Annotated in this window: 52 protein-coding genes, 2 tRNA genes and 1 other RNA gene (1 of these 55 only partly in view); 39 read left to right on the top strand and 16 right to left on the bottom strand. The window is 68.5% G+C overall.

Features of this window, described 5'->3' with window-relative positions; all coding sequences use genetic code 11:
• Positions 1–699: 699 nt before the first annotated feature.
• Both DFQ14_RS13410 and DFQ14_RS13415 read right to left on the bottom strand, forming a co-directional pair.
• The gene (locus DFQ14_RS13410; RefSeq protein WP_114453617.1) at positions 700–1,797 is read right to left on the bottom strand and encodes a magnesium and cobalt transport protein CorA; all 1,098 of its coding nucleotides are present in this window, start codon (positions 1,795–1,797) and stop codon (positions 700–702) included.
• A 406-nt stretch (positions 1,798–2,203) separates the two neighbouring features.
• Complete coding sequence (locus DFQ14_RS13415) at positions 2,204–2,632, bottom strand: NUDIX hydrolase (RefSeq protein ID WP_246195523.1); 429 nt, start codon at positions 2,630–2,632, stop codon at positions 2,204–2,206.
• A gap of 145 nt (positions 2,633–2,777) precedes the next feature.
• Here DFQ14_RS13415 and DFQ14_RS22050 point away from each other — a divergent pair, with 145 nt between their 5' ends.
• The 5 genes from DFQ14_RS22050 (at position 2,778) to DFQ14_RS13435 (ending at position 6,119) form a co-directional block, all read left to right on the top strand.
• Entirely contained in the window at positions 2,778–2,939 is a 162-nt protein-coding gene (locus DFQ14_RS22050; protein ID WP_170206326.1) for a hypothetical protein, read from the top strand.
• Positions 2,940–2,961: 22 nt separating this feature from the next.
• The gene (locus DFQ14_RS13420) at positions 2,962–3,531 is read left to right on the top strand and encodes a PH domain-containing protein (protein ID WP_114453725.1); all 570 of its coding nucleotides are present in this window, start codon (positions 2,962–2,964) and stop codon (positions 3,529–3,531) included.
• Between the two features lie 305 nt (positions 3,532–3,836).
• The gene (locus DFQ14_RS13425; protein ID WP_179951577.1) at positions 3,837–4,709 is read left to right on the top strand and encodes a PHP domain-containing protein; all 873 of its coding nucleotides are present in this window, start codon (positions 3,837–3,839) and stop codon (positions 4,707–4,709) included.
• A 123-nt stretch (positions 4,710–4,832) separates the two neighbouring features.
• Positions 4,833–5,663: a RecB family exonuclease gene (locus DFQ14_RS13430; RefSeq protein WP_114453727.1), complete on the top strand. Its 831-nt coding sequence runs from the start codon at positions 4,833–4,835 to the stop codon at positions 5,661–5,663.
• Between the two features lie 186 nt (positions 5,664–5,849).
• Positions 5,850–6,119 carry a hypothetical protein gene (locus tag DFQ14_RS13435; RefSeq protein WP_114453619.1) on the top strand — a complete coding sequence of 90 codons (270 nt, stop codon included), beginning with the start codon at positions 5,850–5,852 and terminating at the stop codon, positions 6,117–6,119.
• Positions 6,120–6,171: 52 nt separating this feature from the next.
• Here DFQ14_RS13435 and DFQ14_RS13440 read toward each other — a convergent pair whose 3' ends face one another.
• Positions 6,172–7,380 (bottom strand): Rv3212 family protein, encoded by a 1,209-nt coding sequence (locus tag DFQ14_RS13440; RefSeq protein ID WP_114453620.1) that lies wholly within the window; start codon positions 7,378–7,380, stop codon positions 6,172–6,174.
• A gap of 171 nt (positions 7,381–7,551) precedes the next feature.
• Entirely contained in the window at positions 7,552–9,300 is a 1,749-nt protein-coding gene (locus DFQ14_RS13445) for a DEAD/DEAH box helicase (protein ID WP_114453621.1), read from the bottom strand.
• Between the two features lie 639 nt (positions 9,301–9,939).
• On the opposite strand from DFQ14_RS13445, the gene DFQ14_RS13450 reads away from it, so the two are divergent.
• Together DFQ14_RS13450 and DFQ14_RS13455 are read left to right on the top strand one after the other, a co-directional pair.
• A complete protein-coding gene (locus DFQ14_RS13450) occupies positions 9,940–10,629 on the top strand; it encodes a ferritin-like fold-containing protein (RefSeq protein ID WP_114453728.1) in 690 nt (229 codons plus the stop codon).
• Between the two features lie 102 nt (positions 10,630–10,731).
• Positions 10,732–10,959 (top strand): DUF3107 domain-containing protein, encoded by a 228-nt coding sequence (locus tag DFQ14_RS13455; protein WP_114453622.1) that lies wholly within the window; start codon positions 10,732–10,734, stop codon positions 10,957–10,959.
• 265 nt (positions 10,960–11,224) lie between these two features.
• On the opposite strand, the gene DFQ14_RS13460 is transcribed toward DFQ14_RS13455, so the two are convergent.
• On the bottom strand, positions 11,225–11,563 hold the full coding sequence (locus DFQ14_RS13460; RefSeq protein ID WP_246195522.1) for a DUF4873 domain-containing protein: 339 nt from the start codon (positions 11,561–11,563) through the stop codon (positions 11,225–11,227).
• 17 nt (positions 11,564–11,580) lie between these two features.
• Positions 11,581–12,357, bottom strand: coding sequence for a TetR/AcrR family transcriptional regulator (locus DFQ14_RS13465; RefSeq protein WP_114453623.1), 777 nt, complete (start codon positions 12,355–12,357; stop codon positions 11,581–11,583).
• Positions 12,358–12,434: 77 nt separating this feature from the next.
• On the opposite strand from DFQ14_RS13465, the gene DFQ14_RS13470 reads away from it, so the two are divergent.
• The 3 genes from DFQ14_RS13470 to DFQ14_RS13480 all read left to right on the top strand — a co-directional run bounded on the left by DFQ14_RS13470 (position 12,435) and on the right by DFQ14_RS13480 (position 14,730).
• A complete protein-coding gene (locus tag DFQ14_RS13470) occupies positions 12,435–13,334 on the top strand; it encodes an AurF N-oxygenase family protein (RefSeq protein ID WP_114453624.1) in 900 nt (299 codons plus the stop codon).
• Complete coding sequence (locus tag DFQ14_RS13475) at positions 13,331–14,242, top strand: alpha/beta fold hydrolase (protein WP_114453625.1); 912 nt, start codon at positions 13,331–13,333, stop codon at positions 14,240–14,242. The genes DFQ14_RS13470 and DFQ14_RS13475 overlap by 4 nt, the downstream gene beginning before the upstream one ends.
• Before the next feature lie 125 nt (positions 14,243–14,367).
• On the top strand, positions 14,368–14,730 hold the full coding sequence (locus DFQ14_RS13480; protein WP_114453626.1) for a hypothetical protein: 363 nt from the start codon (positions 14,368–14,370) through the stop codon (positions 14,728–14,730).
• 9 nt (positions 14,731–14,739) lie between these two features.
• On the opposite strand, the gene DFQ14_RS13485 is transcribed toward DFQ14_RS13480, so the two are convergent.
• Entirely contained in the window at positions 14,740–15,375 is a 636-nt protein-coding gene (locus DFQ14_RS13485) for a TetR/AcrR family transcriptional regulator (protein WP_114453627.1), read from the bottom strand.
• Between the two features lie 370 nt (positions 15,376–15,745).
• Between DFQ14_RS13485 and DFQ14_RS13490 the strand changes: the two genes are divergently transcribed.
• From DFQ14_RS13490 to DFQ14_RS13505, 4 genes are all read left to right on the top strand, one after another.
• Positions 15,746–16,696 (top strand): DUF3152 domain-containing protein, encoded by a 951-nt coding sequence (locus tag DFQ14_RS13490; RefSeq protein WP_246195521.1) that lies wholly within the window; start codon positions 15,746–15,748, stop codon positions 16,694–16,696.
• Positions 16,697–16,972: 276 nt separating this feature from the next.
• Positions 16,973–18,175, top strand: a complete 1,203-nt coding sequence (moeZ, locus tag DFQ14_RS13495) for an adenylyltransferase/sulfurtransferase MoeZ (RefSeq protein WP_114453628.1) — start codon at positions 16,973–16,975, stop codon at positions 18,173–18,175.
• 121 nt (positions 18,176–18,296) lie between these two features.
• The gene (locus DFQ14_RS13500) at positions 18,297–19,103 is read left to right on the top strand and encodes a TIGR02569 family protein (protein ID WP_257233696.1); all 807 of its coding nucleotides are present in this window, start codon (positions 18,297–18,299) and stop codon (positions 19,101–19,103) included.
• 122 nt (positions 19,104–19,225) lie between these two features.
• Entirely contained in the window at positions 19,226–20,059 is an 834-nt protein-coding gene (locus DFQ14_RS13505) for a uroporphyrinogen-III synthase (RefSeq protein ID WP_114453630.1), read from the top strand.
• A gap of 43 nt (positions 20,060–20,102) precedes the next feature.
• Here DFQ14_RS13505 and DFQ14_RS13510 read toward each other — a convergent pair whose 3' ends face one another.
• The gene (locus tag DFQ14_RS13510) at positions 20,103–20,393 is read right to left on the bottom strand and encodes an MGMT family protein (RefSeq protein WP_114453631.1); all 291 of its coding nucleotides are present in this window, start codon (positions 20,391–20,393) and stop codon (positions 20,103–20,105) included.
• 109 nt (positions 20,394–20,502) lie between these two features.
• Here DFQ14_RS13510 and DFQ14_RS13515 point away from each other — a divergent pair, with 109 nt between their 5' ends.
• The 3 genes from DFQ14_RS13515 (at position 20,503) to DFQ14_RS13525 (ending at position 27,813) form a co-directional block, all read left to right on the top strand.
• Complete coding sequence (locus DFQ14_RS13515) at positions 20,503–23,724, top strand: ATP-dependent helicase (RefSeq protein WP_246195520.1); 3,222 nt, start codon at positions 20,503–20,505, stop codon at positions 23,722–23,724.
• Entirely contained in the window at positions 23,721–27,104 is a 3,384-nt protein-coding gene (locus tag DFQ14_RS13520) for an ATP-dependent helicase (RefSeq protein ID WP_114453632.1), read from the top strand. The genes DFQ14_RS13515 and DFQ14_RS13520 overlap by 4 nt, the downstream gene beginning before the upstream one ends.
• A 94-nt stretch (positions 27,105–27,198) precedes the next feature.
• On the top strand, positions 27,199–27,813 hold the full coding sequence (locus DFQ14_RS13525; protein ID WP_114453633.1) for a hypothetical protein: 615 nt from the start codon (positions 27,199–27,201) through the stop codon (positions 27,811–27,813).
• 19 nt (positions 27,814–27,832) lie between these two features.
• On the opposite strand, the gene DFQ14_RS13530 is transcribed toward DFQ14_RS13525, so the two are convergent.
• On the bottom strand, positions 27,833–28,405 hold the full coding sequence (locus DFQ14_RS13530; protein ID WP_114453634.1) for a hypothetical protein: 573 nt from the start codon (positions 28,403–28,405) through the stop codon (positions 27,833–27,835).
• Between the two features lie 151 nt (positions 28,406–28,556).
• Here DFQ14_RS13530 and DFQ14_RS13535 point away from each other — a divergent pair, with 151 nt between their 5' ends.
• From DFQ14_RS13535 to nudC, 5 genes are read left to right on the top strand one after another with little or no spacing between them, the layout of a single operon-like run.
• The gene (locus DFQ14_RS13535; RefSeq protein WP_114453635.1) at positions 28,557–29,663 is read left to right on the top strand and encodes a potassium channel family protein; all 1,107 of its coding nucleotides are present in this window, start codon (positions 28,557–28,559) and stop codon (positions 29,661–29,663) included.
• A gap of 60 nt (positions 29,664–29,723) precedes the next feature.
• The gene (locus DFQ14_RS13540) at positions 29,724–30,212 is read left to right on the top strand and encodes a hypothetical protein (protein WP_114453636.1); all 489 of its coding nucleotides are present in this window, start codon (positions 29,724–29,726) and stop codon (positions 30,210–30,212) included.
• Positions 30,213–30,216: 4 nt separating this feature from the next.
• Positions 30,217–31,545, top strand: coding sequence for a M16 family metallopeptidase (locus DFQ14_RS13545; protein WP_114453637.1), 1,329 nt, complete (start codon positions 30,217–30,219; stop codon positions 31,543–31,545).
• The gene (locus DFQ14_RS13550) at positions 31,542–32,909 is read left to right on the top strand and encodes a M16 family metallopeptidase (protein WP_114453638.1); all 1,368 of its coding nucleotides are present in this window, start codon (positions 31,542–31,544) and stop codon (positions 32,907–32,909) included. Before DFQ14_RS13545 ends, DFQ14_RS13550 begins: the two co-directional genes overlap by 4 nt.
• 55 nt (positions 32,910–32,964) lie before the next feature.
• Entirely contained in the window at positions 32,965–33,930 is a 966-nt protein-coding gene (nudC, locus tag DFQ14_RS13555; protein WP_114453639.1) for an NAD(+) diphosphatase, read from the top strand.
• 135 nt (positions 33,931–34,065) lie between these two features.
• Here the strand turns inward: nudC and DFQ14_RS13560 are convergent, their stop codons facing one another.
• Positions 34,066–34,821, bottom strand: coding sequence for an alpha/beta fold hydrolase (locus DFQ14_RS13560; RefSeq protein ID WP_114453732.1), 756 nt, complete (start codon positions 34,819–34,821; stop codon positions 34,066–34,068).
• A gap of 200 nt (positions 34,822–35,021) precedes the next feature.
• Between DFQ14_RS13560 and DFQ14_RS13565 the strand changes: the two genes are divergently transcribed.
• The 3 genes from DFQ14_RS13565 (at position 35,022) to DFQ14_RS13570 (ending at position 37,974) form a co-directional block, all read left to right on the top strand.
• Positions 35,022–37,112 carry an ATP-dependent DNA helicase UvrD2 gene (locus tag DFQ14_RS13565; protein ID WP_114453640.1) on the top strand — a complete coding sequence of 697 codons (2,091 nt, stop codon included), beginning with the start codon at positions 35,022–35,024 and terminating at the stop codon, positions 37,110–37,112.
• 157 nt (positions 37,113–37,269) lie between these two features.
• Positions 37,270–37,449 (top strand): hypothetical protein, encoded by a 180-nt coding sequence (locus tag DFQ14_RS21665; protein WP_141921319.1) that lies wholly within the window; start codon positions 37,270–37,272, stop codon positions 37,447–37,449.
• Positions 37,450–37,596: 147 nt separating this feature from the next.
• Entirely contained in the window at positions 37,597–37,974 is a 378-nt protein-coding gene (locus DFQ14_RS13570) for a WhiB family transcriptional regulator (protein WP_420810166.1), read from the top strand.
• A 246-nt stretch (positions 37,975–38,220) separates the two neighbouring features.
• Here DFQ14_RS13570 and DFQ14_RS13575 read toward each other — a convergent pair whose 3' ends face one another.
• Positions 38,221–39,531 carry an ABC1 kinase family protein gene (locus DFQ14_RS13575; protein ID WP_114453641.1) on the bottom strand — a complete coding sequence of 437 codons (1,311 nt, stop codon included), beginning with the start codon at positions 39,529–39,531 and terminating at the stop codon, positions 38,221–38,223.
• Positions 39,532–39,735: 204 nt separating this feature from the next.
• Positions 39,736–39,885 (bottom strand): DUF5679 domain-containing protein, encoded by a 150-nt coding sequence (locus DFQ14_RS22055; protein WP_010693945.1) that lies wholly within the window; start codon positions 39,883–39,885, stop codon positions 39,736–39,738.
• Between the two features lie 235 nt (positions 39,886–40,120).
• On the opposite strand from DFQ14_RS22055, the gene DFQ14_RS13580 reads away from it, so the two are divergent.
• A complete protein-coding gene (locus tag DFQ14_RS13580) occupies positions 40,121–40,690 on the top strand; it encodes a M48 metallopeptidase family protein (RefSeq protein WP_114453642.1) in 570 nt (189 codons plus the stop codon).
• A gap of 1 nt (position 40,691) precedes the next feature.
• Here the strand turns inward: DFQ14_RS13580 and DFQ14_RS13585 are convergent, their stop codons facing one another.
• Positions 40,692–42,200, bottom strand: coding sequence for a zinc-dependent metalloprotease (locus DFQ14_RS13585; RefSeq protein WP_114453643.1), 1,509 nt, complete (start codon positions 42,198–42,200; stop codon positions 40,692–40,694).
• Between the two features lie 147 nt (positions 42,201–42,347).
• Here DFQ14_RS13585 and DFQ14_RS13590 point away from each other — a divergent pair, with 147 nt between their 5' ends.
• Positions 42,348–43,373 (top strand): YlbL family protein, encoded by a 1,026-nt coding sequence (locus DFQ14_RS13590; protein ID WP_114453644.1) that lies wholly within the window; start codon positions 42,348–42,350, stop codon positions 43,371–43,373.
• Between the two features lie 53 nt (positions 43,374–43,426).
• On the opposite strand, the gene DFQ14_RS13595 is transcribed toward DFQ14_RS13590, so the two are convergent.
• Complete coding sequence (locus tag DFQ14_RS13595) at positions 43,427–43,951, bottom strand: PPA1309 family protein (protein WP_114453734.1); 525 nt, start codon at positions 43,949–43,951, stop codon at positions 43,427–43,429.
• A gap of 203 nt (positions 43,952–44,154) precedes the next feature.
• On the opposite strand from DFQ14_RS13595, the gene DFQ14_RS13600 reads away from it, so the two are divergent.
• From DFQ14_RS13600 to DFQ14_RS13610, 3 genes are all read left to right on the top strand, one after another.
• Positions 44,155–47,046, top strand: coding sequence for a UPF0182 family protein (locus DFQ14_RS13600; RefSeq protein ID WP_114453645.1), 2,892 nt, complete (start codon positions 44,155–44,157; stop codon positions 47,044–47,046).
• Positions 47,047–47,195: 149 nt separating this feature from the next.
• Positions 47,196–47,272: transfer RNA gene (locus tag DFQ14_RS13605), tRNA-Met, on the top strand.
• A 222-nt stretch (positions 47,273–47,494) separates the two neighbouring features.
• Positions 47,495–47,571, top strand: a tRNA-Met gene (locus DFQ14_RS13610).
• Positions 47,572–47,693: 122 nt separating this feature from the next.
• Here the strand turns inward: DFQ14_RS13610 and DFQ14_RS13615 are convergent.
• Positions 47,694–47,900 carry a hypothetical protein gene (locus tag DFQ14_RS13615; protein ID WP_114453646.1) on the bottom strand — a complete coding sequence of 69 codons (207 nt, stop codon included), beginning with the start codon at positions 47,898–47,900 and terminating at the stop codon, positions 47,694–47,696.
• A gap of 377 nt (positions 47,901–48,277) precedes the next feature.
• Between DFQ14_RS13615 and DFQ14_RS13620 the strand changes: the two genes are divergently transcribed.
• The 9 genes from DFQ14_RS13620 to argS all read left to right on the top strand — a co-directional run bounded on the left by DFQ14_RS13620 (position 48,278) and on the right by argS (position 56,781).
• On the top strand, positions 48,278–48,775 hold the full coding sequence (locus tag DFQ14_RS13620; protein ID WP_114453735.1) for a PadR family transcriptional regulator: 498 nt from the start codon (positions 48,278–48,280) through the stop codon (positions 48,773–48,775).
• A 97-nt stretch (positions 48,776–48,872) separates the two neighbouring features.
• Positions 48,873–49,982 (top strand): peptide chain release factor 2, encoded by a 1,110-nt coding sequence (prfB, locus tag DFQ14_RS13625; RefSeq protein ID WP_114453647.1) that lies wholly within the window; start codon positions 48,873–48,875, stop codon positions 49,980–49,982.
• Positions 49,983–50,127: 145 nt separating this feature from the next.
• A complete protein-coding gene (gene ftsE / locus DFQ14_RS13630) occupies positions 50,128–50,817 on the top strand; it encodes a cell division ATP-binding protein FtsE (RefSeq protein WP_114453648.1) in 690 nt (229 codons plus the stop codon).
• Between the two features lie 116 nt (positions 50,818–50,933).
• Positions 50,934–51,836, top strand: a complete 903-nt coding sequence (gene ftsX, locus DFQ14_RS13635) for a permease-like cell division protein FtsX (RefSeq protein WP_114453649.1) — start codon at positions 50,934–50,936, stop codon at positions 51,834–51,836.
• Between the two features lie 21 nt (positions 51,837–51,857).
• On the top strand, positions 51,858–52,334 hold the full coding sequence (gene smpB / locus DFQ14_RS13640; RefSeq protein WP_114453650.1) for an SsrA-binding protein SmpB: 477 nt from the start codon (positions 51,858–51,860) through the stop codon (positions 52,332–52,334).
• Entirely contained in the window at positions 52,334–53,263 is a 930-nt protein-coding gene (locus DFQ14_RS13645) for an amidohydrolase family protein (protein ID WP_114453651.1), read from the top strand. Before smpB ends, DFQ14_RS13645 begins: the two co-directional genes overlap by 1 nt.
• Positions 53,264–53,533: 270 nt before the next feature.
• Positions 53,534–53,904, top strand: a transfer-messenger RNA (tmRNA) gene (gene ssrA, locus DFQ14_RS13650).
• Between the two features lie 651 nt (positions 53,905–54,555).
• On the top strand, positions 54,556–54,699 hold the full coding sequence (locus DFQ14_RS22335; RefSeq protein WP_246195519.1) for a hypothetical protein: 144 nt from the start codon (positions 54,556–54,558) through the stop codon (positions 54,697–54,699).
• 318 nt (positions 54,700–55,017) lie between these two features.
• The gene (argS, locus tag DFQ14_RS13665; protein WP_246195518.1) at positions 55,018–56,781 is read left to right on the top strand and encodes an arginine--tRNA ligase; all 1,764 of its coding nucleotides are present in this window, start codon (positions 55,018–55,020) and stop codon (positions 56,779–56,781) included.
• 203 nt (positions 56,782–56,984) lie between these two features.
• Here the strand turns inward: argS and DFQ14_RS13675 are convergent, their stop codons facing one another.
• Positions 56,985–57,671: the 3' portion of an energy-coupling factor ABC transporter ATP-binding protein gene (locus DFQ14_RS13675; protein WP_246195517.1), read on the bottom strand. It continues 96 nt past the right edge of the window; 687 of the gene's 783 nt are visible here — the last part of the coding sequence; its start codon lies beyond the right edge, outside the window; the stop codon is at positions 56,985–56,987.

Raw genomic sequence — 57,671 nt, forward strand, 5'->3', positions numbered from 1 at the left:
CGCGTGACCCTTCTCGCTCGGGGGCCGGAGCGGCACGAAGTCCGGCCCCCCGAGAATTCGCCACGAATGGACCAGCCCATACCGCTTGGCCCCCTTCGAGGGACACGTGGCAGAAGGAATTCATGCGGGCGGGTGGCCGCGGCGACGCGAGTTGCAGCGCGGATCGGCCCCGGGTCAGATCTGCTGCGCGATGATGATGAACAGGGCGGCGATCCACCCCATGATCAGGGTGCACAGGACGGCCAGCTTGTTGGTGACCAGACGGGTCATGGCGGTACCTCCGAGAACGTGAGAACGGGTGTGCCCGGACGAGCGCGGGCTCGTCCGCGGGCTTTGCCGGAATTGCCCTCACGATGTGGTCCGCGGGTGGCACCCGTGCGTGGCGCACACGATCGGCGTGCGCGGCGCGACGGGAATCGCGTCCCACATCGCGCCGGGTTTTCGCCTCGAGGTGCCGGAAGGGGAACCGGGCAGCCGGTGGTGTCCTGCCGACTGCTCACGATGCGGTACGGCGTGCACGGCTACCTCCCCACGTGTCTCCGTCGGCCTCGTTGCCCGCAGGTGACCGCTGCGCGCGTGTGGAGGCGAGAGGAACGGACACGGGCGTCTTCTGCCGATGTGCCCCTGCGAAGGTGCCCCCGCCCGGATCGGCCCCGCGCCGTATGTCGCGGGCGGGCCGGAATTCGTTACGTTCCATCGTCACAACCACTTGTTCCGACGGAAGATCTTGAACAGGACCACGCAGGCGATCAGCATCACCAGCAGCGCGACCGGATATCCGAATTTCCAGTCGGTTTCGGGCATGATCTCGAAGTTCATCCCGTAGACTCCGGCGATCATGGTCGGAGTGGAGATGATCGCCACCCACGCCGAGATCTTGCGCATGTCGGTGTTCTGCTGCAGTGTGATCTTGGCCAGTGTGGCGTCGACCAGTGTGGTCAGCAGTTCGTCGAAGGAGGCCACCCGCTCGGACACCGTCGTCAGGTGGTCGTCGACATTGCGGAAGTACGAGCGCACCTGTTCCGGAACGGCCGGGGTGTAGCCCTCGGCGAGCCGTTGCAGCGGTTTGGCCAGGGGCATCACGGCCCGCCGCAGTTCCAGGACCTCGCGCTTCATCAGGTAGATCTGCTCGGCGCCGACCTTGGTGCGCAGGGCGAAGACCTCGGCCTCGATCCTGTCGATGTCGTCCTGGATGGTCTCGGTGACCTCGAGATAGGTGTCCACCACGTGATCGGCGATTCCGTGCAGCACCGCTGCCGGGCCGAGAATCATCTGCTCGGGCGTCTGCTCCAGTTCCCGGCGCACCCGGCCCAGGCCCGCGTGCTTGCCGTGTCGCACCGTGATGACGAAGTCACGGCCGACGAAAGCCATCAGTTCGCCGCTCTCCACGATCTCGCTGTTGGCCGTGAATGTCCGGTTCGCCACGTAGCGGACCGTTTTGAGCACCATGAACAGGGTGTCGCCGTAGCGCTCCAGCTTGGGGCGCTGGTGCGCGTGCACGGCATCCTCCACCGCGAGCTCGTGCAGCTCGAACGTCTCGGCGATGCCGTTGATCTGGTGCTCGTCCGGTTCGTGCAGTCCGATCCAGACGAAGCCGGTGCCGCGCCGCCGGACCTCGTCCAGAGCTTCCTCGTGCGTCCAGCGCCCGCCGAGCCGCTCGCCGTCGATGTAGACGGCGCAGTCCACGACCGACGCCGACAGCGGGGAAGGGGTGGTGGAGGCAAGCGGAGTGCGGTCCGGAGCACGACCGTTGCGGGTGGTGCGGTTCCGCAGGCCGAGCGAGGGCAGGGTGGGCACGGTGACCTCCAGGAAAGGCGGGGACGGCTGTGCGAGTCGTTCGAGACCGCGGACGCATCCCGGCCGGAGGCCGTACCGATGTCAGTGCGGACCGATTGCTTCCTGGGTGACCTCGTCGGCGGGGATGCGGCCGGTACTACACGGAGGTGCGCTGTCGGTACTGCTCGGCACGAATCCTCACCTCCCCGGGGTCGGCCACCTGTGCGGTGGTTCCTTGTCAACCGGGGAGCCACCATACCTCGTCGGTGTGGACACGTCCCCTCGGCGGCGGCCGGAGTCACACCACGGGCGAAGCGGTGAATCTTCGCTGCGGTGCCCGTGCGCTCCCGGTCCCGGCGTGCTGCGGCCGGCGTCCTCGGGAGGTCCGATCGGCGGTGGTGGCGTGCGAGGCGGGGACCGGAGTCCGTCACTCGTCACAGGGCAGGCAGCCCCACTCCCGCAGGAACTCCCCGAGATTTTCGGTGAGGGTCCTCGCCCGATCGAGTGTGGTGAACGTCGCACGGCCCGCCCACATGGCGTCGGCGGCATCATCACCTGCGCGCAGAGTCCCGTGAGCATCCCGGCAGAGGTAATCGAGGATCTCGTAGGTGTGTTGCGATCCGTGCCATCGGATCCGGCCCGCGAGGGGGCCGACGGTCACGGAGAGCCCGGTCTCCTCCCGGACTTCACGCTGTACCGCGACCCGGTCGGTCTCTCCGCGCTCCACCCGTCCGCCGGGGAGGGACCACTTGCCCTGCCCAGGAGAATTGGCCCGCCGAACCAGCAACAGCCGGCCCTGCGGGTCGTGGACGACCGCACCGACGCAACGGATCACGGGAGGCTCCGATATGATCACCAACACGTAGCGTAGCGGATTCGGAGCCGATCGGGCAGGACTGACCCATGTGCGCGAAAAACCTGCCGTACAGCGGCCGAGTGCGGTACAACGGATCAGCAGGCGCCGGCACGACTACAGGGCATTTCGGACGGGGTGCGTCACAGTGAACATCAAGAAGATCCTCACCTGGGCCGGGATCGCGTTCCTTCTGTTCTTCCTCATCTCTGCGCCCGCTCAGGCGAGTGAGGTGGTGAACGGCATTCTCGCCAGTCTCCGCCAGGCCGCTGAAGCGGTGATCACCTTCATGCAGAACCTCTTCCGCTAAAGAACTTCTGGAGGCGGTGGCCTTGTTCGCACCGAGAGATCCCGACGAGTACCTGCTCGACACCGAACGGCGGGTCATCCGGGTTCGCAGGCACTGGGCGTGTCTGGTGTGGGATCTCTTCGAGGCGGTGGGACTGCTCGTCGGCATCGTGATGGTGTCCTACCTGCTGCCCGAGGGAGCCTGGCTGCCGCAGAACATTCTGTGGTACGGGGGCTTGTTCGTGCTGATGCGGTTCACGTACCAGATCCTCGACTGGTACGTGGAGCGCATCGTGGTGACGGACAAACGTTTCGTGATCGTGGAGGGCATCTTCACGACCTCGGTGCAGATGATGCCGATCACCAAGGTCACCGACCTGACCTATCGCCGCACTGTCCCCGGCCGGATGTTGGGCTACGGGACCATGGTCGTGGAGTCGGCCGGGCAGATCCAGGCGCTGAACAGGATCGAGTACCTGCCCAATCCCGAGCAGGTCTTCGATGCGATCTCCGCGCTCGTGTTCGGTGAGAAGAAGGTCCAGCAGGACCGGTTCTCGATGCTCAAGGCCCGGCGTGCCGCGGTGGGGAGGACACGGGCCAAGCTCGGCAAGTAACTTCTGAGAAGTTGCGTGGATGGGCTTGGGCCGCGGTGCGGGTGGCGGGACCTCCGGCTGCGCCTCGCTGCGGTAGCCCCGACATCAGGTAGTCACTCTCCATCACGTCGGGACTGTCCTCGCGAGGCCGTGCGGCGAAAACCCGCGGCGGTGCCGGCTGCCTCCGTGGAAAAGAAAGCGGCTGACGCCGCTTGCCGAAGCAACCGCACACAGCCGACCGGTCGACTTCTGAGAAGTTGCGTGGATGGGCTTGGGCCGCGGTGCGGGTGGCGGGACCTCCGGCGTCGTCGGCCACACTGGTGGGTGTGCGTATTGACCTGCACACCCATTCCACCGCCTCCGACGGGACCGACACGCCGGAGGAACTCGTCGCCGTCGCGGTCGAGGCCGGGCTCGACGCCATCGCACTGACCGACCACGACACCACGGCGGGATGGGCGGCGGCCCAACATGCGGTGCGGCGTTCGGGCCGGGCCGGGCGAATCCGCCTGGTTCCCGGCGCGGAACTGTCGTGCCACTGCCCGGACGGCCGAGGGAACTCGATCACCGTCCACGTGCTGGCCTACCTGTTCGATCCCCTGTCGCAGGCGCTGGTCGAGGAACAGGCGCGGTTGCGTGCCCGGCGACGGTCACGACTGCACGCCATGGCACGACGAATGGCCGAGGACGGATTTCCGGTGGATCCCGAAGCCCTGATGGCGCAACTGCCCGCGGATTCGCCGGGCGGACGCCCCCACTTGGCACGTGCCCTGATCAACGGCGGAACGGTGGCCAGTGTGGACGAAGCGTTCGCCCGCTACCTGGGATCCGACGGCAGTTACTACCTTCCGAGAACGGACACTCCCGTGCGGCGTGCCATCGAGATGGTCACCGAGGCGGGTGGTGCCACGGTCCTGGCGCATCCCCTCGCGACCACCCGTGGCCCGACGGTGACCGCCGACGTGATCGCCGAACTCGCCGAGTACGGCCTGGCGGGGGTGGAGGTCGACCACCCCGATCACGACGCCCCCGCCCGTGCACGGCTGCGCGCTCTCGCCGGAGAGCTCGACCTGATCACCACAGGCAGCAGCGACTACCACGGGAGCAACAAGACCATCCGGATCGGGCAGGAGACCACCGATCCGGAGTCCCTGGAGCGGCTGGCGCAACGCTGCACCGGCAGCGAGATCATCGAATGATCAACCGCACGGCGAGCTCGCCTGCCGAACGCCGCAGTGTTCCCGCAGCGCTCGCCGTCCCCGGCCGCTGCTGTGGCCGGGGACGATCCGCGGAAGGGCGCAGTACTGCGTAATGTGGTGTGCGTGCAGGGGCGGCTGGAACTCGAAGGTATTCCCGACCGGCTGGTGCGAGTGACACCGGCCCGGCTGGGCACCTGGTCGATCTGCCCGCGCCGGTACCGGATGACCTACCTCGACAGGCCCGCACCGTCGCGCGGCGGTGCCTGGGCGCACAGCACGCTGGGCGCGGTGGTGCACAACGCACTGCGCGCACTGTTCGAGCTCCCCGCGCATCGGCGGACGCCCGAACAGGCCGCGCTGCTCCTGCGGCAGCACTGGAAGAGCGATGGGTTCGCGGGAGCGGAGCAGGCCGCCGAATACCGGCGGCGTGCGGAAGGCTGGCTGAGCGACTACGTCGATCGGTTCGGCGACAGCGATACCGTCGTCGGGGTCGAACGCCGGGTGTCGGCGGCGACGGGCACGATCATCGCCGAGGGACGGGTGGACCGAATCGATCAGCGCGCCGGTGAACTCGTCGTGGTGGACTACAAGACCGGCAGGCATGCGCTGAGTGCCGAGGACGCGCGCGATTCACGCGCGCTCGCCCTGTACGCTCTGGCGGTGCGGGGGATGTCGCACCGTACGTGCAGGCGGGTCGAACTGCACCATCTGCCGACGGGACGGATACTCGCGTGGGAACACACCGAGGAATCCCTTGCCCGGCACCGGTCCCGAGCGGAGGAACTCGCGGCAGAGCTGCAGGCGGCAACGGATGCGCTGCACACGGGGCAGAACGCCGATACCACTTTTCCACCGCGTACCGGGCGGCACTGTTCCTCGTGTGACTTCCGGCAGCACTGCCCCGACGGCAGGCGGGCTGCACCGGATATCGCGCCGTGGGCATTGCTGGGGTAGGCGACGATGAGACCGACCGGGTTCGGTGAGGACGGGTCGATGCGGGCAGTTGCGGGACAGCGCGGACAGGAGGCGCAGGCGGTGTCACCACGGCCGTGCGGTCGGAAGGAGACTGCCGACCGGGAGGCGCGGGAGCCGGTGCCACACCGGCGTCGGAAGGATGCCGCCGGGAAGCCGCCCAGTCGAGTGGGCGGTCTCGTACGCGGGCTCACCGGATCGCTGGCGGCGGGGCTTCTGGTGCTCGCGGTCACGCTGCTGGGAGTCCAGCTCTGGGCGACGAACAGCGGGCTGCCGGGGCCCGGTGCGGGTGTCGTGATCGGTCATCTCGTGGCGTCCGTGGTCGCGCTCGTGGCGCAGGCGGTGGCCGATCGTCGGCGGGGCCTCGCCGGAGGCCTGTCCGCCGCCGTGGTCCTCGCCGTGGTGCTCGGGGCGCTCTGGTACTGGTGGTGGTTCTGAGGAGTACCGGGAAGGCGGGGGCCGAACCACCGCCTCCTCGGTGCAGGACCTCTCAGCGCAGGGCCACCAGGGTGTTCCCGCGCTGCTCGAGCAGGACACCCCCGGCGGATCCGAGCTCGAGATCGCCCCGGTACCCCCGGCGGTCCACGGAGATGAGCCGCTCCCGGGTCCCGTCGGCCGGGTCGTGCACGGCGATGCCGCCCGGAACCGGGATCAGCAGCTTGCTCGCGACGACGGTACCGGACCCGAGCGTGCCCGAAACCGTCCACATCGGCTTCAGGGTCGCGGGGTCGAGCGCCACGGTGTTGCCGCCGGTGTGCCAGTAGATCACCCGATCTCCGGTGGTGGACTCGATCCGCACGCCGCCCTGTGGAGGCGGCGGCTGGGTAGCGCGCAACGGGAACCGTCCGCGAACGGTCCCCGAGGCGTCGTAGACGACCAGCTCGGAGCGGTCGTACAGCGCAACGGCCACTCGTGTTTCGGTCACCGCGACCACCCCGGCGTTCGACCCCGCCAGTGTGGTACTGAGCACTTCCTCGGGATGTGCACCGTCCTCCGGGTGAGCCTTGAGCACGGTGATGCGGTCACCCGGTGCCCGCGGGCACTCCTCGATGACGCCGACCCGTTCCCGACCGACCGCGATCGAGGAGTATTCGCACTCGGGTCGTTCCAGGTTGTTGTCCGGGTTCTTCGGTGCGTGCGGAACCCCGTACTGCTGCGTGCGCACGAGGTCGGAACGCCAGGTCTCGAAGAGTCCACGCCCGGTGGCGGTGACGTAATCACCGCCGGACAGCAGGCGGGTGCCGAACGGGACGTCGCTGTTGCGCTGCGGGCCCCGCTTGCCCGTCGCCCCTTCCAGAGAAGTCACCTCGCTGCAGTTGTGCGAGGTGCGATACACCGCGATCGCGCGTTGCCACTCGGATCCGACAGTGCACAGGGGAAGATCCCGCGCGTAGCGCCAGTGAACCTCGCCGGTGACCGGATCGCGCCCGAGAACCTCGCCCTCCGCGGCGGTGACCACGGCCGGGCCGGCCACGACCGGTTGGGGAGTGGCCGGGCTGGGAGCTCGCCATGCTTCCTGCAACGCGGTCGGAACCGTATCGGGAGGATGCACTGCGGCGATCGGTTCCGCTGCCGGGTGCGAGACCGTCGCCCGAACGTCGCTGTGCCACCAGATCACGGCCGAAACGAGCAGCACCGCGACCGTGATCAATCCCACTGTGGCGAGGTCGGCTCTCGTGCGCCGCTCCGGCCGTATCACTGTGACTCCCGGCGAACAGACTCCGTCATGGCACCCTCTGCTCGAGCCTAGAAGAATAGCTCCCAGGGCTTGCTCGGGTGGTTGCTCCCACCGCCGTCCCACGCGGCGCCCTACGGCGGTTCATGCGGCTTCCGACGGGTGCCGTGCCGGCACTCCCGTCGCATGCGGGTGTTACTCCGCGACGCCCTCGGTGCTGCCTGCCGGGGTGCTGTCCGCAGGAGCGTTGCCGCCGGCACGCTTCGGGCCGCCCCGCCTCCTGCGGCGCCGAGCGGGCCGTTCCGCACCGTCTCGGGAGTTCTGAGCGCCCTGGGTGCTCGGCGCCTCCGCGGGTTGTGCCGCTCCGTCGGTGCCGGCACCGACGCGAGTGCGGCGCCTCCGGCGGCGGCCCGTCGGCCGCGTGTCACCGGACGGTTCACCACGGGAACTCTCGCCACTGTCGCTGCCCGTGCGCTTGCTGCCGGATCCGCCGCGGGTGCGCTTGCGGCTGCGCTTGCGGGGGGACTCGGTGTCCGCTTCGGACTCGGCATCGAGCCCGGCACGGTCGCGCTGGGACAGCGGCAATCGCCCGGTCACATCGGAGGGCACGTCGAGATCGGTGTAGAGGTGCTCGGAAGTCGAGTAGGTCTCGACCGGCTGGGGCAACCCCAGGCCCAGCGCGTCGTTGATCATCTTCCAACGCGCTTCCTCTTCCCAGTCGACCAGAGTGAGAGCCACGCCCGTGCGGCCCGCGCGGCCGGTGCGCCCGATCCGGTGCACGTAGGTCTTCTCGTCGTCCGGGCACTGAAGGTTGATCACGTGCGTGACGCCTTCGACGTCGATACCGCGGGCCGCGACATCGGTGGCGACCAGCGTGTCGATCTTGCCGGAGCGGAAGGCGCGCAACGCTTTCTCGCGGGCGGTCTGCCCGAGATCGCCGTGGACCGAACCGGCGGCGAAGCCGCGCTCGTTGAGCTCGTCGGAGAGCTTCTGCGCCGTGCGCTTGGTGCGGCTGAAGATCATGGTCAACCCGCGGTCGCGTGCCTGCAGGGCACGTGCCAGCAGTTCGGTCTTGTCCATCGCGTGTGCGCGGTAGACGAATTGCCGGGTGCGCTCGTGGACAGCGCCCTCGTCGGCCTGCTCGGCACGGATGTGCGTGGGCTGCTGCAGGAACGTCCGGGCCAGGTTGATGATCGGTCCCGGCATGGTGGCCGAGAACAGCATCGTCTGCCGCTGCTCGGGAACCATTCCGAGCATCCGCTCGATATCCGGGAGGAAGCCCAGGTCGAGCATCTCGTCGGCCTCGTCGAGCACCAGGCCGCCGACCTTGCCCAGGACGAGATGCTGCTGATCGGCGAGATCGAGCAGGCGTCCCGGTGTGCCGATGACCAGATCGACGCCCTTGCGGAGCGCCTCGATCTGGGGCTCGTAGGGGCGGCCGCCGTACACCGCGAGGGTGCGGATGCCGAGGTGCTTGGCCGCTTCTTCCAGGTCCCGTGTGACCTGCACGCACAACTCGCGCGTCGGTACGACCACCAAGGCCTGGGGGGTGCCGTCACCGGGGACCTGCAGCCGTTGCAGCAGGGGGACGCCGAATCCCAGGGTCTTTCCCATGCCGGTCCGGGCCTGACCGATCAGGTCCTCACCGCCCAGGGCCAGCGGGAGGGTGAGCTCCTGAATGGCGAAGGTGTGCTCGATACCCGCTTCGCCGAGGGCGCGCACGATCCTGTCGTCCGTGCCGAGCTCGGCGAAGGTGGGGGTGTCCGGGGTGCTCGGTTCGGGGTTCTCGGCGTGCAGCGGGCGGGCGTCGGTGTTCTCGGGGGTGCCGCTCTCGCTGTGCTCCAGCACGCGCGCATCGTGCGATGTGGTGCCGTTCGGGGATTTCTCGCTGCTGTCCGCGGAAATCCGCTCGTTGCTCACCGTCAGAGTGATCGCCTCTCTCATCCCTGCGCGCACGCGGGCCGCAGGCCCGGTCGTGGTGGTGAGTCCGGCAACCGCTGGACATCTCGCGGCTGCGCGCGGCGCTCGTGGTCACCCACGTGGAGGTGCGCGCTTTCGTTCGAATCAGCGGCACTGTGCCGCTGTCGGGTCTGTGGTTGTGCAGGCGCCGAGGCACGGGACCATCACCGTCGTGCGGGGTGGCGGGCGCCGCTCGGCTCGCGGACCGCGCTCGTTCCGGGAGTGATCTCCGTTCCCCGCTCACCGTGGTGGCCGAGCGGGGTGTCCGCTGCCCGGTATCGACATTGCGAAGACGCGTGTCCGGAACCATCCCGGGCTGCTTCGGCCTGCAATCGCTCATCCGGAGGAGCTCTGCCCGGCAACGGCCCATCCTGAAGCGATCCGCCTCGGCAGGAAGTCGCACGGTTTCCGCCGCTTCCCGGTGGGCGTACCTCCGAGGCATGCCCTGTCCGGACACTTCCTGCCGAGATGTGCTCCGCCGGGGTGTATGCCGTTGGGGCATGTCTCGGGGCATGTCGTTGCCTGATGCCAAGTACTCCTCCTTCACCCACGATACCCGCTCGTGTGCGGTACATCGAGACGGAGGCGGCCGGGCGTGCCGTGGAGCCGGTTAGGCTCGCGGTCATGAGTGAGGCTGACCAGAGTGCGGCGGCATCCACCGAGAGATCCGGCGATGGCTCCGAGCAAGGCGTTGTCGATCTGCTCGCGGCGTTGGCCTACGGCGAGCTCTCGGCATTCGACCGGCTGGCCGAGGACGCGCGTGCCGCACCGACGCTGACCGGCCGGGCCGCGCTGGCCAGCATGGCCGCGGCCGAGATCGGCCACTACCGGCTCCTGGAGGAGCAACTCGCCCAGCGCGGTGTGGCCGTCGAGGACGTGATGCAGCCCTTCGTCGAACCCTTCGACGCCTTCAATGCCTCGACCGCTCCGCATTCGTGGCTGGAGTCCCTGGTGAAGGCCTATGTCGGTGACGGGCTGGCCGCGGATTTCTATCGCGAGGTCGCGGAGTGGCTCGATCCGGCGACGCGGGAACTCGTGCTGACGGTGCTCGCCGACACCGGCCATTCGGCATTCGCCGAGCGCGAGGTGCGGGCGGCATGCGCCGAGGACGAGAGTCTGCGCGACAAGCTGACGCTGTGGGGCCGCCGCTTGCTGGGGGAGGCCGTGACCCAGGCCCAGCACGTGGTCGCCGAGCGCGACGCTCTCGCGGAACTGATCATCCGCGGTTCCGGCGATCTCACCGGGATCGCGGCACTGTTCAAGCGGCTGCAGAACAGTCATACCAAGCGGATGGGCCGCCTCGGTCTGGGATGAGGCGATATCGGGTGTCTCGTGTCGACGCCTCGGGAAGGCGTGGTGTGGGATAGCCTGGGGGCGGCGTAGCCGACAGAAGACGAGTGTGTACGGAGGTTCGGTGTGGAGGTAAAGATCGGCGTCGTGGACAGCTCACGTGAGCTGGTGCTCGGCAGCAGTCAGTCCCCGGAGGAGGTCGAGTCGCTGGTCGCCGACGCGCTGGCCAAAGCCGATGGCCGACTGACCCTGACCGACGAGAAGGGCCGACGCTACATCGTTCCCTCCACCAAGATCGCCTACGTGGAGATCGGGCCCTCGGAACCGACACGGGTCGGTTTCGGCGTCGGCTGACATCCCGAGCGGGTGGGTGGGCGCGTTGGTGCGCCCACCCACCTGCTTTTCTGCGCTGCCGTTTCTTCTCACGGGGTCTTTCAGAGTGGTTCTTGCACGAGTGATCAGCCTGAGCAAAGCGACCGGCTCCGGCTTTTCAGATGGATGGATTGCAAGGCAGGGGGCCACGTGATGGAGAGTGGCTACCTGATGTGGCCTCCAACGCCGCAAGGCGCCATCTGAGAAGGCGGTCACCGACCACCGCGCCAGGTCGTGAAAGCACTCCTCAGTGGTTCCCGACCGGCTCGTGCAGCTCGGTGTCCAGCTCGAACGGGGGACGTCCGAGTCCGGCGATCCGATACCTGTTCCACGGGTCGGGGTCGGACAGCGTTCCGGCCGCCTCGCCGGCCGGAGTGCGTAGCACCACCTGCGTTCTGCGGCCGGCGGTGAGTTCGGTGATCCGCTCGTTGGCCGCCACTCGCCCGTACCAGTGGAAGCGGCCGTCGATCGGCTGGAAGTGCCCGCGCAGCACCACGTCGACCGCGATCTCGTGGTCCTCGGTGAACACCACGGCCGCACCCCGGTAGTCGTCCTCGTCGTGCTCGTGCACCGGGTTCTCCGGCACGTTGCCTCCTTTTCGGCTCAGCCCCGGTGGGCTTGTTCTCCGACATCCTCGGCGCCCTCGCCGGTCACCGCCCGCAGGTCGGGGCCCAGCTCCAGCGGTTCGTCCGGGTCGATCACGATGCCCCCGGAACGCAGTACGCCGTCGATGGCGAACCAGATGATCCGGGTGAGGTAGTCGGTGAGGTCCTCCCTGCTCATCGACTGGCGATCCAGCCACCAGTCGCCACTGGCCTGGACCATGCCGACCAGCCCGTGGCTCCATGCCTCCACACCGCCGGAGTCCAGCTCCAGCGCTCGCATGTACTCGCCCAGCAAGCGGGACAGCGAGTTGGCGATGACGGTTTTCTCGGTGGTGACCGGATCCGTCTGGACCGGCCGGTCGGCGAAGTTCCGGCGGACCACGAAGCGGTACAGCTCGGGGTACTCCTCGATGACGCCGAGGTAGGCGCTGACGATGCGGCGGATGCGCTGGTGGATGCTGCCGCTCTCGTCGAGGGTCGGGCCGATGCGCTGCATGAGCAGGTCGGTGCCCCACTCGCCGACGGCCAGGTAGAGATCACCCTTGTCGCTGAAGTGCCGGTAGAGCACGGGTTTGCTGACCCCGGCCTCGGCGGCGATGTCGTCCATGCCGACTTCGGCCCCGTGGTGACCGATGGCACGCACGGTGGCCTCGACGAATTCGGCGCGCCGCGCCTGGCGATGCCCGCGCCAGCGTTCGCTGCGCTTGTCTCCGTGGGGCGGGTCGCCGCGCGACGGCGTGTTGACGGCCTTGACAGGCCGCGAGATGTGGCTCACGCTACCCAAGGTAGCTGTTACTAGAAGTAACACGCAATTGTTCGAGCCGCTGCCCACCCGGAAAGTGATGACGTGCGATGAGCAAAACGCTTCAGGTCAACGAGCGGGAGAAGACCGCTGCTCGGCTGCTGAAGTCCTCGGCCAAGAGCAGTTATGACCCCGAAGTGGACATCGACTGGACGGCACCGCTGGCCGAATCACAGCCCTACATCCCGTTCGAGCGCAGTACGCTCTACGGCACGGACCTGTGGGAGCAGCTCACCACCGAGCAGCGGATCGAGCTGACCAAGCACGAATTCGCCAGCATCGCCTCGAACGGCCTGTGGTTCGAGATCCTGTTGATGCAGATGCTGCTCAAGGATGTCTACCGCAGGGACCCGCGGAGCAACCACGCGCAGTACGCCCTGACCGAGATCGCCGACGAGTGCCGACACTCGACGATGTTCGCCCGGGCGTGTGAACGAGTGGGGGCGCCCGCCTACGGACCGATCCCGATCCTGTACCACGGCGGCAAGCTGCTTCCCGCCGTGCTCAAGGGGCCCTCCGCCTACGCCTCGATCCTGGTCGCCGAAGAGATCCTCGACCGCTTCCAGCGCGACCAGATGAACGACGAACAAGTGCAGCCCCTGGTGCGGATGGTCAACCGCATCCATGTGCTGGAAGAAGCCCGCCACGTCACCTTCGCCCGCGAGGAGGTCACGCGCGGGATGCAGCAGTGCAACGCCGCCGAGCGTGCCTACCACCAGTACTGGACCGCGCTGGTGTCGTTCTGCATCGTCCGAGCGCTGATCAACCCCCAGGTCTACAAGGCCGTCGGACTGCGCCCGAAGACGGCTCACCAGGTCGCGCTGAACAACCCGTACTGGCACGACACGATGCACTGGGGTGGCGAGAAGATCATGTCGTTCCTGGACGAGGTCGGCCTGGTCGGCAGGCCCGGCATGAGCCTGTGGAAGAAAGCGGGGTTGATCCGGTGACCGTCGAGCAGCGCGCCTCTTCCGCGGAGGTCTTCACGACACGGGACGGCACCGGGTTGCGCGTGCGCGAGCACGGCCCGGCGGACGCGCCGATCACGGTCGTGTTCGTACACGGCTGGACACTGACCAAGCACAGCTGGGATCGGGTCGTGGCGGGATTGCCCGCCACAGCGGGAGTCCCGGTGCGCGGTGTGAGCTTCGACCTGCGAGGGCACGGTGAGTCCGACCCGGCTCCGGCCGGAACGGCGACGATCCGGCAGTGCGCCGACGACCTCGCCGAGCTGATCGAGGATCGGGTGCCGGATGGTCCGATCGTGCTCGCCGGCCACTCCATGGGTGGTATGACCCTGATGGCGCTGGCCGAGCAACACCCCCAGCTGTTCGCCGACCGGGTACGGGGTGTCGCTCTGGTGGCGACCTCCAGCGGAGGCCTCGCCGCACCGTCTCTCGGCCTGCCGAAGCCGATCGCTGCGTTGTTCAACGCGGGTGAACGCGCGGTGCGCTCCAAGCTCGCCGCCGCACGGGGCCGGGTGGTGAGCAGGCGTTCGCGCTGGATGCGTCCCGGCCTGCGCTGGCTGCTGTTCGGCTCGAAGCCGGCGAGTTCCGATCTCGCCACGACCGCGGAATGGGTCGCGGGATGCCATCCGCCGAGCATGGCGGGATTCCGGGAGTCGTTGGCCGAGCACGACCGTGTCGAGGCACTTGCGGCATTCCGTTCGGTGCCGGTGATGGTGCTGGCAGGCCTGGACGACCGGCTCTGCCCGTACTCGCACGCGCGGCGTATCTCCGAGGCGTTGCCGCATGCCGAGCACCTCGTCTATGCCGGAGCCGGACACATGCTGCCGCTGGAGCGGGACGACGAGGTGACCGCGAGGGTCGCCGACCTCGCCCGCGCAGCGGTGCGGTGACGCCGACGCGCGGACCTCTCGGGGTGGATGCCCGAAGAGGTCCGCGCGTCACTGCTCGTGCCGCCGCGTGTCCGGTACCGTGGCCGAGTGCCATGTCCGATCGACCATTTTGACGAGAGGGTCTCGTGGGACAGCACACCAGCGGCGGCATCCACCATCACGGCTATGTCGAGGACGCGCCTTTGAACACAGCCCTGTCTGCGCACGACCGCCTCTCCCGGCTGGATGCGGCCGAGGTGCTGCATACCCCGGATGAGGTAGCGCAGTGGCTGGCCAGCACATTGCGCGCTGCCATGGGCAAGGTCGAGGACGAGGTGGCCTTCGACGACGAGTGGGATCAGTGGATCAAGTTCGCCCAGGCGGGGGAGACCATCACCACCGGTCTGCGTGACGGCCCCACGATCAGTGTGGTGGCGGTCTCCGAAGACGAGTGCCGGTGCGAGGCCGCTCCGCTCGTGCCCGTCGGCGGCAAGAAGCGCAGCCGGTGACCCGCCTGGTTATCCCTGCTGGAGGGGGAAACCGGCGAGTCCCTTCCACGCCAGGGTCGACATCAGGGAGACGGCCTCTTCCCGCGTGATCGAGTTCTGGGTGTCCAACCAGTTCCGGGCGGTGACCTGACTGAGTCCGACCAGCCCGACCGCGAGCAGGCGTGCCCGTTCGTGGTCGAGACCGGCGTCGGCGGTGACGGCTTCGGCGACCGCGTCGACGCACGCGGACATGGCCCCCTCGACGGCTTGCTCGACCGCGGGTTCCCCGCGCAGGTCGGATTCGAACACGAGTCGGAAAGCCTGGTCCTCGCCGTCGACGAACTCGTAGAGGGCCCCCACGGCGGCGCGCACCCGCTGCTTGTTGTCCGGGTTGGATTCGATCGCTTCCCGGACCCGTCGGACCAACTCGGCGCCGTGGGTCTCCAGCAATGCCAGATACAGCTCCAGCTTGCCGGGGAAGTGCTGGTAGAGGACGGGTTTGCTGACCCCGGCCCGCTCGGCGATGTCGTCCATCGCGGCGGCGTGATAGCCGTTGGTCACGAACACGTGCTGAGCTGCCGTGAGCAGCTGTGCCCGGCGCGCATCGCGAGGCAGTCGCACCCCACGCGCGGATTGCTCGGTGCTGTGCTGCGCGGTTTCGGTCATACGTGTCCTCCGCCCGGGTGCTGCTGGGCCGACCGGTGTTGTGTCCGTGCCGGGGTCCCCGACTTTACTCGTCGGTAGAGGAAGGCGGGCACGTTGCCCGAGCATCGTGTTCACACGGACTTCACCACGGCGTTGCGCGGTCGGTGGCTCCGTGACCGGGCCGGCTTTTCGGGTGCACGGAGGATGCGTCGTTCCACTCACCCGTGTGGCACCCTGGGACGGTGCCCGGACCGATGCGAGGGCCGATGGCGGCGTGTCCTGCTCGGCGAGGCCGGTATTCGACGGCCGACCGGGGCAAGGCCGGACCGACAACGGGGGAACCGTGGATTCGCAACGTCGGAATCGAGGGCGGCACCGAGCAGAGCCCCTGGTGGCCTCCTGGCACCCTGCGGAGTCCGAGGGAAGAGAGCACGACAGCGAGTCGCGAGGTCGCCGCAAGGGCAGGCTGTCGCGGTACGGCCGGGGTGTCTATGCCATCCCGCTGCTGCTGGCGGTGTCCGTGCTGGCTGCGTTTCAGGTCACCGAGACTCCGCGGGGAGACGCGGGGACAGCGGGTACGGAGCCCTCCGGTGCCGCGGCCGGTCGGACGGAGACCAGCACGCTGCCGGTGGTCACCGAGGCCCCGAAGGGCAAGTCCTACGATGCCGAGCTGTTCTCGGCGGAGCTCCCCCCGGGGGCACCGATCCCGAAGAACGGTGCGGGCACGTTCACCGTGCTCCCCGGCACCTCGCCACGGGTCGGTTCCGGAGAGTTGTACCGCTATACCGTCGAACTCGAGGACGGTGTCACGCTGACCGAGGGCAACGACTCCTTTGCCCGCCTGGTTCAGCAGACGCTGTCCGACTCCCGTAGCTGGACGAACCCGAGGGGCGGCGGGATCTCCCTGCAGCGGGTGGACGCCGAGGGGCCTTCTCCGGATTTTCGCGTGACGCTGGTCAGCCAGAACACGGCCCGGGAGGTGTGCGGCTACGGCAACGGGCTGCCTTACGACAGTTCCTGCCGGATCGATGAGCGCGTGTACATCAGTGCCGCCCGGTGGGTGCGAGGTGCCGTCGCGTTCGACGGGGACATCGGCACCTATCGGCGCTATGTCATCAACCACGAGGTCGGACACGTCCTCGGCAACGGGCACACGGCCTGCCCGGCTCAGGGCGTGCTGGCACCGGTCATGGTCCAGCAGACGTTCAGCGTGGCCAACAACGAGTTGCACCGGCTGAACGAGCGGGTATCGCAAGGTACCGACATCCCGGCCAACGGCTTGGTGTGCAAGCCCAACGCCTGGCCGTTCCCGCTCGGCGAGCATGCGGAGCCGCCGAAGTAGCGACCGCGCGGCCGGCCGGAAGCGCCGCCGGAGCGTGGGGTCCGCGGGCGGGCCGGGCTCTCGGTCCACCGCGGCGGGACGTTCCGCCTCTTCCGGGGGCGGACGCACTTCCCACTGAGTGGGAGCATTTGGGCTCGGGAATGTGGATCGGCCAGTCTTGCGTTGCAGCTCCTGTGAGGCGCTCGCCCGCGCGGGCAGGCGTACCAGGGTTCGGGACCGATCCGGTATCGGCCCGACAACCGAGCGAAGCATGGATCACTGAGGAGGAGCTCGGAGATGTCCGGCGAGGCAACGCAGGGTAGTCCGCCCCAGGACGCGGCGACACTGCCACCGCTCGTGGAACCGGCGGCGGAGCTGACCAAGGACGAGGTCGCCCGCTACAGCCGTCATTTGATCATCCCGGATGTCGGGATGGCGGGCCAGAAACGCTTGAAGAACGCGAAGGTACTGGTCATCGGTGCGGGAGGTCTGGGGAGCCCGGCGCTGCTCTACCTGGCTGCTGCCGGTGTGGGGACCCTCGGCATTGTCGAGTTCGACACCGTGGACGAATCCAACCTGCATCGCCAGATCATTCACGGCCAGTCCGACCTGAACCGCTCGAAGGGCGAGTCGGCCAAGGACTCGATCCTCGAGGTCAACCCGTTCGTGCAGGTCAACCTGCACGAGACGCACCTGACCTCGGACAATGCACTGGATATTTTCCGCGACTACGACCTGATCCTGGACGGCACCGACAATTTCGCCACCCGGTACCTGGTCAACGATGCCGCGGTGCTGCTGGGCAAGCCCTACGTGTGGGGGTCCATCTTCCGCTTCGAGGGCCAGGTCAGCGTGTTCTGGGAGAAGCACGGGCCGAACTACCGGGACCTGTACCCCGAGCCGCCGCCGCCCGGAATGGTGCCGTCCTGCGCCGAGGGTGGCGTGCTGGGTGTGCTGTGCGCCTCCATCGGGTCGATCATGGTCAACGAGGCCATCAAGCTCATCACCGGGATCGGTGAGACCCTGCTCGGCCGCCTGATGATCTACGATGCGCTCGAGATGAGCTACCGCACCGTCAAGATCCGCAAGGACCCCAGCGCGGACGAGGTCACCGAGCTCATCGATTACGACGCGTTCTGCGGTGTGGTCTCCGACGAGGCCCAGCAGGCAGCGGCGGGCAGCACCATCACCCCGCGCGAGCTCAAGGACAAGTTCGACTCCGGCGAGAAGTTCGAACTGATCGACGTCCGCGAGCCGCACGAGTACGAGATCGTCAAGATCGAGGGTTCGACGCTGGTCCCCAAGGACCGCATCGTCTCCGGCGAGGCGCTCGCGGAGCTGCCGCAGGACCGCCAGATCGTGCTGCACTGCAAGTCCGGTGCGCGTTCCGCCGAGGCGCTCGCGGCGCTGCAGAAGGCCGGTTTCTCCGACGCCGTGCACGTCGGCGGCGGTGTCCTCGGTTGGGCCAACGAGGTCGACCAGAACCTGCCGACCTACTGAGGACCGGTCAGGGGTTTGCGCCGACGGTGCAAACCCCTGACCGGCTATGCAGTACCTCGCCGGGCGAACTCTCGGAGTGCCTGTCCCGCAAACCGCGCTCACGCGGGTAGCGTCTTCGGCCGTGAGTGCTACACCGGAGCCGCCACCGCCGCATGTGCGCGCGGCGTTCGGAGCGCGCCTCGAGGAACCGGAACTGCTCGAAGGTGGGATCGCCTGGCGCTGCGGGCAGGATGGCGACGTCGTCCTCAAACCGGCCTCCAGCACCGCCGAAGCGGCATGGGTGGCGCAGACTCTCGACACCCTCGCGCCGGACGAGGTGCGGCTGGCCAAGCCCCTGCGATCGACCGACGGCCGCTGGGTGGTTTCCGGCTGGTCGGCGACCCGGTACATCGAGGGCCGTCCGGAGCCCCGCCACGACGAGGTCGTGGCGATGTCGCTTCGCCTGCACACCAGGACTCGTTCACTGCCGTACCCGCGATTTCTGGATGCCCGCCAGGACATCTACGCCCTGGCCGATCGGATGGCCTGGGGCGAGGTGGAGCTTCCCCTGCAGGCCGACAAAGGGGGAAGGCTGTACGGCGCGCTGGCGGGATCGCGCCGCGAGATGCAGCTACGGCCGCAGGTGGTGCACGGCGACCTGTTCGGCAACGTGCTGTTCGCGGGGAACGCCCCGCCCGGCCTCATCGACTTCACGCCGTACTGGCGCCCCGCGGAGTGGGCTGCGGCGGTGGTCGTGATCGACGCACTCGCGTGGGGTGGTTCGGATCCGGCCATCGTGGAACGCTGGTCTCACCTGTCCGAGTGGCCCCAGGTGCTGCTGCGGGCACTGCTGTTCCGCTTGGCTGTGCATGCGCTGCATCCGCGCGCCACGACGGCCTCGCTCGGTGGCCTGGAATACGCCTCCCAAATGGTCCTCGAAGTGTTGTAAGAGAGTGCACGTATTGGCGTGCGTGGTGAGAGCAACTGGGCCGCTTGTCCGAGGCCGATGTGAGCAACAAGTGACCGTCCCTGTGCGCGTGTTCCCGAAACGTCTCGTGCCAGGATGGACGGGTGAGCGAGCCGGCAACGGAGCAACCGCTGAAGGGCTACACCGTCGGGATCACGGCCGAGCGCAAAGCCGGTGACCTCGAAGCACTGCTGACCAGACGAGGTGCTTCCGTGCTGCGGGGCGCGGCGATGCACACCGTGCCGCTGCCCGAGGACGGAGAACTCTCCGCAGCCACGGCCGCTGTGCTGGCCGCCCCGGTGGATTTCGTTGTCGTCACCACCGGAACCGGCTTCCGCGGATGGCTGGAAGCGGCCGATTCCAGCGGTGCCGGAGCACGGCTGCTGGAGCACCTGCGCCCGGCGCGCCTGCTGGCGCGCGGCGCCAAGGCACGCGGTGCCATCCGGGGTGCCGGGCTTGCCGTCGAGTGGAGCGCCCCCTCGGAGGAGTCCACCGAAGTCCTGCACCACCTGCTGCAGCACGATCTCGAGGGCAAGCGTGTGGTCGTGCAGGTGCACGGGAATCCGATGCTCGAGTTCCAGCAGGCGCTGCGCGAGGCCGGCGCCGAGGTCGTGCCGGTGACGGTCTACCGGTGGACGGACCCTCTCGATCTCGACGCGCTGGACCGGCTGATCGGTGCGATCGTGGCCGGTGAGATCGACGCGTTGCCGTTCACCAGTGCGCCCGCGGCCGCGAACCTGCTGGACCGGGCTGAACGCATCGGCAAGGGTGCCTCCTTGCGGGAAGCGATGCGCTCGCGCGTGCTGCTCGCGTGCGTCGGTCCGGTCACCGCCGCACCGATCGCGGAGGTGGGCCTGCCGTATTCGATGCCCGAGCGTGCGCGGACGGCAGCGCTGGTTCGGTTGCTCGCCGAGGAACTGCCCGCCCGTGGGAGGTGAGTGAACGGCCCGTCGGTGCGCTCTTTCGGAGCGAATGTGGCGTTCACTCCGCTTCCCAGCGATAGCGACGCATGTCGACGCGGCCGTTGTCGGCGAGGACCCCCTCGGCGCGCAGGTGTTCGAGCTGCCGGTGCCGGATGTGCTCGGCGACGGTGCCGTCGGAGCGCAGCACCCGGTACCAGGGCAGGTCGGCCCCGTCCTCGGCGAGGATGCGGCCGACCAGCCGGGCCGAGCGCAGCCCCGCGAGTTCGGCGACATCGCCGTAGCCGAGTACCCGCCCGGGCGGGATCGAGGCGACGACCGACCGGACCTGCTCCAGCGTCTGCTCATCCACGGCTGCAGTATCCCGGTTCGCAGTGGTTCCGGTTGTCCAGGGGCGGCATGCGGAACGCATCGCCGTGAACATCACCCGTGACCGGCCCGCCTGCCCCACGGTATCGGCGGTGCATGATTACATCGGAGACGTGCCGATCTCCGATGCGCCCACACTCGTTCGCCGTGCCGACTCCGGCAGGCAGCAGCTGTCCTGGGATGCGGCAGGACAACGGGTGCTGGAGCACACCGGGGGGTTCCTCCGGCTGCTCGGTGGTCCCGGTACCGGCAAGACCACGCTGCTCGCCGAGGTGGTCGCCGATCGTGTGCTGCACCGGCACGTCGCCCCGGAGAACATCCTGGTGCTCACCCCGACCCGCCGTTCGGCAGCACGGTTGCGCGCGGAGATCACCCGGCGGATCGGCCGTGCACGGGAGAGTGGCCCACACACCACGCAGGAGCCGCTCGTACGGTCGGTGCACTCGTACGCGTTCGGAGTGCTGCGGTTGCAGGCCGCGCGGGAGGGGCGGCCGCCCCCGCGATTGCTCAACGGTCCGCAGCAGGACGTTCAGATCCGTGAGCTGCTCGACGGTGATCTCGAGGAGGGGGCCGGATCCTGGCCGGAAGCCCTGCGCCCGGCACTGTCCACGGACGGCTTCCGCGTCGAGTTGCGCGAGCTGCTGATGCGCGCTGCCGAGCGCGGTCTCGGGCCTGCGCAGCTCCGGGAGCTCGGCTCCCGCCACGACCGTCCCGAATGGATCGCAGCAGGCGGGTTCGGTGAGCAGTACGAGCGGGTCACGCTGCTGGCAGGAGGGACCGGGCAGCAGGGAGGCGCCCCGGCGTTCGACGCGGCCGAGCTGATCTCGTCCGCATTGCTGTCCTTCGACACCGACCCCGGGTTGCTGGAACAGGAGCAGGGCCGCGTGCGGCTCCTGCTCGTCGACGATGCCCAGAACCTGGACCCGCAGCAGTTCCGGTTGTGCGTCCGGTTGGGGAACGCCACCTCGGAGTTCCTGCTGTCCGGTGATCCCGACCAGGCCGTCTACGCGTTCCGCGGGGCGGATTCACAGGGGTTGCGCGACGCCGATCCGGGCGGGGATCACACGCAGGTGTTGACGGTCGATCACCGGATGTCGGAGCCGGTGCGTGCTGCGGTGCAGCGCTTGGCGTCGCACCTGCCGGGTTCCGGTCCGCAGCGTGACGCGATCGGTGCCGGGCAGGAGTCCGGCGGACACCCCGGAGCGGTACAGGTGCGGCTGCTGGCCTCCCAGGCGCAGGAGGCCGCGTGGATCGCCGACCAGCTTCGCCGCGCACACCTGCTCGACGGCGTGCCGTGGTCGCGGATGGCGGTGATCGTGAAGTCGACGAAGCTGTCGCTGCCGGTGCTGCGTCGCGCCCTGCCTGCTGCCGGAGTGCCTCTTGCGCTGCCCGTCGACGACGTACCGCTGGCCCAGCGCGGCGCTGTCCGTCCCCTGCTGACACTGCTGCGGTGTGCCGTGCGGCCCGAGGAGCTCGGCCCGGAGTCCGCGGAGGAACTGCTGACGTCCCCGCTGGGCGGTGCCGATCCGCTCGCGTTGCGACGCCTGCGCCGGGGGCTGCGGCGGCTCGAGCTGGCCGCAGGTGGAGACCGCTCCAGCGGTGAGCTCCTCGTCGAGGTCCTGCAACGCGAGGATCGGTTGGCGGCGCTGGAGGATGCCGCCGCCGAACCGGCACACCGCATCGCGGCGCTGCTGCGCACCGGAGCGGAAGCCGTCGCAGGGGGCCAGGGGATCGAGGAAACCCTGTGGCGGGTGTGGAAGGCCTGCGATGTGGAGCAGTACTGGCTCGCCCGGTCCGAGCGGGGCGGGGCTTCCGGCGCTCAGGCCGACCGGGACCTCGACGCCGTGGTGGCCCTGTTCGACGCGGCCGCGCAGTACGCCGACAGGCACCCCGGCGCCGATGCCGCTGCCTTCGCCGACCACCTGGCGAGCCAGCACATCTCCGGCGACTCCCTGGCACCGTCGGCTCCTGCCGGGGAGGCGGTGACGGTGGCGACCGCGCACGCGGCGACCGGCCAGGAGTGGGACGTCGTCGCGATCCCCGGTGTCCAGGAAGGAGTCTGGCCCGATCTGCGGTTGCGCGGCTCGCTGCTGGGAGTGGAGCGGCTGGTCGACGTCCTGTCCGGGGTGGACGACTCCGACCGGATGTCGGCCACGGCGCCGCTGCTGGCCGACGAGCGGCGCCTGCTGCTGGTGGCGGCCGGCCGTGCGCGCGACCGTGTGCTGGTCAGCGCGGTCCGGGGCGAGGACGAGCAGCCGTCGCGCTTCCTGGACGAACTGGAGGGTGTGCTCAGCGATCCCGATGCGCTCGAACGCCCGGTGTCCCGGCCCGAGCGCGGTCTCGCACTGCCCGAGCTGGTCGGTGAACTCCGGCAGGTCGCCTGCGACGGCGGCGCCGACCTGCAACGGCGCGAGCGCGCTGCGGCCCAGCTCGCCCGCCTCGCCGCTGCCGGAGTTCCCGGTGCGCATCCGGACGCGTGGTACGGATTGCCCGCCATTACCACGTCGACGCCACTGGTCGGTGATGACGAGCCGGTCCGAGTGTCTCCCTCCACCGTGGACACGTTGGCGACGTGTCCACTGCGGTGGATGCTCGAGCGGCATGGCGGGCAGGATGCCGCCGAGCTGGCCTCGGTGACCGGCACCCTGGTGCACGCCCTCGTCCAGTCCGCGGCCGACGGTGCCGACGCCGAACAGTTGCGCCGGGCGCTGGACGAGGCCTGGGAGTCGGTCGACGCGGGGGCACCGTGGTTTTCCCGCCGCGAGCGGCAACGGGTGGAGCGGATGCTCGACGCGTTCCTGACCTGGCTGGAGTCCTCGCGCGGCGAACTGACACAGGCGGGGGTGGAAACCGACCTCGACCTCAAGATCCCCGCCCGTGAGGGAGGTCCGTGGTTGCGGTTGCGCGGTCGGGTGGACCGGCTGGAAACGGACTCCGGCGGGCGTCCGGTCGTGGTGGACGTCAAGACCGCGAAGAACCCGGTGAGCAAGAATGCGGCGCAGGAACATCCCCAGCTGGCGGTGTACCAGCTTGCCGCCGCGCTGGGTGCCTTCGGTGACACGGCCGGGGAGGTGCAACCGGGAGGCGCCCGGCTGCTCTACGTCGCGAAACCGGACGCCCGTGGTGCGGCCACGGAGCGGAGCCAGGCCGGGCTCGACGACGACGGCGTGCGGGTGTGGCTCGAGACGGTTCACGACGCCGCCGCATCCAGTACCGGGCCGGTATTCGCGGCCAACGAGAACTCCGACTGTCCCGGATGCCCGGTCCGAACCAGTTGTCCCGTGCACCCGGAAGGAAGGCAGGTCGGCCAGTGATCGGTCCGCAGCGGATCGCGGAGGCGTTGGGACTGCACCCGCCCACACCCGAGCAATCCGCCGTGATCGGCGCACCGGCCGAACCGGCCCTGGTGGTCGCGGGGGCGGGTGCGGGCAAGACCGAGACGATGGCAGCCCGCGTGGTGTGGCTGGTGGCCAACGGGCTGGTCACCCCGGAACGCGTCCTCGGCCTGACCTTCACCCGCAAGGCAGCACGGCAGCTCGCCGACCGTGTCCGGGCCCGGCTTCGGCGTCTGGCCGGCTCGGGACTGCTGGAGGAGGTCGACCCCTCCGGGGGGTTGCGGTCCCGGGTGCTGGCAGGGGAACCGACCGTGCTGACCTATCACGCCTACGCGGGTCGCCTCGTCGGCGAGCACGGCTTGCGTGTGCCGGTGGAGCCCGGTGCGCGGCTGCTGACCGAGACGGCGGCATGGCAGTTGGCGCACAGTGTCGTGTCCAGCTGGACCGAGGACCTGGACACCGACAGGGTCCCGTCCACGGTCACCGGGTACGTGCTGTCCCTGGCCTCGGAACTCGCCGAGCACCTGGTGGCACCGGAGCAGGTGGCCGAGCACGCCGAACGAATGTGCCGGATCGTGGAGTCCGCCCCTGCGGGCAAGGGCCAGCGTGCCGCCCTGTCCCAGGAATTGCAGAAGATTCCGGCCGCGCAACGGCTGCGCGCGGCACTGCTGCCGCTGCTCGACGAGTACGGCTGCCGCAAGCGCCGGGAAGCGGCGATGGATTTCGCCGATCAGATGTCGCTGGCCGCGCGGTTGGCCGACGAGCATCCCGAGGTGGCCGCGGGGGAACGGGAGCGCTTCGGTGCCGTGCTGCTGGACGAGTACCAGGACACCGGGCACGCGCAGCGCGTGCTGCTGCGAGCGTTGTTCGGCGGGGCGCGGGCACCGCTGCCGGTGACCGCGGTCGGTGACCCCGCTCAGGCCATCTACGGCTGGCGGGGCGCGAGCGCGGCGAACCTGCCGCGCTTCGCCACCGACTTCCCGCGCCGCGTGAGCGCGGACTCGGACGTTCCCGGCGCATCCACACGGGGGGACGGCTCCGATCGGGATCACTCCTCCGCTGCGGGGGTGGCGCCTGCCGAGCGGTACGGGTTGATGACCAGCTTTCGGAATCCGCCCGAGGTGCTGCATCTGGCCAACGTTCTCTCCGGGCCCCTGCGCGAGGCCGGTCTGGAGGTCGAGGAGCTGCGCGCGCGGGACGGGGCGGGTCCCGGCGACATCCGGTGCGCGCTGGTCGACGATGTCCGCTCCGAGCGCGACTGGGTTGCCGACCACGTCGCGCAGCGGTGGCAGGAAACCCTGCACAGCACGGGAGAGCCGCCCACTGCGGCGGTACTGGTGCGGCGCCGCGCCGATATGGCCGATCTCGCCGCGGCGCTGCGGGAACGAGGTCTTCCGGTCGAAGTGGTCGGCTTGGGCGGGTTGCTGGAGGAGCCGGAAGTGCGCGATCTGGTCAGCGCGCTTCGGGTGCTGGTCGACCCGCTGGCGGGCACGGCGGCGATGCGGCTGCTGACCGGGGCGCGCTGGCGCATCGGCGCGGCGGATCTCGCCGCACTGTGGGAACGTGCCCGCGAGCTCGGTACCCGCGCGGGAACTCCGGAACCGGAAGGCGCCACCGCTGCCGTGGCCGAGGCGCTGCCGGGGGAGAATGCCGAGCAAGCCGGCCTGGTGGATGCGTTGGACGATCCCGGCGAGCCCGAGCGGTACTCGCGGGAGGGGTTCCGGAGAATGCGTCGCCTGGGCAAAGAACTCGCCGCGTTGCGCCAGCGGCTCGAGCAGCCGCTGCCGGAACTCGTGGCCGATGTGGAACGCACCCTGCTGCTGGACATCGAGAGCCTGGCCCGGCCGGGCGGGGCAGGACGGGCTCATCTGGACGCACTGAGCGCCGTGGTGAACGAATTCGCCACTGCGAGCCCTTCGGCGACCCTGCCCGCACTGCTGGATTACCTGGATTCGGCCGAGCGTGCCGAGGACGGTCTGGAACCGGGCGAGGTGGAGGTCGCCGAGGACCGGGTGCAGGTGCTGACCGCGCATGCGGCCAAGGGCCTGGAATGGCAGGTCGTGGCCGTCCCCCATCTGGTCGATGGTGTCTTTCCGGGCAAGCGGAGGTCCTCCTGCTGGCTGCGCTCGGTCACCGAGCTGCCCGCGGAGCTGCGCGGGGATGCCCAGGACCTCCCCCGGCTGGACCTGGAGCGGCTGGAGGGAATGGATCGCAAGGAGATCACCGTAGAGCTGGACCGGCACGACGAGGACTTCGAGGAGCGCCGGCTCACCGAGGAACGGCGGCTGCTGTATGTCGCGTCGACGCGTTCGGAGCGCACCTTGCTGGTCTCGGGCCACTGGTGGGGCGAGACCGGCACGAAACCGAAAGGTCCCTCGGGGTTCCTGCGCGAGCTCGCGGAGGCTCTCGGCGGTGATCCTGCAGCGGGAGTCGTCGAGCATTGGGCGCCGCACCCCGATGGCGACACGGCGAATCCGCTGACCGAGGCCGCACGCGGTCTCGAATGGCCTGCCGACCCGTTGGGTGAGCGCCGGGGCGCCGTCGAGGCCGGGGCCGATCTCGTGCGTGCGGCCCTGACCGGCCCGCAGAGCGGAGCCGGGGACGGGCGGCTTTCGGAGAAAGTGCCGGCTGCGCAGGGGGCCGAGTCCCCGGAGAGCGGCGCGCAGGCGCCGGAGGACGACGAGACCGCGCGCTGGGCACGGGATGTCGACGTGTTGCTGGCCGAGCGCGATGCCACCGCGCGGCGGGACGAGGTCACGTTGCCCGATCACCTGTCGGTGAGCCGGCTCGTCGAACTTGCCGACGACCGGCAGGCACTGGCTCGGCGCCTGCGCCGGCCGTTGCCGCAGCCCCCGAACCCCGCGGCACGGCGCGGCACGGCGTTCCATGCCTGGCTGGAGCACCGGTTCACGTCCACGGCGCTGCTGGACATCGACGAACTTCCCGGTGCCGCCGATGATTCGGCGACCTCGGACGGTGCCCTGGAGGAGCTGCGGGAGGCGTTCCTCGCGAGCTCGTGGGCCGACCGCACCCCGTACCGGGTGGAGGTGCCTTTCGAGACCCGGATCGACGGGATCGCGATCCGGGGGAGGATGGACGCGGTGTTCGCCGATCCGGACGGGGGCTGGACGGTCGTGGACTGGAAGACCGGTGCGGTGCCCGGTGAGGATCGGACATCGGCGCTGTCGGTGCAGCTGGCGGCCTATCGGCTGGCGTGGTCGGAGTTGTCCGGAGTGCCGTTGAGCGATGTTCGCGCGGCGTTCCACTACGTGCGTCACGACCGGACTCTGCGCCCCGTCGACCTCCTCGATGCGGAGGGTCTGCGTGCGCTGCTCGCTTCCGTTCCGGAAGCGGAGTGAGCCGGGTCGAGCTCGCGCGGAACCGGAGCACCCACCACACGTTCGGGTGGTGTGCCTTGTCATCGGATCTCGGCGCGCAGGAGTATGCGAGCCGATGTCGCAGAATACCGAGTGGAAGCTCCGCACGCCTCCGCAGACCGAGGTGTGGGTGGACGAGGACGTCCTGGCGATGCGCGCGCCTCTGGTGCGAGTGCACCGGGACGATGCGGGCACGTGGTTGTTCGACGGGCCCGGTGAACCACCCCGGCCCGCTTCGAGGACCCACCTGAGCGCGGTCGCGGGGGCGTGGCCGCACGTGGCCGCACTGACCGAACTGAACAGTGGCGACTCGGTCGTCTGGTCGTGGGAGCAGCACGGTTGGACGAGCGAATTCGAGTGCCGCTGCGGGAACTGCGCGCAGCCCGTGGCCACCGACCTGGACCGCAGCACCTGGCCGTCCGAGCTGCACCCGGAGTATCTCGCCAGCGTCGAGAGCACCGCACTGTCCGGTCAGATCATGCTGACCGACATTCTCGCCACGCCGGGTGGTATCGCCCTGCTCGGCCCTGGCGGTCAGAACCGGACCAGCGAGGAAATGACCCCGGTCGCCCTGGCCAACGTCATCCGGCGCTGGCCGCACACCATGCGGGCGCTCCGCGCGGTGCGTGACGGGCACGGTATGCGCTGGAATCCCGAGGAACTGAACTGGCACGAATACATGACTGTGTGAACCGGCCCGGCCGGGAGGTTCACTCGAGCGGAAAGCCCCGTTCCGGCCGCAGGCGGGACCCGGTGGCGCTCTCGGGGCTGCGATGATCACGTTCGAGGATTCTGTGGTACAGAACCTCCAGCAACCAGCGACCGAGCAGCGAGGACCCGAACTCGACCGACCGGTCCTCCGGGGGCAGCACCAGCTCGGCCGGGCCTTCCGGTCCGGATCGGACCACCCCGATGCCGTAGTAGTCGAGTTCGGTCAGTGGCCACGGCCGGTAAGGATGATCGCCGGGCAGGACGGCGGTACACGGTGCGAGCGTCATGAGGCTGCCACAGGTGCGCAGTGCCCGCCTGGCCTTCGACACGGGCACGAGGATGCCGAACAGGTCCACACCGGGCACGGGCAGGTGATCGTGCCCGCTCGCCTCGGACCACGAACGCAACCACGACGGATCGAGCTGCGGCTCCCAGCCATGGGCGATGCGCCAGCGATGCACGTCGGGACGGAGGCGTGCCACAGCGCCGAACCGGACACCGAAAACCTCGACATCGGGAATCAGGCATCCCTGCCACCCGAGGGCGCGGGCCGCGTGTTCAAGCTGCTGCACTCGAGCATGGTAAGCCGAAAGGTTGTGCGTTCAACAAGTAGTGGGGCCGGGAGCTTGCGAGTCCCTTTCGCGCTCCGGCCTTGAAGGCGTTACCGTTCTGCGCCGTGACCGATCGATACGGGGATGCCCGCGTGAGGGTGCGTGCACGGTGATGCGCCGCAGACCGCGGCTGGGTGGGCCGTTCGCCAATTGGCGGGCGGAGGATCAGCTCACCGACCGCCTGACCGACCGGCCGGATCATGCCCTGGTCGGTGTGGTCCGGATGCCGGCACCCAGTGCGAGCCCCGTTCGAGCCATCAGCAGGCGCATTCTGGGGGCGCTGGTGGCGCTGGTGGTCACCGTGCTGCTCGTCTACCTGGACCGAGACGCATACAGCGATACCGACGGCACCCCGGTGACCATCCTGGATGCGTTCTATTACGCGACCGTGTCGCTGTCGACGACCGGTTACGGCGATATCGCCCCGGTGGAGGCCTCGGCCAGGCTGGTCAACGTGCTCGTCATCACGCCGTTGCGCGTACTGTTTCTGATCGTGCTCGTCGGGACCACACTGGAGGTGCTCACCGAGCGCTCCCGGCAGGCGCTGAAGATCCAACGCTGGAGGTCCAAGGTGCGCGACCACGTGGTCGTCATCGGGTACGGAACCAAGGGTCGCTCGGCTGTCACGGCCCTGCTCGGGGAGGGGGCCGAGCCGGGCTCGATCGTCGTGGTCGACATGAATCCGACCGCGTTGGAGGCCGCCTCCTCACTCGGCCTGGTCACCGTCAACGGAACGGGCACCCGCTCGGATGTGCTGCGCGTTGCCGGTGTCCCCCGGGCCCGCGCGATCGTGGTCGCGCCCGAACGTGATGACACCGCCGTGCTGGTCACCCTCAGTGCGCGGGAACTCGCGCCGAAGGCACATCTGGTGGCGGCGGTGCGGGAGGCCGAGAACGTGCATCTGCTGCGACAGTCGGGTGCGGACTCGGTGGTGGTCTCCAGTGAGACCTCCGGCCGGCTGCTGGGGATGGCGACCACGACACCGTCGGTGGTGGAGATGTTCGAGGACCTGCTGTCCCCGGACATCGGGCTGGCGATCGCCGAGCGAGATGCCGGGCGCTCCGAGATCGGTGGTTCCCCCCGGCACCTGGCCGACATCGTGCTGGGCATCGTGCGTGGCGGGCGGCTCTACCGGGTCGATGCACCGGAGGCCGACGCGATCGAGGAAGGCGACCGCCTCCTGTACGTCAAGAAGGTCACCTCTCCGCCGGACGAGTAGTCGTCGGCGCCGAACCGGGCAAGGCAACGGGACCACGCCTCGTTCTGGGAGTATCGCGGTGTGGGGCGACGACGAGGTTCGGCATCCGTGGCGCTGATCCTGCTGGTTCTGGGACTGGTCGGGGTGGGCGCGGTGTCCGTGGCCTGGTGGCCCCTTCCGGCCGTGCTCGGTGGTTCCCCTGCCGAGTGGCGCCCCGCCACGGCGACGGTGATCGAGTCCGCCTCGTGTGCTGCCTCCACCAAGGGAGATCTGGTGGAGGTGACCGTCGACGGACACCGTGTGCAGGCACGCTACGACGGGTGCGGTCACCGGCGGGGGGAGCGGTTGGCGGTCCGGGTTCCCGCGGACGTGTCCGGCGAGTTCGTGGTTCGGCCCGCGGCGCGGGTGGGGTCCGAAACGGCGGGGGAGAGCGGTCTGCGGCAGCGGCTGAACCGGGTGCTGCTCACGCTCGCGGGAATCGCGGGCGGCGGCTACATCCTGATGATGCGCTGGACAACGCGCCGCGAATCAGGGCACTCCCCGCCACGGGACCACACGCACGTACGCTGAAGGCATGGTCGAACCGCAACTGCATCGCGTCACCCTGCCCAACGGGTTGCGCGTGGTGCTCGCCCCGGACTCCGGTCGGGGATCCTCGTCGCCGGGTGGTCCTCCGGTGGTCGGGGTCAGCGTGCACTATGACGTCGGCTTCCGCTCCGAACCCCAAGGGCGTACCGGCTTCGCGCACCTGTTCGAGCACCTGATGTTCCAGGGCAGTGAAAGTCTGGAGAAGCTCGCACACTTCCGGCACGTGCAGGGCTCCGGTGGCATCTTCAACGGTTCGACGCACCAGGACTACACCGATTACTTCCAGGTGCTGCCGTCGAATGCACTGGAACGCGCCCTTTTCCTCGAGGCCGACCGGATGCGCGCGCCGAAGATCACCGAGGAGAACCTGCGCAACCAGGTGGACGTGGTCAAGGAGGAGATCCGGCTCAACGTCCTCAACCGCCCCTACGGCGGTTTCCCCTGGATCCTGCTTCCCCCGGTGCTCTACTCGACCTTCGCCAACGCCCACAACGGCTACGGCGACTTCACCGACCTGGAACAGGCCACGGTCGAGGACTGCGCCGCTTTCTTCGACACCTACTACGCGCCCGGCAACGCGGTGCTGACCATCGCCGGAGACATCGATGTCGATCAGGCGACCGACCTCGTGCACAAGCACTTCGGTGACGTGCCCGCTCGTCCGGTCGCGCAGCGGCCGTCGTTCTCCGAGCCGTACCCGGCACAGGAGCTGCGGGACCGGCATGCCGATCCGCACGCGCCGTTGCCCGCCATCGCGCTGGGCTACCGCCTGCCCGACCCGGTGGCCGAACTCGACTCCTACCTGGCCAACGTGGTGCTCGCGGCCGTGCTCTCCGACGGCGATGCCTCGCGCCTGCAGCAGCGGATGGTCCACCGGGAGTCCATGGTCGTCGACGTCCACGCCGGGGCGGGACTGATGGGAGCGCCGCTGGACGCGCGCGATCCCGACACCTTCACGCTCACCGCGATCCGTACGCCCGAGGTCGATTCCGCTCGTGTGGTGGGTGCCATCGACGAGGAGCTCGAACGCATCGCCGCCGACGGCCCCACCGCCGAGGAGCTGGCGCGGGTGACCGCGCGCTGGTCCGCCGGCCTGTACCGGGAGCACGACCGGTTGATGTCGCGCACTCTCGATCTGGGCAGTGCCGAGCTCGTCCACGGGCGTGCCGAACTGATCTCCGAACTGCCGAGCCGCGTCGGCGAGATCACCGCGCAGGACGTGGCCGCCGCGGCCAAGGCACTGCGTCCCGACGCGCGGGCGGTACTGGAGATCGAACCCGCAAGCGAGGAGAGTTCCGACGGAGGTGCGGCATGACCCGGGCAACACATCGAAGCGCCGAGGAGATCGGTCGCACCGAGCTCGGGCCACGGCCGTTGCCGGCGCTGGGCGAACCCCGCAGCGGGCGCGAACCCGCCACGGTGGACACCGTGCTCGACAACGGTTTGCGCGTGATCGTGGCCCGGCACGGTGCGGTTCCGATGGTGGAGCTGCGTGTGCGGATTCCGTTCGCCGGGCAGGACCGGATGCATCCGGCACGTGCCGAGGTGCTCGCGGAAACCCTGCTCACCGGGACGCAGCGCCGTAACCGGGTGCAGATGGACACCGATCTGGCGGCTGTCGGCGGTGATCTGCACGCTTCCGTGGATCCCGAGCACCTCGGCATCGCCGGGGAGGCCCTGGCCAGTGGCATGGACACGCTGCTGGATGTGCTCGGTGATGCCCTGACCGGTGCGGTCTATGCCGACGACGAGGTCGCGGGTGAACGTGACCGGCTGGTGGAGCGGATCGCGGTGGCGCGCTCGCAGCCACGCGTGATCGCGCGTGAGGAGCTGCAGAAGCACCGCTACGGTGACCATCCCTTTGCGCGGGAGGTCCCGGAGGCTGCCGACGTCGGCCAGGTCACCGCCGAAGAGGTGCGTGAGCTGCACAGCCGGGCCGTGGTTCCACGCGGGGCGACGCTGGTGCTGGTCGGTGACGTCGATCCCGAACGGACCGTCGCGGAGATCGCGCGCCATCTGGCCGGCTGGCACTCGGAGTCCTCGGCACGCGAGATGCCCACACTGCCTGCCGTGCAGGGGGGCGATATTCGCCTGGTGCATCGCGACGGGGCCGTGCAGTCGCAGTTGCGGCTGTCCGCTCAGGGGCTTCCTCGGACCGATCCGCGCTACCCCGCACTGCAGATCGCCAATCTCACTTTCGGTGGGTACTTCTCCTCCCGGCTGGTGGAAAACATTCGCGAGGACAAGGGCTACACCTACGGCGCGCACTCGGCATTCGAGTTCACACCCGACAGCGGCAGCATCCTGGTCGACGCCGACACCGCCAGTGAGGTCACGGCAGCGGCACTGCTGGAAACCCGGTACGAGCTCGGCAGGCTCGGGCTGGTCCCACCGACCGAGTCCGAAGTGGAGTCGGCACGGCAGTACGCGATCGGCGGGCTGCTGACGTCGACCTCCTCGCAGTCCGGCCTGGCCTCCATGCTCGCCACCCTCGCCACGTGCGGCCTGGGGCAGGAGTGGTTGAGCGCGCACCCGGACCGGCTCCGGGCGGTCACCGCCGAGGAGGTCGCCGAGGCTGCGTGGTTCTGGGCACCGACCGCTTTCACCGGTGTGGTCGTGGGTGACGCGGAGAAACTGCGCGATCAGTTGCAGGCGCTCGGTGGTGTGACGGTGCCGTGAGCTCGAGAGCAACCGGCTGGTTGGCTCCGCCGAGACATCCTGAAGTGGGGAGAACATGACTTCGCAGGAGCAGGCGCAGGCGGGCTCCGCGGACGGTGCGGCAGCGGCATTCACCTCACCGCAATTCCAATTGGACACCGACCCGTTGCTGTCACGGGCCACCACGGTCGACCGGACCGAGATGACGCGGGACATCTCGCAGGAGGACACCATGTGGTGGTCCCACGGTCGGGTTCTGCTGGTGGATGTCCGCGGACGCACCGAAGTGACCGGCGACAACCGGCTCGTGTACCACCCTGCGACCGAGTTCGGCGAGCGTCCCGCAGCGGGAGCGATCCTGCTCGGCGTCCAGGACGGAGTGGCGTACTGGGCCTTGCGTGCCCAGGGCGACCAACGGCAGAGCGGCTGGCGGGACCTGCGTACGGCAGGTGGCCTGCTCGGTGACACCGACGCGGGACTGCTCACCACCGCGGTCGGCCTGCTGGCTTGGCACGATCGTGCGCGCTACTGCGCGGTGTGCGGGGCGTCGACCACCCGGGTACGAGCCGGTTGGGCACGGCGGTGCACCGGCTGCGATCAGGAGGAGTACCCGCGCACCGATCCGTCGATGATCAGTCTGATCCACGACGGCACCGATCACGTGTTGCTGGCGCGCCAGGCGGGGTGGCCGGCCGATCGGTATTCGGTGCTCGCCGGGTTCGTCGAGGTCGGGGAGTCCCTGGAGGCCTGCGTCCGGCGCGAGGTGTTCGAAGAGGTCGGGCTCGGGGTGACGGACGTCCGCTACCTGGGTAGTCAGCCGTGGCCGTTCCCGCGGTCGTTGATGGTCGGCTTCGCGGCCGTCGCCGATCCCTCGGTGGCCCTGCAGCCGGCTGCCGGAGAGATCGACGATGCCCGATGGATACACCGTGATCACGTCCGCGCGGCCCTGGACGCCGACGGCCCGGTGCAGGGTTTGCGGCTGCCGCCGGGAATCTCCATCGCCTACCGGATGCTGCGCGGTTGGGCCACCTGGCCGTACTGAACTGCCCGCTTCACGCGTGCTGCTGGCTCATCGGCTCGTGGGTGCGCAGTCAGTGGAAGTCGTCGTGCGGAATGCCGTGCGCGCAGTGCCTCGGGTCGAAGACATCGGGAGTGGTTGTGGTGGCTCCGCCGGTCGTCATCGCCGGAGGAATCCCTCGCAGTGCGACACCAGTGCCAGCGGAACCTCGTCGGGTGCGTAGTGCCCGGCGTCGGTGAAGACCTCCAGCTCGGCCCGGGAATACCACTGCAGCCACGTGTCCTTCATGACCTCGGGTGACAGAGCCGGATCATGGGCACCCGCCAGGACGAGCACCGGTGTGGTGGATCCCTCCACCCGGTCGTGGATGTCGGTCCCGGACCAGGAGTCGAGATAGCGGCGAAAAGCGGCCTTGTCGGTGCGGCCGACCGACCGGTCCACCATCGCGTCCAGCCACGCCGCGGGCAGGCGGTTGCCGGTGGTGAGATCGATGATGGCTCTGCGCTGCTCCGGTGCCTCGGCGGCTCCGGAGAACAGCTGCCATCCCTGCTCGTCGAACGGGACACCCGAGGCGGGCACCGGCGAGATCCCGACGAGAGCCTCGACGCGCTCCGCGGCGGCGAGCAGCACGTGCTGGGCGACCATGCCACCCATGGAGTGACCGATGAGCGAAAACCGGTCCCAGCCGAGCGCCTCCGCGGTGTCCAGAACATCCTGTGCCGCTTCACCGACCGTGTACTCGCCCGGAGTGTCCCGAGCTTCCCCGTAACCCCGGTAGTCGACGAACGCGTAACCGAACGTTTCGGTGTCCAGGTACGGCCGGATGGGACCGAAGCTCGTGCTGTCGCCGAGCCAGCCGTGCAGGACCATCACCTTGCGGGGACCGGAACCGATCAGGTCGTGGGGCAGCTGCATCTCGTCTCCTCGGTCGGGCACTGCGTGCGCAGTGGCCACGTGGGCGGTGCCGGACAAGTGGTGCGTGCTCCGGAGGACGATCAACACTGTGTCGAGGATCACGGTAACCGGTCAAGAGGTCGCAGCGGAATGCCGACATGCGGGCACGGAGCGCGGGGTGTGAGCCGGGCCGTTGCCCGGGCTCTGCGAAGATGCCGAGCATGGCCGAACAACCGCGACTGCTGGAGGGACTGGACCCGGAGCAGCGGGCCGCGGTCATCGCTCCACGAGGACCGGTGTGCGTGCTGGCGGGGGCGGGGACCGGCAAGACCCGCACGATCACTCACCGCATCGCCCACCTGGTGGAGCGCGGCCTGGTCGTTCCCCAACAGGTACTGGCGGTCACGTTCACCGCCCGCGCGGCGGGCGAGATGCGGACGCGCCTGCGCGCGCTGGGGGCCTCCGGGGTGCAGGCGCAGACCTTCCACGCGGCGGCATTCCGACAGTTGCGCTATTTCTGGCCGCGAATTCTCGAAGGGCGGATGTGGCCGCTGATGGACAGCAAATTCCGGATCGTCGTGCAGGCCGCGAACCGGTTGGGCCTGTCCACCGAGACGGAGTCCGTGCGTGATCTCGCCACCGAGATCGAGTGGTCGAAGGCCTCGCTGATCGGTCCGGAACAGTACCCGGCGGCCGCCGCGAGAACGGGGCGTTCGACGCCGATCCCCCCGGAGCAGGTCGGCAAGGCGTTCGCGGCTTACGAGGAGCTCAAAAACCGCGCCCAGGTTCTCGACTTCGACGATTTGCTGCTGCACACGGCGGCGATTCTGGAGGAACACTCCGAGGTCGCCGAGGAGTTCCGCGCTCGCTACCGTTCCTTCGTCGTCGACGAGTACCAGGACGTCAACCCGCTGCAGCAGCGTGTGCTCGCTGCCTGGCTGGGCGAGCGGGACGATCTGACCGTCGTCGGCGACGCGAACCAGACGATCTATTCCTTCGCCGGAGCCGCGCCGGAGTGGCTGATCGGATTCCCGCGCCGGTTCCCGGAGGCCACCGTGGTACGTCTGGAACGCGACTACCGCTCCACGCCGCAGGTCGTCTCCCTGGCCAACGACGTGATCGAGGCCGCTCGGTCCCGTCCTGCCGGAGCCCGGCTGCGGCTGAGGGGGCAACGCGCCGACGGGCCGGACCCGGATTTCGCCGAGTACGACGACGAACCCGCCGAAGCCGAGGCGGTGGCCCGCAAGGTCGCGGCGTTGGTGCAGCAGGGTGTCGCGCTGTCGGAGATCGCCGTGCTGTTCCGGGTCAACGCACAGTCCGAGGTGTACGAAAAGGCGTTCGCGGACGCCGACATTCCGTACCAGGTGCGCGGCGGGGAACGCTTCTTCGCGCGGACCGAAGTACGCCAGGCGATGGCCGCATTGCGGTCCGCGGTGCCGCGTGCGGACCCGGCCGGCGAGGACGGCCTGCCCGCGTTGGTGCGTGCCGTGCTCGCCGAGGTCGGTCTCACCGCCGAACCTCCGGCGGGGGGTGCGGCTCGTGAACGGTGGGAATCGCTGAGCGCGCTGGTCGATCTGGCCGAAGAGCTCGCCGAGACACTGCCGGAGCCGGACCTGGACCTCGCGCGCTACGTCACGGAACTGGAGATGCGTGCCGAGGCACAGCATCCACCCACCGTGGAGGGCGTCACGCTGGCGTCGCTGCACGCGGCCAAGGGTTTGGAATGGGACGCGGTGTTTCTGGTGGGGCTCGTCGAGGGCACCCTGCCGATCCAGCACGCCGACGGGGACAATGCCGCGATCGAAGAGGAGCGGCGCCTGCTCTACGTCGGGGTCACCCGTGCACGCGAGCATCTGCACCTGTCCTGGGCGTTGGCCAGAGCAAGCGGGGGGCGGCGCCACCGCAGGCGCAGCCGATTCCTCTACAGTCTGGTTCCCGATGGGCATCCGGCCGCGCTGCCCGCCAAGACCAAGCAACGGGCGGGAGAGTCCAGAACCAAGCAGTCCACCAAGCCGCGCTGCCGCCTCTGCGCGACACCGCTGTCCAGCACCATGGACATCAAGCTCGGCCGCTGCTCGAACTGTCCCTCCGATGCGGATGAGGATTTGCTGTCACGATTGCGCTCCTGGCGCAGCGAGCGGGCCAAGCAACTCAAGGTGCCCGCCTACGTGGTGTTCACCGATGCGACCTTGCTGGCGATCGCCGAGCAGCGCCCGGCCGACGAGTCCGATCTGGTCGCGATCTCCGGGATCGGCGCCACGAAGCTGGAGCGCTTCGGAAGCGACGTTCTCGCCCTGGTGCAGGGCCGGTGACACAACCTCCGACCTGCGGAGACGCGAATTCTTCATCCGATCGCTGCTTCGATGTGAAAAATCGGTTGCACGCGGTGCTCGCGTGCCAATAATCTTCTCCGAGTCGGGCTGCGGTGTCGATGCACCCGGCGCGAACCGCGGAAAGGAGGTGGCCTCGATGTCCGGTACCACGCTGCTCGGTATCCCCGGCCACCTCGTGCTCGGGAACACGGCTGCGTCCTGCGTGTCCGCCTGCGAACACGGCCACCGCAGCGCCCTCGTGCGCCCGTGGCGACGCCCCGCATTCATCCCCGAACACGATGACCTTTGCTGGTCCGCCCGGCAGCGAAGTCCCTGATCGCTTCGCTTCAGGAGTATTTCTCGCTCGCCAAGGCCGCGGACCTGCCTCTCGGGTCCGCGGCCTTCTTGTTGTCCGCAGGATTACGCGTGATCACTCGGCCGGGATCGCACGAGAACCAAAACCGCAGAACGAAGGAGGAAAGCAGTGACCTCGACCCCGAGCATCCCGGTGTCCACCGGGGAGGGACCCGAGCAGTGCGGTGCGGCGGTGGCCGTGCTGCTCGACTCCACACCGTCGGACGATGGTGCCTTACCCTGCCGCCGTGACCCGGACCTCTGGTTCGCCGAGACTCCCCGGGAACTCGAACGGGCGAAAGTTCTGTGCTCTGCCTGCCCCGTCAAGGAGCAGTGCCTGGCCGGAGCCCTTTCCCGAGGTGAACCGTGGGGAGTCTGGGGCGGCGAAATCCTCGACCGCGGGTCTGTGATCACTCGGAAACGCCCGCGGGGACGTCCGCCCAAGAACACGTCCGCGAACGAAGCCGGTACCGGCACCGCACGACGCGATCGGGAGCAAGTGGCATGAACCGCGCCCACCTCGATACCCCGATCGGCCCCCCGAATCCGCGAAGGACGGTCAGAATGCTGAATGACGAGGAATGGATCCGAATACGATGTCGAGAATCCCTGCGGGAAGCCGAACGACAACGGATGGCCCGCCGAATGCGGACGGGCCGCTGGTGGCGCCGGCTGTCGCAGTACGCGGCCCGGCGGGCCGAGCGGGCCGAGCGGCATTGACGACCGGGTAGCGGCGCCGGGCTTCCTTCCGAGATCAGTCGGCGAAGCCCGGTTGCCACGTCGCAATGATGTCGCGGGCCCGTACCTCGGCGTCGAGCTGGCACAGGATCCCGGTGGCTCCGAGAGTGACCCGGTGGATCAGCAGGTAGTCCGGCGGGAGATTCAGTGACCGGCCGGTGCGGAAGTCCGGGCTGCGCAGATCACCGACACGATCGGCCTGCTGCTGCATCCACGAGCGGGTGAAGTGGAAGGTCTCGGTGCGCACCGGATCCACGAACGGGCCGAGGTACGCTTGCACGTCCTCGGCCCGCAGCGCGGAATCGGTGTGCACGAAACGGTCGTTGCGCAGCAGCTCCAGCAACTCCTCGGAACGGTCCTCCAGGGCCAGGCGCAGCATGCGTCCCATCGTCGAGGGCAGCCCCTCCGGCAACCGGGACACCGCACCGAAGTCGATCACCGACAGCCGCCCGTCTGCCAGCAGCATGAAGTTGCCGGGATGCGGATCGGCGTGCAGCAGCCCGGCCCGTGCGGGCGAGGAGAAGTGGAACTCGCTGAGCAGGCGGCCCGCCTCGTCGCGTTGTTCGCGCGTACCGTCGGCGATGATTCGGGAGAACGGCGTCCCCGTGACCCACTCGGTGACCATGACCTTGGGGGAGCTGGCCACCACGCGGGGGACACACACCTGCTCGTCCCCGTCGAAAGCCGCGGCGAAGGCACGCTGGTTCTCGGCTTCGGTGCGGTAGTCCAGCTCCTCGACCATCCGGTCCTGCAGCTCGCCGAGCAGGGGTTTGATCTCGGCGCCGGGCGCCAGCGACTGGAACAGCCGGGAGAACCGCGCCAGCTGGCGCAGGTCCGAGCGCAGCGCCTCGTCGGCACCCGGGTACTGGATCTTGACCGCAACCTCGCGGCCGTCGTGCCACCGGGCGCGATGTACCTGGCCGATGCTCGCCGCGGCCGCCGGGGTCTCGTCGAACTCCGCGAACCGTTCATGCCAGGCGCTACCGAGCTGCTGATCGAGTGTGTGCTGCACACTCGACTCCGACATCGGAGGCGCTGCCGACTGCAACTTGGACAGCGCCTCGCGGTACGGCTCGGCCATCTCGTCGGGGACGGCGGCTTCGAACACGCTCAGCGCCTGCCCGAACTTCATCGCGCCGCCCTTGAGCTGCCCGAGCACGGCGAACAATTGCTCCGCGGTGCGGGCCGACACCTCGGCGTTGACCTCGGCGGCATCGTGGCCGGTGAGCCGCCGACCCCATCCGGCGGCCATTCTTCCCGCGGCACCGAAGGGCAGGCTGGCCAGCTTCGCGGTCCGCTGTGCCGCGCGGCGGGGTACGTCGGTCACGGATACTCCCTTCCAGCGGGCAGGAGCGCACGATCGTGCCCGCCCCCGAACGTTCGGCTTTCGGGGGCCCGCTCACATGCTAGAGGTTTTCCCGTGTCCGTGGGCCATGATCGCTCCCCGGATCGTGCACTTCGCGATCCGGGTGGTTCGACGAGAACGGTGCACGCGGGTGCGCCCACCGGCGGGCTCACCCGCGTGCGAGTCTCACGCCTTGCCGAGAATGCGGGTCATCTTCGTGCCGCACACCGGGCAGGTGCCCTTGGCCATCCGCCGGCCGTTGGTCTCCGAGACCTCGCCGGAGAAGTCTCGCTTCTCGCGGCACTTCACGCAGTAGCCGTTGTACGTCTCGGCCACGGCAGCCCTCCTTCTGGTCGTGATCCAGCATCGTTGCTGGCGGTAGAGCACGGATCCGGGCCGCGCTGGGCAAACGGTACCCGCGGGGACTCCGGCCTGCATGTATATGGCGTATCGCGTGTTCGACTGAATGGAGTAACTCCACGGGTTATTACCGTGTGTAGCGACCCGGCCGGATGCGGCCAATCCCACAGCGCCACCCGAAGGACGGCGCCGCCCGTTAGGGTCCCTGCTCGTGACCGAACCGCAGGTTGAGGTGCGCCGGAGCAAACGTCGGCACCGGACGGTCAGCGCCTATCGCGACGGGGACAGGGTGGTCGTGCTCATGCCTGCGCGGATGAGCCGGGCAGAGGAGAAGCAGTGGGTGGCCGACATGCTCGCCCGCCTGCAGCGCAGTGAGACCCGGCGACGGTCCCCGGCGCGTGAGTCCGACGAGGCGTTGGCCGAACGCTGCCGTCTGCTGTCGGAGAGATACCTCGACAGCCGCGCCGTACCTCGGGGAATCCGCTGGGTACGGCCGATGCGAACGCGGTGGGCCTCCTGCACACCGAGCACGGGAACCATCCGGGTGAGCCGACGCCTTCAGGACGCGCCCGGCTGGGTGCTCGACTACGTGCTCGTGCACGAACTCGCCCACCTGCTGGTGCCGGGACACGGTGCCGACTTCTGGAAGTGGGTGCACGGCTATCCGAAGACCGAGCGGGCCATCGGGTACCTGGAGGGGCTGTCCGCCGCCGCGCACCTCGATCTCGCCCTGGAGGGGGATGTCGTCGAGTCCCCGACCGGCGAGGACGGTGACGGTTGACTCAGCGAGTGTCGCCGCCGTCCTCGTCGTCGCCGGATTGGTCCGAGTCGTCGGAGCGGGACTCGCTCGAGCCGTCGGTGTCGTCCCCGCCGGCTTCGTCGCGCGACGTGTCCCCCTCCTGGGGGGTGCCCTGCTCCCTGGACTCCGCACGGCGGATCGCCGCGATCGGATCGTCCAGATCCTCGGTGCTCGTTCCCCACCTGTCGGCGAAGTCCAGCGGCTCGTCGAGATCCTCGGCGCTCGGCAGCAGGTCGGGGTGATCCCAGACCTGATCGCGGCCGGCGACACCGTGCCGCTCGGTCAGCAGCCGCCACAGCGTGGCCGCCGCGCGCAATCTGCGCGGCCGCAGCTCCAGACCGACCAGCGTGGCGAACGTCTGCTCCGCCGGGCCACCGCTGGCGCGGCGGCGACGCACCGTCTCACCCAGGGCCTCGGCCCCGGGCAGCCGCTCGCCGACCGCGTCGGTGACGACGACGTCCACCCAGCCCTCGACCAGTGCCAGCAGGTTCTCCAGGCGGTTGAGAGCGGCCTGCTGCTCGGGGGTGGTCTTCGGTTCGAGCATGCCCGAGCTCATCAGCTCCTGCATGGAACTCGGATCGGTCGGGTCGATCCTGCTCGCCAGATCCTCCAACGAGGAGGTGTCGACCTGGATGCCCTGCGCGTACTCCTCCACCGTGGCCAGCAGCCGCTGCCGCAGCCACGGCACGTGGCTGAACAGGCGGTGATGGGCCGCCTCGCGGGCGGCGAGGAACACGGTGACCTCACCGGCCGGGCGGTCCAGACCTTCGACGAACCGGTCGACGTTGGCGGGCAGCAGCGCGGCGGTGCCGTCCGGTCCGAGGGGAAGTCCCACATCGGTCGAGGTGAGCACCTCCCCACCCAGCTGGGCGAGGCCGTTGCCGAGCTGGGAGCCGAACGTGAGTCCGCCCATCTGGCCGAGCATGGACAGCAGTGGACCCGCGGCCTGCTTGGCCTCCTCCGGCATCGCTTCCAGCCATGCGTTGGAGACCTGCTGGGCGACCGGATCACACAGCCGTTGCCACGTGGACAGGGTCTTTTCCACCCAGTCCACCGACGACCAGGCCTGCACCGCGTGCGTGCCCACCGGCAGGGAGGTCACCGGATCGAGCCACATCTCGGCGAGGCGCACGCTCTCCTCGATGGCCTTGACCTGCTCCCGAGTCGGTCGCTCGGTCGTCTGGTTGCTGTGGAGCTGTTGCACGGCCAGCTGTTTGGCCAGGTCGTAGTTGACCGGGCCCGTCCCTCCGCTGCCGGAATGGCTGAGGACCTGGCCGAGCTGGGTCAACATCTGACCGAGCGCTCCGATGTCGAAGTTGGGCATGCCGCCCGGGCCGGGCATGCCGCCGAAGCCCGGGATCTGGTTGCCCGCGTTTCCGGAATTTCCGGCATCGCTGCCGGAGCGCCCCTCCGACGACTCGCCCTTGTCGCGATCGTCGGGATCCTCGTTGTTGGGATCGTGGGGGCCGAACCCGAACGGCACATCACTCATGGTTCCACCGTACGCGGAAGACAACGCTGGGCAGTAGGCGTCCGCACACATTGCTCGCCATCGGCGAACGGGCGATCCCGCTCGCCGCCCGATGTGCTCACCGGCGGTCACGGTCTCGTGGGGGTCCACCACGTAAGGTGTCGTGTCGTGAGCCGCCGAACGTGGACCCTGCTGACAAGTGTCCTCCTGGTTGTCGCATTCGGTCTGCTGGGAGCGTTTGCGCGCGTGCCGTACGTGGCCCTGGGGCCGGGACCGACGTACGACACGCTTGCCGCGGAGGGCGGTGCGCCGGTCGTGCGCATCAACGGGGAGAAGACGTACCCGACCTCCGGCCACCTGAACATGACCACGGTGTCGGTCACCGATCGGCTTCCGCTGTTCAGCGCCCTCGGGCTGTGGGTCAGCGGTCGTTACGCGCTCGCGCCGCGGGAGGCGTACTTCCCGCCGGGCAAGACCGAGAAGCAGATCGAGCGCAAGAACACCAAGGCGTTCAGGCACTCGCAGACCGCTGCCGAGACGGCGGCGCTGCGGCATCTCGGTTACCCCATGAAGGTGGTTGCGGCGGAGATCGTCGAGGGGTCCCCGGCCGATGGGGTCATCGCACCCGGCGACAGACTGATCGCCGCCGACGGGGAGCCGGTGACCGATCCGCCGTCGCTGAGCGCCGCGCTGAAGGACACGCGGCCGGGGGACCGTGTGCGGATCAGGTTCCGACATCCCGGCGAGCCACCCCGTACCGCGACCGTCCGGCTGGCGGAGCGGCCCGACGGCAAACCGCAGGGCTTCCTCGGGGTCAGCCCCGTTGCTCGCCCGGATGTCGATTTCACCATCGACATCAGCCTCGACGATGTCGGCGGTCCGTCGGCGGGCCTGATGTTCTCGCTGGCGATCGTGGACAAGCTCACGCCGGGCAAGCTCACCGGAGGAAGGTTCGTCGCGGGTACCGGCGAAATCAACGGACAGGGCCGGGTCGGACCGATCGGCGGCATCGGTTTCAAGATGGTCAAGGCCAGAGAGGCGGGAGCGACCGTGTTCCTCACGCCCGCCGAGAACTGCGCGACGGCCGAACCGCAGGCCCCGGAGGGACTGCAGCTCGTCAAAGTCGGCACCCTGGCCGATGCGACGAAGGCGCTGGCCGCGATCCGTGACGGCCGGCGCCCTCCGACCTGCTGACAGCGGCTCTCTTGGAGCCACTGCTCGAGTGCGCTGCGCGCACCCGGTGTACCTCAGGTGAATGTCGCGTGGAGGGCGCGCAGCAGGTTCGGTGCGAGCGAGGTGTCCTGGAGGAGATCCCCGTTGTCGTCGCCGGTGTCGCGCAGGCGCATCACGCAGGCTTCACCGCCCTCGCGGAGAACTCCCGCGACCAGGCGCGCCTCCTGCCGGTCGGGATGCTCGGCGGCCGCCGCTCGCGCGGCCTCGCCGTCCTCGGGGAGCCCGGCTTCGGCTTCGGGGGGCAGGACGACGATCTCCTGCACCAGTGCGCAGCCCGCCACCTGCTCCGGCCAGCTGATCTGCGCCAGGGCTTCGGCGAGGTCCTCGGCGGGCAGCTCGTCCTGGGCGATGGGTGTCAGGACCGCTTCGGGATCGATCTGCTCGGCCAGGTCCGGTTCGGCGGTCAGCAGTTCCTGCGTGGGCACGAGGGCGAACATCTGCGGCGGACGATCCCAGCCGGCCGTCCCGGCGAACTCCTCGATCTCGCGTACGACCGCGGGCAGGCCCGCGGCCCTCTCGTCGGCTGATGCGGTGGGCATCCGTCCATGCTCGCACCGGTCGGTGAGGTGCTTTCGACGGTGGTGGGTGTCCGATTCCTGCGAATTCGCGGGCGCCGTGCCGGAGCCGAAAGTGAAGGTCGTAGAGTTGACCGCACGGGACGGCTCGGTGCATACCTGTACCTGCTTCCCCAGTCCGCGGATCGTCATCAGGAGAGTGCGCTGTGGCCACGAGGCCGGTCGGAATGCCAAAACTGTCCCGGCGTAGCAGGATTCTGCTGATCCTGGGAGCCATCGTGCTCATCGCGCTCATCGCCGGGTCGCGCCTGGTGGGCACGTACGTGGACTGGCTGTGGTACGGCGAGATCGGCTATCGGGGAGTCTTCACCACGGTCGTGCTGACCCGCATCGCCCTGTGGGCGGCGACGGCTGCCGTCCTCGGAGGCATCCTGGCGCTGAATCTGTGGCTGGCCTTCCGCACGCGCCCGGTGTTCGTGCCGGTCGGCGGACCGGAGGATCCGCTGGCGCGGTACCGAACGGTGGTCACCGAGCGCTCCAAGCTGCTCGGTATCGGTATTCCGGTTGCGGTGGGAGTGATCGGCGGACTCGTCGCGCAGGGGTATTGGCGCACGATCCAGCTGTTTTTCAACGGGACCTCGTTCGGGGTGACCGATCCCGAGTTCGGGCGCGACATCGGCTTCTACACCTTCCAGCTCCCCTTCTACCGCTGGTTGCTGGCTCTGGCCTTCGTGGCGGTGACGCTGTCCTTCATCGGCGCGCTGGTCACGCACTACATCTTCGGCGGTATTCGGCTGGCCGGCCGGTCCGGTCAGATCTCGGTGCCCGCGCGGATCCAGCTCGCCGTGCTGGCGGGGATCTTCGTACTGCTCAAGGCGGCCGACTTCTTCCTCGACCGCTACGACCTGCTGCTGTCGCAGCGCAGTGACCTGTTCACCGGTGCCACCTACACCGATCTGCACGCGGTCATGCCGGCCAAGCTGATCCTGATGTGCATCGCGATCTTCTGCGCCGCGGCGTTCTTCGCAGCGGTGTTCCTGCGCAACCTGCAGATCCCGGCGCTGGCGACGGTGTTGCTCGTGCTGTCCAGCGTGGTCGTCGGTGCGGTGTGGCCGGCCCTGCTGCAGCAGTTCTCGGTCGAGCCCAACGCCAATGAGCGCGAGGCGCCGTCCATCCAGCGCAACATGAACGCCACGAAACGAGCGTTCGGCATCACCGAGGACAAGATCAACACGGTTTCCTATCAGGGCGCGGCCAACGTCTCCCCGGAGGAGGTGGCTCAGGACCAGGGCACCGTTTCCAACATCCGGCTGCTGGACCCGACCCTGCTCTCGGAGACGTTCACGCAGCTGCAGCAGCAGTACAACTTCTACGGGTTCCCCGACGAGCTCGACATCGACCGGTACCGCAACGCCGAGGGTGAGCTGCAGGATTACCTCGTCGCCGTGCGGGGCATCAACACCGACGGGCTGGCCGCCAACCAGCAGTCCTGGATCAACCGGCACATGGTCTACACCCACGGCAACGGCTTCGTCACCGCCCCGGCCGACCGGGTGAGCTCGGCTCCCGGAGCGGGCAACGACACGGGTGCCTACCCGGTGTTCTCGATGAGCGACGTCGCCAACGACGGCCAGGGCCGGATCCCGGTGGAGCAGCCACGGGTCTACTACGGCGAGCTGGTCGAGGACTACGCCATCGTCGGTGGCGATCCGGGATCCCAGCCGCGGGAGTACGACACGGCCAACTCGAGGTACACCTACCAGGGTTCGGGCGGTGTACCGATGGGCAACCTGTTCAAGCGCTTGACGTTCGCGGCCTACCACGGCGAACGCAACATCCTGTTCAACCAGGCGATCGGGTCCGAATCGAAGATGATCTTCAAGCGCAACCCGCGGCAGCGGGTGCAGGAGGTCGCCCCGTGGCTCAAGCTCGACGGCGACTCGTACCCGGCGGTGATCAACGGCAGGATCAAGTGGATCCTCGACGGCTACACCACGCTCAACAACTACCCGTACTCGCAGCTGACCTCGTTCCGCCAGGCCAGCAGCGACACCCGGAGCGTCAATCCGCAGCCGGACCAGCAGATCAACTACATCCGCAACTCGGTCAAGGCAACCGTGGACGCCTACAGCGGGAAGGTCACGCTGTACACGGTCGATCAGCAGGATCCCGTGCTGAAGGCCTGGAAGGGTGTCTTCCCGGGGCTGGTCAAGCCCGAAAGCGCGGTCAGTCCCGAGTTGCGGCAGCACTTCCGCTACCCGGCGGATCTGTTCAACCTGCAGCGCACGTTGCTGACCAGGTACCACGTGGACAACCCCGGAGCCTTCTACGCCAACCGGGACTTCTGGCAGGTCCCCGCGGACCCGAACAGTGGCGGTGGCAACCAGAGCGAAAAGCAGCCCCCGTACTACGTGCTGGCCCGGGCGCCCGAGCAGGAGGATGTGACGTTCCAGCTCACGAGCGCATTGACGGCCCTGCGCAGGCCGAACATCGCCTCCTGGGTCTCGGTGTCCTCCGCTCCGGACACCTACGGGCAGTTCACGGTGTTGCAGCTGCCGACGGAGACACAGACACCGGGTCCGGTGCAGGTGCAGCGCCAGATGGAGTCGACGCCGAAGGTCACCCAGGACCGGACGCTGTTCGACAACCCCGGCGTGCGTGCGATGTTCGGCAACCTGCTGACCCTGCCGGTGCAGGGCGGCCTGCTGTACGTGGAGCCGATCTACATCCAGCCGAACAACGAGAACGCCTACCCGCAGCTGGCCAGGGTGCTGACCTACTTCGGTGGTCAGGTCGGTTACGCGCCGACGCTGCAGGAGTCGTTGGATCAGGTGTTCGGTGCCGGGGCGGGCCGGAACGTGGACACGGCGCCCGGGAACGAGGACGAGCAGCAGGCCGAGAACGGGCAGCAGCCCGAGGGCGGACAGCAGGCACCGCAGCAACCCGGCGGTGGATCCGCCGATCCGGAGGTCGCACAGGCCATCAGCGACGTCCAGGCCGCACTGGAGCGGGTCCGTGCCGCGCAGCAGTCGGGCAACCTGGGTGAGCTCGGCTCGGCGTTCCAGCAGCTCGAAGAGGCCACCCGGCGCTTCGAGCAGGCTCAGGGCTCCGGAGGCTGACCCCGGTCCGGTGGGGCGGGCCGGCCTCCTCCCGAGGACTGCTCACCCCACCGGCCTCCGGCCGGAACATGAGCCGGGTCACCATCCGCGTGGACGGATTTGCGTGCGGATGTCTCGGCCATTAGAGTGAGTACCACAACGAAACACGGCGCGGGGTGGAGCAGTTCGGTAGCTCGCTGGGCTCATAACCCAGAGGTCGCAGGTTCGAATCCTGTCCCCGCTACCAGGACCGCCCCTCGAGCCTTTCGGTTCGAGGGGCGGATTCGTGTGTCGGCGAGTCGCCGTCGCCCCGAGTGGTGTCGAGTGGTGCCGCCGAGGCCGCTCACTCGCCCGGAACCCGGACACCGGGTTGTTCGCAGGGAAAAGCGGGTGCCGCTGAGCTGTACCCACCCCCCCGTGCGAGCGGTTCCCGGGCACGGTGTAGAGTGGATTTCACAACGGAACACGGCGCGGGGTGGAGCAGTTCGGTAGCTCGCTGGGCTCATAACCCAGAGGTCGCAGGTTCGAATCCTGTCCCCGCTACCAGGATCGAAGGTCCCTGGAAGCACTTCCGGGGACTTTCGTCGTCCGTGCCGGGTGGTGCCGGCGCCTGCCCCGACAGGACCCACAAGCGGAGCGGGCGATCCGGTGTTGCCGATCGCGTCCGGTCAGTCGGACCAGGCTTTGGCGCAGCGAGGTGAGCACACGCGCCCTTCTCCGCTGCCGTTGCGGGAGAAGCGCATCTTGCGCTTGCACACCAGGCACGTGTGCGCGTCCCCCTGGATGGGAACCATCGATGTGGCGCGTTCGGTGACCTTGGTGGCCACTTTCGTCCTGCTCGCCGCGAGCTTGGTTCGCAACAAACTCCGGTGCACCGGGGTCCTCCTCCTTCGATTGCCTGCGGCCGCTGATCGCCTCGGCCAGGGGAAGGGTGCCGGTGTCACCGGTTGCTGTACAGGCTTGGGAGATGATCATGCCTCTTCGGGGCAACGGAAGCGCCCGTCCGGAGTAGTGACTCGAGAGGAAGGAGCGTCCTGTCCGGCCGAACCGGAAACGTTGTGCGAGTAAGGCTCGTCTTTGGGGGCAAGGCCCCTCGAGAAATCCGAAAGTATGCCCCGAAAGAGTGTCACTCGAATGTGTCCATCGGTCACCGGTGACGCCGTACCCGCCTGTTCCGGCTTCTCATGTGCAGCACATTGGACAGAACTCGGCCATTGTGGACAGCATCGCTCCGGCATGGCACCGTGGTGGTGTGAGCGAGCTGAATGCGACATCCGCCGCCCTGCTGGGATTGCTGCAGGAAGGCCCGAAGACCGGTGGGCAGCTCGTGGCTGCCGCCACCGAACGCTTCGGCGGTTTCTTCAGCGTGACCCGCAGCCAGGTGTACCGGGAGCTACCCGTGATGACCGACGCCGGTCTGCTCCGTCTCGGCAAGCGGGGGCCGCGCTCCAGCCAGCAGTATGTCATCACCGCGGCCGGAAAGCGCGCCTTCAAGTCGTGGCTGAACACCGAGCCGGGGCCGGACAACGTACGCAGTCCACTGATTCTGCGTCTGGTCCACGCGGGCCTGCTCACGCCGAAGCAGCGAGCGAACCTGGTGAACTCCGCCAGGGAGCAGTACGCCGAGAAGCTCAGTGAGTCCAAGAGCGCGGCCAAGGCGGCCGACGACCCGTACGAGAAGGCCGCCGCGGACTTCACGGTGGCCTACAACAGGGCCATCATCAAGCTGATCGACGCCATCCCGGAATGATCCCGGCGCGGGATCGGAGGCCCGTCCCGGCACATCCCGGCCCGGACGCGGGCCGTCCTCGTCACGCTCCCGGGCACGTCAAGTAGGCTGGAATACTGTGAATCCCGACGTCGCCGCCGATCTCAAGGAACTGTCCACCACGCTCGAGAGCATCGAACGCGTGATGGACGTGGACGCATTGCGTGCGCGGATCGCGGAACTGGAGGAGGAGTCCGCGCGTCCCGACCTGTGGGACGACGTCGAGTACGCGCAGAAAATCAGCAGCGAGCTCGTCTACAAGCAGGCGGACCTGCGCAAGATCACCGGTATGCGCCAGCGCGTGGAGGATCTGGAGGTCCTCTACGAACTCGGTGAGAACGAGGACGACAGTGCCAGCCTCGCCGAAGCCGATTCGGAGCGCGAGCGGCTCCGCAAGGAACTCGCCGACCTCGAGGTCCGGACCCTGCTCTCGGGGGAGTACGACGAGCGCTCGGCGATGGTGACCGTCCGGGCGGAGGCCGGGGGCGTGGATGCCGCCGACTTCGCCGAGATGCTGATGCGGATGTACCTGCGCTGGGCGGAGCGTCACGGACACCCGACCGAGGTCTACGACACCTCCTACGCCGAGGAGGCCGGGGTGAAGTCCGCGACGTTCCGGGTCAATGCCCCCTTCGCCTACGGGATGCTGTCGGTGGAGCAGGGCACGCACCGGCTGGTGCGGATCTCACCGTTCGACAACCAGGGGCGCAGGCAGACCTCGTTCGCCGGCGTGGAGGTGCTGCCGGTGGTGGAGGAGACCGACCACGTGGAGGTCTCCGAGAAAGACCTTCGGATCGACGTGTATCGCTCGTCGGGCCCCGGCGGCCAGAGTGTGAACACCACCGACTCGGCGGTGCGGATCACGCACCAGCCGACCGGCATCGTCGTCTCCTGCCAGAACGAGAAGTCGCAGCTGCAGAACAAGGCGGCCGCGATGCGTGTGCTGCAGTCCAAGCTGCTGGCTCGCAAGCGCGAGGAGGAGCAGGCGGAGCTGGACGCGCTCAAGGACAGCAGCGGTTCGGGTTGGGGCAACCAGATGCGCTCCTACGTGCTGCACCCGTATCAGATGGTCAAGGACCTGCGTACCGACTACGAGATCGGTAATCCCGATGCCGTGCTGGAAGGCCAGATCGACGGGCTGCTGGAGGCGGGCATCCGCTGGCGGCGTAAGCAGGAGCAGGCCGCCTGACCGTCCCGGGAGCGGTCCACGCCTTTCACGCGGACGTGCTCGCGCCCTGTGCCATCGAGGAGCGGGCGAGGGGTCGGACACGGCAGCGGCCGTGAGTATGGGTGAGTAGAGGTCCCCCGAACGGTCGCAGGTAAGCTCACGCCCCGTGATCCGGTTCGAACACGTGTCAAAGTCGTACAAGACGTCGACCCGCCCGGCTCTCGAGGACGTCTCGGTGTCTGTGGACAAGGGTGAGTTCGTGTTCCTCATCGGCCCTTCGGGGTCGGGCAAGTCGACCTTCCTGCGGCTGCTGCTGCGCGAAGAGGTGCCCAGCCGCGGCAGAGTGATCGTGGCCGACTGGAACGTCGCCAAGTTGCCCAGACGGCGCGTCCCCCGATTGCGTCAGCGCGTGGGCTGCGTGTTCCAGGACTTCCGGCTGCTGACCAACAAGACGGTCGCCGAGAACGTCGCTTTTGCGCTGGAGGTCATCGGCAAGCCCCGGCACACGATCCGCAAGGTCGTCCCCGAGGTCCTGCAGCTCGTGGGGCTGGATGGCAAGGCCGACCGAATGCCGAGCGAGCTTTCCGGAGGTGAGCAGCAGCGCGTCGCGATCGCCCGGGCGTTCGTCAACCGTCCCCTGGTGCTGATGTGCGATGAGCCCACCGGCAACCTTGATCCGGATACCAGCCAGGACATCATGCTGCTGCTGGAGCGGATCAACCGCACCGGCACGACCGTGGTGATGGCCACCCACGACCATTCGATCGTGGATTCGATGCGGCGGCGCGTCGTCGAACTGAGTCTCGGCCGGGTGATCCGGGACGACGCGCGGGGCGTGTACGGCGTCGGCCGCTGAACCTTCCCCCACCGGTTACGAGCCCGAGTCCCCAAGCCCGACTTGGCGAAGCCCCGAGACGGTTTCCACTCGAGACCGGTCCATGTCGGGACCGATACGGAAAGCTGACACACACCATGCGCGCGAGCTTCGTATTCAGCGAGGTCGTGAACGGCCTTCGCCGTAACGTGACGATGACGATCGCGATGATCCTGACCACGGCGATCTCGCTCGGTCTGCTCGGCGGCGGTCTGCTCGTCATCCGGTTGATCGACCGGATGCAGGACACCTACCAGGACCAGGTCGAGGTCGTGGTGTTCATGACCGACGACGTCAGTGCCAACGACTCCACCTGTACCCGGCAACCGTGTGCGGGAATCCGCTCCGAGCTGGAGCAGACCCCCGGTGTGGAGTCGGTGAGCTATGAGAGCAGGCAGGAGGCCTTCACACACTTCAACAAGCTGTTCGAGTCCCAGCCCCAGCTCCGGGAGGTGGTGCGCCCGGAGGCGCTGCCTGCGTCACTGCGGCTGAAGCTGGATGATCCCGCGCGGTTCGCGGCCATCAAGCAGGAGTTCAGCGGCCGCACCGGAGTGGACAGCGTCGTCGACCAGGCGCAGTACCTCGAGGACCTGTTCGGCGTCCTCAACGGTGTGCGCAATGCGACTTTCGCCATCGCCCTGATCCAGGCCCTGGCCGCGCTGATGCTCATCTCGAACACGATCCAGCTCTCCGCGTTCAACCGCCGAACCGAGACCGGGATCATGCGCCTGGTGGGGGCGACCCGCTGGTACACGCAGCTGCCGTTCCTGCTGGAGGCGGTCGTGTCCGGTCTTGTCGGTGCGGTGCTGGCGATCGGTGGGCTGCTGGTGTCGAAGGCACTGTTCATCGACAAGGTCATGGCGCCGGTCATGGGCACCGGCGTGATCCCGCGGATCGGCTATGCAGACATCTTCTACGTCTCCCCGATCCTGCTGCTGGTGGCCGGCAGTATCTCGGCGATTACCGGCTATCTCACCCTGCGCCTGTACGTGCGGTTGTGACCGGCGGTTAGAGTCGCTGACATGGTTAAGGAACGCGGCCGCAAGCTGATCGCGCAGAACCGCAAGGCGCGACACGACTGGTCGGTGCTGGACACCTACGAGGCCGGCATCTCCCTGACCGGTACCGAGGTCAAGAGCCTGCGGCAGGGGCGTGCCTCCCTGGTGGATGCCTTCGCCACGATCGACGACGGTGAAGTGTGGCTGCGCAACGTGCACATACCGGAATACAAGGAGGGAACGTGGACCAATCACGAACCTCGCCGGTCCCGCAAGTTGCTGCTGCACCGAGGCGAGATCAGCCGCCTGCTCGGTAAGACCAAGGAGAGCGGCCTGAGTCTGGTCCCACTGTCGATGTACTTCGCCGACGGCAAGGCCAAGATCGAACTCGCGCTCGCTCGCGGCAAGCGGAAGCACGACAAGCGCCGGGACATGGCCGAGCGGGATGCCCAGCGTGAGATGGCACGTGCGATGGGGCGGGCGCGCAAGGGTATGCGGTGATGCCGGAAAACCTCGGGGCCCCAGCCGGTGACGAACAGATCCGGCCGTGGCTGGCCGATCTCGGCCTGCCCGGCCTGGTCGACATGCACACGCACTTCCTGCCGGAACGGGTGCTGCACAAGGTGTGGGCCTACTTCGACGAGGCCGGGTCCCACTACGGGATGGAATGGCCGGTCCGGTACCGCTATGACGAGCCGACTCGGTTGCGGGTGCTGGCCGACGTCGGGGTGGCGGTGTTCGCACCCCTGGTGTATCCGCACAAGGCGGGGATGGCCGAGTGGCTGACCGAGTGGGCGGTGGACTTCGGTCGACGTACCGATGGCGCCGTGCCGACCGCGACGATGTATCCGGAGCCCGGGGTGGCGAACTACCTGGCCGCGGCGGTGCGCGCCGGGGCGCGGTGCGTGAAGGCGCACGTCCAGGTCGGCGAGTTCGATCCCCGCGATCCCCTGCTGGACGAGGCGTGGGGGGTGTTGTCCGAGGCCGCGGTTCCGGTGGTGGTGCACTGCGGGCACGGACCGTTGCGTGGCAGGCACACGGGGCTGGATGTCTTCGCCGAGGTGCTGGCCCGGCACCCGAATCTCGTGGCGGTGCTCGCGCACGCGGGAATGCCCGAGTACGACGCCGCGTTGGAGCTGGCGGAGCGGTACCCGAGGGTGTACCTGGACACCACGATGGTGGGAGTCGGATTCACCGAGCGGGTCGCACCGTTGCCACCGGACTGGCCGTCGCGGCTGGTTCCGCTCGCCGATCGCGTCGTGCTGGGAACGGATTATCCGAACATTCCCTACTCCTACGCCGAGCAGCTCGCGGCGATCAGCGGGTGGGCCGATGCCGACGATCGACTCGGCCGGGAGTTCCTTCGTGCGGTGCTGCACGACACTCCGGCGCGGCTGCTGGGTTTGGAAGACGGCGAGCCCGGAATATGACGGGCCTGTCGGGTGTTGAACACGATGCGATACGCGGCGGGGCTGCGAGAGAGCCCGGGATGGGACTCGGTATGTGCCCGCGGTTTCCGCCGGACAGCACCCGGCAACCGATCGCAACAACACCGTGATCTGTTCGTTGGGTGCCGTGGGAATGGTTGCCACCTCCCACGCGTTATCCTGGGTGGCAAGCGAGGAACGGCTCAGTCGGGACACCCCGGCGAACGGGTCGTGCGAGAACGAAGACCGGTCCGGGAAGGATCGGCCCAGCAAGGGGGTGAACGGTTTCGACTCCGGACGTTGATCCGAGGGAAGCGTGCCGGTGCAGGCGGGAGACCACCGTAAAGCGTCGCCGTAAACAAATAAGCGCCGACAAGAGTCAGCGCGAGTTCGCCCTCGCCGCCTGAGCGAGGAGCGACTCTGTCGGACCGGGAACGCCTCCGGCCCGGATTCCGGCATCGACTAGGAGGCTCGACCGCCAGGTTCGGCCGCGGAGCCTGGTGGGACACCGTACAGCGGCTGGGCTCGTCACACCGGCTGGTTCGTGAGACCGGTGGAGCCGAGTAGAGACACAGCGAACTGCGCACGGAGAAGTCTCGGTGAAGCGACGGAGGACCCGGGTTCGATTCCCGGCACCTCCACCGTGAGACGGCCGCCCGGTGGCACTGCCGCCGGGCGGCCGTTTTCGTGTCTGTGCCCCTGGTGCAGCGCCGGCGAGTGAACGGAACTTTCACTCGTATAGAAGTAACGAAAGTTCCGTTCACTCCACTCCTTCAATGCTGTCGGCCCCGAGTAGGACCGTCCCCGGATTTCGAAAGCTCCCGAGCAAGATCGTCAGTCCGTACACTTCACTGTGGAGCCTTGTGTCCCGTGGAAGCGAAAGGCCGTTCATGAGCGAGCAACGCTGCGAAGAGTGTGGGGGCTGATCGGCATCGGTTGCACGTGTGCACCCATCCGGACCACGCCCCGAAAGAACTCCACCCCCGAGAGGATCTCGATCTCTCCGCGCAAGATGGCTCACCTACCGGGGAGGTGCGGGCACCTCGAGGGTACGGAGATCGATTCCCCGGAATGGGGACGGATCGACACTCCATCAGCGGGCATTTGGGAGCAGATCAGCACGGCCAACCCGCTTCATGCCACCGCAGGCAACCTGAACAGGAGCGCCACCGTACGGTGTTCGGACTGCGTGAATGCGTGTGCCTGACGAATCCCGGCGAACGCACGAGCGCGTCGAGACCACTCGCCATGGTTCCGTCGATGTGGCTCTTCTCTCACCGGAGGAGCCGAGAGCGTTGGAGGAAGCCCTGAACGTGCTCCCCACCCGGGAGACGATGCGGCAGCTCGCGGAGTCCCGGCAGGCAGTCGAAGCCGGGGACGTCCTTGATGGCCGGGACCTTGCTCACCTCATGGACAAGCGCGCGCAGGGTGGCGCGTGAACGGTCGCGCCGACGTTTGCCGGTTTCGCCGACCACCCGGCCTTCGACAGTCGCGAGGCCCGGACTCCCACTGCGGGTGCGGGTCCATTTCCGCCGCGACGCCACGGGAACGTCGCCCAAGCATTGGCACCGAAGGTGAGCACCGCCTGTTCCGGGCCCTCCTGTTCCGGGACCTCCTGTTCCGGGACCTCGGAGTCCCGCACCATGCGCCGCGCGCCCGCCATGCGCGCCTCGATACATGCCGTGTCTCTGCTCGACTACACGCACATCGCGCATGGCGGGCTGGAACAATGTCGGCGGACAAGGAGGGTATATCCAGTGAGTAACCAGGTGCTGCCGTTGCTCGGCCAGGTCGCCGACACCATCTCTCAGGCCATCGCCGCCGCCCACCCAGAGCTGGCCGGGTCGGACCCGGTTGTCCGCCGATCCGACCACGCCGACTTCCAGTCGAACGCGGCTCTTGCACTGGCCAAGCACGCACGCACCAACCCCTTGGAACTTGCCGAGTCTCTCACTGCGGCACTCGACCGCCACGAACACGATCCGATCGCCCATGTCGAACTGTCCGGGCCGGGGTTTCTCAACCTCACCGTGCCCGATCACGCGATCTGGGGCCAGCTCGCCGCACGGTTGGCAAGTCCCCGCCTCGGCGTCGGTGCTCCCGACGAGGGCCTGCGAACCGTCATCGACTACTCCGCGCCCAACATCGCCAAGGAGATGCATGTCGGGCACCTGCGTACCACGATCATCGGCGACAACCTGGCGCGTGTACTCGGTTTCCTGGGCAGCGAGGTCATCCGACAAAACCACCTCGGGGACTGGGGTACCCAGTTCGGGATGCTCATTCAATACCTCGATGAGCACCCGGAAACCACCTGGCATCACAACGAGCTCGAACCGGGGAATTCGGCGGTCGCTGCGCTTGACGACGTGTACAAACAGGCGAAGGCCGCATTCGATGCCGACCCGGACTTCGCCGAACGATCCCGCAACCGCGTGGTCGCCTTGCAGTCCGGTGACCCCACCACCATCGCCCGCTGGAAGGAGATCGTCGCCGAGTCCGAAAAAGCCTTTCGCGACATCTACGATCGACTCGGTGTGCTGCTCACCCCCGAGGACTCGGTGGGAGAGTCGTTTTACAACCCTCTGCTCACCGATGCGATCACCGAACTGTCCGACACGGGGATCGCAGTCGAAAGCGACGGCGCTCTGGTGATCTTCTCCGAAGAGGTCACCGGCCCGGACGGCACTCCCGCGCCCCTCATGGTGCGCAAACGCGACGGCGGCTACGGGTACGACACCACCGACCTTGCCACGATCCGCTACCGCATCCGCGATCTCAAGGCACATCGGTTGCTGTATGTCACCGACTCGCGCCAAGCCCTGCACTTCCAGATGATCTTCGAGGCCGCGCGACGTGCCGGTTGGTTGACCGACGGCATCGAGGCAGCACATATTCCTTACGGAACGGTTCTCGGGCCGGACGGACGGCCGTTCAAGACACGTTCCGGCGACACAGTCCGTCTGATGGATCTGCTCGACGATGCCGTGGCACGGGCTCGCACGGTGGTTTCCGAGAAGAACCCCGACCTCCCCGACGACGAGCTGAACCACATCGCCGAGCAAGCAGGCATCGGCGCGGTCAAATACGCCGACCTGTCCGCCTCGCGAGCCAAGGACTACGTCTTCGACATCGACCGCATGGTGTCCTTCAACGGGAACACCGGGGTTTATCTCCAGTACGCACACACCCGCATCCGGTCGATTCTGCGCAAGGCCGGAGACCCCGACGCAGCGATCGATCCCTCCGTTGAGCTCCAGCCTGCTGAGCGTGCTCTGGCGTTGGAGCTCGATGCCTACGGCTCGGCCTTGGTCGAGGTCGGCGCCACTTTGGAACCACACAAACTGTGCGGCTACCTCTACAACCTCGCCCGCGACTTCACCACCTTCTACGAGGCCTGCCACGTGCTCGGCGCCGAGGAACCGCTCCGAACCAATCGCCTTGCCCTGTGCCGGCTCACTGCGCGCACCCTGCAACACGGACTCGGCCTGCTCGGGATCAGCGCTCCCGAACGCATGTGACAGCCTCGTCGGTGCCCCGGCTGTAGTGGTGCAGGAAGAGTGATTCGAGGCGGTGCGCGGCGAGAAGCTCGGTGTCGGCCAGCAGGTCGTGGGTGGGGCGGTCGGCGATGGCGGTGCCGTCGTCACCGAGCAGGCTGCACGGGCACAGTTGCAGCGCGCGGAATACGTGCTTGTCGCTGAGCCCGGTGGTAGCCGCGGGTTTCTCAGTCCAGGCGGAAGCCGTAGGGAAGTTCGAGGCGGTGCGCGGCGAGAAGTTCGGTGTCGGCCAGCAGCTCCCGGGTGGGCCGGTCGGCGACGACGGTGCCGCCGTCGACGAGCACGCTGCGCGGGCACAGTTGCAGCACGTACGGCAGGTCGTGGGTGACCATGAGCATCGTGCGGTTCAGGCCCAGCAGCAGCTCGGCGAGTTCGCGCCGTGCAACCGGTTCGAGGTTCGCCGACGGCTCGTCGAGCACCAGGATCTCTGGATCACAGGCGAGCACGGTGGCCAGTGCGACACGCTTGCGCTGCCCTCCGGACAGGTGCAGCGGGGAGCGCTCGCCGAACTCGCTCATTCCCACGGCTTCGAGCGCCTCGTCGATGCGCCGCCGGAGCGCGGCACCGTGCAGACCGAAGTTGGCGGGACCGAACGCGACGTCCTCGGCCACGGTCGGCATGAACAACTGGTCGTCGGGGTCCTGGAAGACCATGCCGACGCGGCGCCGGATCTCGTGCAGATTGCGCTCGGTCAGTTTCAGGCCACCGACCGAGATGCGTCCGGTCTGTCCGTGCAGCACACCGTTGAGATGCAGCGCCAGTGTCGTCTTGCCCGCTCCGTTGGGGCCGAGCAGTGCCACGCGCTCGCCCGGTTCGACGCGGAGATCGACATCGTGCAGCGCGCGGTGTCCGTC

It is taken from the genome of Halopolyspora algeriensis (assembly GCF_003337235.1).
GTDB lineage: Bacteria > Actinomycetota > Actinomycetes > Mycobacteriales > Pseudonocardiaceae > Haloactinomyces > Haloactinomyces algeriensis.

Excerpts from the sequence above, each read along its gene's own strand:
- DFQ14_RS13445 (WP_114453621.1), bottom strand. The coding sequence starts at position 9,300 with ATGAGAGAGGCGATCACTCTGACGGTGAGCAACGAGCGGATTTCCGCG.
- DFQ14_RS13450 (WP_114453728.1), top strand. The coding sequence starts at position 9,940 with ATGAGTGAGGCTGACCAGAGTGCGGCGGCATCCACCGAGAGATCCGGC.
- DFQ14_RS13470 (WP_114453624.1), top strand. The coding sequence starts at position 12,435 with ATGAGCAAAACGCTTCAGGTCAACGAGCGGGAGAAGACCGCTGCTCGG.
- DFQ14_RS13485 (WP_114453627.1), bottom strand. The coding sequence starts at position 15,375 with ATGACCGAAACCGCGCAGCACAGCACCGAGCAATCCGCGCGTGGGGTG.
- moeZ (WP_114453628.1), top strand. The coding sequence starts at position 16,973 with ATGTCCGGCGAGGCAACGCAGGGTAGTCCGCCCCAGGACGCGGCGACA.
- DFQ14_RS13525 (WP_114453633.1), top strand. The coding sequence starts at position 27,199 with ATGTCGCAGAATACCGAGTGGAAGCTCCGCACGCCTCCGCAGACCGAG.
- DFQ14_RS13535 (WP_114453635.1), top strand. The coding sequence starts at position 28,557 with ATGCGCCGCAGACCGCGGCTGGGTGGGCCGTTCGCCAATTGGCGGGCG.
- DFQ14_RS13545 (WP_114453637.1), top strand. The coding sequence starts at position 30,217 with ATGGTCGAACCGCAACTGCATCGCGTCACCCTGCCCAACGGGTTGCGC.
- DFQ14_RS13550 (WP_114453638.1), top strand. The coding sequence starts at position 31,542 with ATGACCCGGGCAACACATCGAAGCGCCGAGGAGATCGGTCGCACCGAG.
- nudC (WP_114453639.1), top strand. The coding sequence starts at position 32,965 with ATGACTTCGCAGGAGCAGGCGCAGGCGGGCTCCGCGGACGGTGCGGCA.
- DFQ14_RS13560 (WP_114453732.1), bottom strand. The coding sequence starts at position 34,821 with ATGCAGCTGCCCCACGACCTGATCGGTTCCGGTCCCCGCAAGGTGATG.
- DFQ14_RS13565 (WP_114453640.1), top strand. The coding sequence starts at position 35,022 with ATGGCCGAACAACCGCGACTGCTGGAGGGACTGGACCCGGAGCAGCGG.
- DFQ14_RS21665 (WP_141921319.1), top strand. The coding sequence starts at position 37,270 with ATGTCCGGTACCACGCTGCTCGGTATCCCCGGCCACCTCGTGCTCGGG.
- DFQ14_RS13585 (WP_114453643.1), bottom strand. The coding sequence starts at position 42,200 with ATGAGTGATGTGCCGTTCGGGTTCGGCCCCCACGATCCCAACAACGAG.
- DFQ14_RS13595 (WP_114453734.1), bottom strand. The coding sequence starts at position 43,951 with ATGCCCACCGCATCAGCCGACGAGAGGGCCGCGGGCCTGCCCGCGGTC.
- DFQ14_RS13600 (WP_114453645.1), top strand. The coding sequence starts at position 44,155 with ATGCCAAAACTGTCCCGGCGTAGCAGGATTCTGCTGATCCTGGGAGCC.
- ftsX (WP_114453649.1), top strand. The coding sequence starts at position 50,934 with ATGCGCGCGAGCTTCGTATTCAGCGAGGTCGTGAACGGCCTTCGCCGT.
- smpB (WP_114453650.1), top strand. The coding sequence starts at position 51,858 with ATGGTTAAGGAACGCGGCCGCAAGCTGATCGCGCAGAACCGCAAGGCG.
- DFQ14_RS13645 (WP_114453651.1), top strand. The coding sequence starts at position 52,334 with ATGCCGGAAAACCTCGGGGCCCCAGCCGGTGACGAACAGATCCGGCCG.